Source organism: Ensifer sp. LC384 (assembly GCF_001695865.1).
Lineage (GTDB): Bacteria > Pseudomonadota > Alphaproteobacteria > Rhizobiales > Rhizobiaceae > Ensifer.
Map to the genome: position 1 here is coordinate 229643 of NZ_MBST01000067.1, position 57049 is coordinate 286691.

At 61.6% G+C, this 57049-nt stretch carries 54 protein-coding genes (2 of these 54 cut by a window edge); 16 read left to right on the top strand and 38 right to left on the bottom strand.

Going from position 1 to position 57049, the window contains the following annotated elements; translation table 11 throughout:
- Positions 1-764: the 3' portion of an AsmA family protein gene (locus BC363_RS30285; protein ID WP_065783049.1), read on the top strand. The gene continues 1060 nt to the left of window position 1, outside the view; 764 of the gene's 1824 nt are visible here — the last part of the coding sequence; its start codon lies off the left edge, out of view; it ends in the stop codon at positions 762-764.
- 51 nt (positions 765-815) lie between these two features.
- On the opposite strand, the gene BC363_RS30290 is transcribed toward BC363_RS30285, so the two are convergent.
- The 4 genes from BC363_RS30290 to BC363_RS30305 form a co-directional block, all read right to left on the bottom strand.
- Positions 816-1631 (bottom strand): ABC transporter permease subunit, encoded by an 816-nt coding sequence (locus BC363_RS30290; protein WP_065782959.1) that lies wholly within the window; start codon positions 1629-1631, stop codon positions 816-818.
- A 3-nt stretch (positions 1632-1634) separates the two neighbouring features.
- On the bottom strand, positions 1635-2546 hold the full coding sequence (locus BC363_RS30295) for an ABC transporter permease subunit (protein ID WP_065782961.1): 912 nt from the start codon (positions 2544-2546) through the stop codon (positions 1635-1637).
- Positions 2547-2550: 4 nt separating this feature from the next.
- Positions 2551-3693 (bottom strand): ABC transporter ATP-binding protein, encoded by a 1143-nt coding sequence (locus BC363_RS30300; RefSeq protein WP_065782963.1) that lies wholly within the window; start codon positions 3691-3693, stop codon positions 2551-2553.
- A 103-nt stretch (positions 3694-3796) separates the two neighbouring features.
- On the bottom strand, positions 3797-4867 hold the full coding sequence (locus BC363_RS30305) for a polyamine ABC transporter substrate-binding protein (protein ID WP_320416828.1): 1071 nt from the start codon (positions 4865-4867) through the stop codon (positions 3797-3799).
- 114 nt (positions 4868-4981) lie between these two features.
- On the opposite strand from BC363_RS30305, the gene BC363_RS34920 reads away from it, so the two are divergent.
- Positions 4982-5173 carry a hypothetical protein gene (locus tag BC363_RS34920; protein ID WP_065782967.1) on the top strand — a complete coding sequence of 64 codons (192 nt, stop codon included), beginning with the start codon at positions 4982-4984 and terminating at the stop codon, positions 5171-5173.
- Between the two features lie 55 nt (positions 5174-5228).
- Positions 5229-6182 carry a fatty acid desaturase family protein gene (locus tag BC363_RS30315; RefSeq protein WP_065782969.1) on the top strand — a complete coding sequence of 318 codons (954 nt, stop codon included), beginning with the start codon at positions 5229-5231 and terminating at the stop codon, positions 6180-6182.
- Here the strand turns inward: BC363_RS30315 and BC363_RS30320 are convergent.
- Complete coding sequence (locus BC363_RS30320) at positions 6176-7585, bottom strand: XRE family transcriptional regulator (protein ID WP_065782971.1); 1410 nt, start codon at positions 7583-7585, stop codon at positions 6176-6178. The genes BC363_RS30315 and BC363_RS30320 overlap by 7 nt on opposite strands.
- A gap of 229 nt (positions 7586-7814) precedes the next feature.
- Here BC363_RS30320 and aceA point away from each other — a divergent pair, with 229 nt between their 5' ends.
- From aceA to BC363_RS30335, 3 genes are all read left to right on the top strand, one after another.
- On the top strand, positions 7815-9104 hold the full coding sequence (gene aceA, locus BC363_RS30325) for an isocitrate lyase (protein WP_065782973.1): 1290 nt from the start codon (positions 7815-7817) through the stop codon (positions 9102-9104).
- Positions 9105-9186: 82 nt separating this feature from the next.
- A complete protein-coding gene (locus tag BC363_RS30330; RefSeq protein ID WP_053250421.1) occupies positions 9187-9426 on the top strand; it encodes a hypothetical protein in 240 nt (79 codons plus the stop codon).
- A 280-nt stretch (positions 9427-9706) separates the two neighbouring features.
- On the top strand, positions 9707-10816 hold the full coding sequence (locus tag BC363_RS30335) for a helix-turn-helix transcriptional regulator (protein WP_065782975.1): 1110 nt from the start codon (positions 9707-9709) through the stop codon (positions 10814-10816).
- A gap of 104 nt (positions 10817-10920) precedes the next feature.
- On the opposite strand, the gene BC363_RS30340 is transcribed toward BC363_RS30335, so the two are convergent.
- On the bottom strand, positions 10921-11790 hold the full coding sequence (locus tag BC363_RS30340) for a LysR family transcriptional regulator (RefSeq protein ID WP_065783050.1): 870 nt from the start codon (positions 11788-11790) through the stop codon (positions 10921-10923).
- A gap of 88 nt (positions 11791-11878) precedes the next feature.
- Here BC363_RS30340 and BC363_RS30345 point away from each other — a divergent pair, with 88 nt between their 5' ends.
- Positions 11879-12112, top strand: a complete 234-nt coding sequence (locus BC363_RS30345) for a hypothetical protein (RefSeq protein ID WP_065782977.1) — start codon at positions 11879-11881, stop codon at positions 12110-12112.
- Between the two features lie 112 nt (positions 12113-12224).
- On the opposite strand, the gene BC363_RS30350 is transcribed toward BC363_RS30345, so the two are convergent.
- Complete coding sequence (locus BC363_RS30350; RefSeq protein ID WP_065783051.1) at positions 12225-14750, bottom strand: methyl-accepting chemotaxis protein; 2526 nt, start codon at positions 14748-14750, stop codon at positions 12225-12227.
- On the opposite strand from BC363_RS30350, the gene BC363_RS30355 reads away from it, so the two are divergent.
- Positions 14743-14994 (top strand): hypothetical protein, encoded by a 252-nt coding sequence (locus BC363_RS30355; RefSeq protein ID WP_141690489.1) that lies wholly within the window; start codon positions 14743-14745, stop codon positions 14992-14994. The genes BC363_RS30350 and BC363_RS30355 overlap by 8 nt on opposite strands.
- Positions 14995-15101: 107 nt before the next feature.
- Here BC363_RS30355 and BC363_RS35665 read toward each other — a convergent pair whose 3' ends face one another.
- Both BC363_RS35665 and BC363_RS30360 read right to left on the bottom strand, forming a co-directional pair.
- Complete coding sequence (locus BC363_RS35665; RefSeq protein WP_167590831.1) at positions 15102-15248, bottom strand: hypothetical protein; 147 nt, start codon at positions 15246-15248, stop codon at positions 15102-15104.
- Positions 15249-15479: 231 nt separating this feature from the next.
- On the bottom strand, positions 15480-16664 hold the full coding sequence (locus BC363_RS30360; protein WP_065782979.1) for an NAD(P)/FAD-dependent oxidoreductase: 1185 nt from the start codon (positions 16662-16664) through the stop codon (positions 15480-15482).
- Positions 16665-16787: 123 nt separating this feature from the next.
- On the opposite strand from BC363_RS30360, the gene BC363_RS30365 reads away from it, so the two are divergent.
- The 5 genes from BC363_RS30365 (at position 16788) to edd (ending at position 23806) form a co-directional block, all read left to right on the top strand.
- Positions 16788-18224 carry a glutamine synthetase family protein gene (locus tag BC363_RS30365; RefSeq protein WP_065782981.1) on the top strand — a complete coding sequence of 479 codons (1437 nt, stop codon included), beginning with the start codon at positions 16788-16790 and terminating at the stop codon, positions 18222-18224.
- A gap of 16 nt (positions 18225-18240) precedes the next feature.
- Positions 18241-19527, top strand: a complete 1287-nt coding sequence (locus BC363_RS30370) for an FAD-binding oxidoreductase (protein ID WP_065782983.1) — start codon at positions 18241-18243, stop codon at positions 19525-19527.
- 98 nt (positions 19528-19625) lie between these two features.
- A complete protein-coding gene (gene zwf / locus BC363_RS30375; RefSeq protein ID WP_065782985.1) occupies positions 19626-21101 on the top strand; it encodes a glucose-6-phosphate dehydrogenase in 1476 nt (491 codons plus the stop codon).
- An 8-nt stretch (positions 21102-21109) separates the two neighbouring features.
- Positions 21110-21808 carry a 6-phosphogluconolactonase gene (gene pgl / locus BC363_RS30380; RefSeq protein WP_065782989.1) on the top strand — a complete coding sequence of 233 codons (699 nt, stop codon included), beginning with the start codon at positions 21110-21112 and terminating at the stop codon, positions 21806-21808.
- Between the two features lie 177 nt (positions 21809-21985).
- Positions 21986-23806 (top strand): phosphogluconate dehydratase, encoded by a 1821-nt coding sequence (gene edd / locus BC363_RS30385; RefSeq protein ID WP_065782991.1) that lies wholly within the window; start codon positions 21986-21988, stop codon positions 23804-23806.
- Between the two features lie 204 nt (positions 23807-24010).
- Here edd and BC363_RS30390 read toward each other — a convergent pair whose 3' ends face one another.
- From BC363_RS30390 to BC363_RS30415, 6 genes are all read right to left on the bottom strand, one after another.
- On the bottom strand, positions 24011-24421 hold the full coding sequence (locus BC363_RS30390; RefSeq protein WP_065782993.1) for a hypothetical protein: 411 nt from the start codon (positions 24419-24421) through the stop codon (positions 24011-24013).
- A gap of 139 nt (positions 24422-24560) precedes the next feature.
- Entirely contained in the window at positions 24561-25649 is a 1089-nt protein-coding gene (gene ugpC / locus BC363_RS30395) for a sn-glycerol-3-phosphate ABC transporter ATP-binding protein UgpC (protein ID WP_065782995.1), read from the bottom strand.
- A gap of 61 nt (positions 25650-25710) precedes the next feature.
- A complete protein-coding gene (locus BC363_RS30400; RefSeq protein WP_141690490.1) occupies positions 25711-27369 on the bottom strand; it encodes an alpha-glucosidase family protein in 1659 nt (552 codons plus the stop codon).
- Between the two features lie 23 nt (positions 27370-27392).
- Positions 27393-28541, bottom strand: a complete 1149-nt coding sequence (locus BC363_RS30405) for a carbohydrate ABC transporter permease (RefSeq protein ID WP_065782997.1) — start codon at positions 28539-28541, stop codon at positions 27393-27395.
- A 1-nt stretch (position 28542) separates the two neighbouring features.
- A complete protein-coding gene (locus tag BC363_RS30410) occupies positions 28543-29553 on the bottom strand; it encodes a sugar ABC transporter permease (RefSeq protein WP_065782999.1) in 1011 nt (336 codons plus the stop codon).
- A gap of 143 nt (positions 29554-29696) precedes the next feature.
- A complete protein-coding gene (locus BC363_RS30415; RefSeq protein WP_065783000.1) occupies positions 29697-31055 on the bottom strand; it encodes an ABC transporter substrate-binding protein in 1359 nt (452 codons plus the stop codon).
- 290 nt (positions 31056-31345) lie between these two features.
- Here BC363_RS30415 and BC363_RS30420 point away from each other — a divergent pair, with 290 nt between their 5' ends.
- Complete coding sequence (locus tag BC363_RS30420; protein ID WP_065783002.1) at positions 31346-32377, top strand: substrate-binding domain-containing protein; 1032 nt, start codon at positions 31346-31348, stop codon at positions 32375-32377.
- Between the two features lie 114 nt (positions 32378-32491).
- Here BC363_RS30420 and folD read toward each other — a convergent pair whose 3' ends face one another.
- Together folD and BC363_RS30430 are read right to left on the bottom strand one after the other, a co-directional pair.
- Positions 32492-33391, bottom strand: coding sequence for a bifunctional methylenetetrahydrofolate dehydrogenase/methenyltetrahydrofolate cyclohydrolase FolD (gene folD, locus BC363_RS30425; RefSeq protein WP_065783003.1), 900 nt, complete (start codon positions 33389-33391; stop codon positions 32492-32494).
- A 197-nt stretch (positions 33392-33588) separates the two neighbouring features.
- A complete protein-coding gene (locus BC363_RS30430; protein WP_065783004.1) occupies positions 33589-35613 on the bottom strand; it encodes a GumC family protein in 2025 nt (674 codons plus the stop codon).
- Positions 35614-35783: 170 nt separating this feature from the next.
- Here BC363_RS30430 and BC363_RS30435 point away from each other — a divergent pair, with 170 nt between their 5' ends.
- Positions 35784-37049 carry a transporter gene (locus tag BC363_RS30435; RefSeq protein ID WP_083222541.1) on the top strand — a complete coding sequence of 422 codons (1266 nt, stop codon included), beginning with the start codon at positions 35784-35786 and terminating at the stop codon, positions 37047-37049.
- 3 nt (positions 37050-37052) lie between these two features.
- Here the strand turns inward: BC363_RS30435 and BC363_RS30440 are convergent, their stop codons facing one another.
- The 3 genes from BC363_RS30440 to BC363_RS30450 are packed head-to-tail and all read right to left on the bottom strand — an operon-like array spanning position 37053 to position 39993.
- Positions 37053-37949, bottom strand: a complete 897-nt coding sequence (locus BC363_RS30440) for a DUF6492 family protein (RefSeq protein ID WP_065783006.1) — start codon at positions 37947-37949, stop codon at positions 37053-37055.
- Positions 37943-38764 (bottom strand): WecB/TagA/CpsF family glycosyltransferase, encoded by an 822-nt coding sequence (locus tag BC363_RS30445; protein WP_244512722.1) that lies wholly within the window; start codon positions 38762-38764, stop codon positions 37943-37945. The genes BC363_RS30440 and BC363_RS30445 overlap by 7 nt, the downstream gene beginning before the upstream one ends.
- A complete protein-coding gene (locus BC363_RS30450; protein ID WP_065783007.1) occupies positions 38761-39993 on the bottom strand; it encodes a glycosyltransferase family 4 protein in 1233 nt (410 codons plus the stop codon). Before BC363_RS30450 ends, BC363_RS30445 begins: the two co-directional genes overlap by 4 nt.
- Before the next feature lie 159 nt (positions 39994-40152).
- Here BC363_RS30450 and BC363_RS30455 point away from each other — a divergent pair, with 159 nt between their 5' ends.
- Positions 40153-41142 carry a glycosyltransferase gene (locus BC363_RS30455; protein ID WP_065783008.1) on the top strand — a complete coding sequence of 330 codons (990 nt, stop codon included), beginning with the start codon at positions 40153-40155 and terminating at the stop codon, positions 41140-41142.
- A gap of 91 nt (positions 41143-41233) precedes the next feature.
- On the opposite strand, the gene BC363_RS30460 is transcribed toward BC363_RS30455, so the two are convergent.
- From BC363_RS30460 to BC363_RS30545, 18 genes are all read right to left on the bottom strand, one after another.
- Entirely contained in the window at positions 41234-41800 is a 567-nt protein-coding gene (locus BC363_RS30460) for a hypothetical protein (RefSeq protein WP_065783009.1), read from the bottom strand.
- Positions 41800-42168 carry a hypothetical protein gene (locus tag BC363_RS30465; RefSeq protein WP_065783010.1) on the bottom strand — a complete coding sequence of 123 codons (369 nt, stop codon included), beginning with the start codon at positions 42166-42168 and terminating at the stop codon, positions 41800-41802. Before BC363_RS30465 ends, BC363_RS30460 begins: the two co-directional genes overlap by 1 nt.
- 14 nt (positions 42169-42182) lie before the next feature.
- A complete protein-coding gene (locus BC363_RS30470) occupies positions 42183-42734 on the bottom strand; it encodes a rod-binding protein (protein ID WP_025425949.1) in 552 nt (183 codons plus the stop codon).
- Between the two features lie 114 nt (positions 42735-42848).
- Positions 42849-43262, bottom strand: a complete 414-nt coding sequence (locus BC363_RS30475) for a hypothetical protein (protein WP_065783011.1) — start codon at positions 43260-43262, stop codon at positions 42849-42851.
- 4 nt (positions 43263-43266) lie between these two features.
- Entirely contained in the window at positions 43267-44019 is a 753-nt protein-coding gene (fliR, locus tag BC363_RS30480) for a flagellar biosynthetic protein FliR (protein WP_065783012.1), read from the bottom strand.
- Complete coding sequence (gene flhA / locus BC363_RS30485; protein ID WP_065783013.1) at positions 44016-46103, bottom strand: flagellar biosynthesis protein FlhA; 2088 nt, start codon at positions 46101-46103, stop codon at positions 44016-44018. The genes fliR and flhA overlap by 4 nt, the downstream gene beginning before the upstream one ends.
- A 214-nt stretch (positions 46104-46317) precedes the next feature.
- The gene (fliQ, locus tag BC363_RS30490; RefSeq protein WP_065783014.1) at positions 46318-46584 is read right to left on the bottom strand and encodes a flagellar biosynthesis protein FliQ; all 267 of its coding nucleotides are present in this window, start codon (positions 46582-46584) and stop codon (positions 46318-46320) included.
- A gap of 7 nt (positions 46585-46591) precedes the next feature.
- The gene (flgD, locus tag BC363_RS30495; RefSeq protein ID WP_065783015.1) at positions 46592-47002 is read right to left on the bottom strand and encodes a flagellar hook assembly protein FlgD; all 411 of its coding nucleotides are present in this window, start codon (positions 47000-47002) and stop codon (positions 46592-46594) included.
- Entirely contained in the window at positions 46993-47442 is a 450-nt protein-coding gene (flbT, locus tag BC363_RS30500) for a flagellar biosynthesis repressor FlbT (protein WP_025425943.1), read from the bottom strand. Before flbT ends, flgD begins: the two co-directional genes overlap by 10 nt.
- Complete coding sequence (flaF, locus tag BC363_RS30505) at positions 47439-47786, bottom strand: flagellar biosynthesis regulator FlaF (protein ID WP_025425942.1); 348 nt, start codon at positions 47784-47786, stop codon at positions 47439-47441. The genes flbT and flaF overlap by 4 nt, the downstream gene beginning before the upstream one ends.
- A gap of 35 nt (positions 47787-47821) precedes the next feature.
- On the bottom strand, positions 47822-48874 hold the full coding sequence (locus tag BC363_RS30510) for a flagellar hook-associated family protein (RefSeq protein WP_065783016.1): 1053 nt from the start codon (positions 48872-48874) through the stop codon (positions 47822-47824).
- A 2-nt stretch (positions 48875-48876) separates the two neighbouring features.
- Positions 48877-50292, bottom strand: coding sequence for a flagellar hook-associated protein FlgK (gene flgK / locus BC363_RS30515; RefSeq protein ID WP_065783017.1), 1416 nt, complete (start codon positions 50290-50292; stop codon positions 48877-48879).
- Between the two features lie 23 nt (positions 50293-50315).
- Complete coding sequence (locus tag BC363_RS30520) at positions 50316-51527, bottom strand: flagellar hook protein FlgE (RefSeq protein WP_065783018.1); 1212 nt, start codon at positions 51525-51527, stop codon at positions 50316-50318.
- Positions 51528-51619: 92 nt separating this feature from the next.
- Positions 51620-52291: a response regulator transcription factor gene (locus BC363_RS30525; protein WP_065783019.1), complete on the bottom strand. Its 672-nt coding sequence runs from the start codon at positions 52289-52291 to the stop codon at positions 51620-51622.
- Between the two features lie 270 nt (positions 52292-52561).
- A complete protein-coding gene (locus tag BC363_RS30530; protein ID WP_065783020.1) occupies positions 52562-53119 on the bottom strand; it encodes a transglycosylase SLT domain-containing protein in 558 nt (185 codons plus the stop codon).
- Complete coding sequence (locus BC363_RS30535) at positions 53070-54533, bottom strand: flagellar hook-length control protein FliK (protein WP_065783021.1); 1464 nt, start codon at positions 54531-54533, stop codon at positions 53070-53072. The genes BC363_RS30530 and BC363_RS30535 overlap by 50 nt, the downstream gene beginning before the upstream one ends.
- Entirely contained in the window at positions 54530-55840 is a 1311-nt protein-coding gene (motC, locus tag BC363_RS30540) for a chemotaxis protein MotC (RefSeq protein WP_065783022.1), read from the bottom strand. The genes BC363_RS30535 and motC overlap by 4 nt, the downstream gene beginning before the upstream one ends.
- Before the next feature lie 5 nt (positions 55841-55845).
- A protein-coding gene (locus BC363_RS30545; protein WP_065783023.1) for a MotB family protein crosses the window boundary here: on the bottom strand, positions 55846-57049 show its 3' portion. It continues 11 nt past the right edge of the window; the window shows 1204 of its 1215 coding nt (coding positions 12-1215); the start codon falls outside the window, past its right edge; it ends in the stop codon at positions 55846-55848.

The window sequence follows — 57049 nt, forward strand, 5'->3', positions numbered from 1 at the left end:
AGCTCCCTGTCGATCCCGAAGACCTTGCCAGGCACATGACGGACGCTTTCGCCCGCACATGGCGCGTCGACGTGCGCCTTTCGACACAGGAAGCGGCGATCGGCCCGCTGCGGCTGACCGACGTGGCGGCCGGCGTCATGATCGATCACGGGCGTGCGTCGCTCGATATCGGCGACAGCACCTATGCCAACGGCAGGCTCAGCGGCCGCCTCGTACTGTCGGAAGCCGGCTTGACGCGCGGCGGCAAGCTGGAGCTGGTTCTGAAGGACGCGGATCTTGCGGCGGCCGTCGCCGACTTCGGCTTCACCGGCCCGGTGCCGACGGGACGCGGCAACGTCAATCTCGATCTCGCGATCGACCATCCGTTCTGGACGCCGCAGGCAGCCGATGCATCCGGACGCCTGACATTGTCGCTTGCCAACGGAAAACTATCCGAATTCGACGCCAACGCCTTCTCCGACCTGGTCCGCAAGGGTGAGTTCTTCTCGTTGTCGCAGGCCGGCAGCGGCACCTTCGATTTCCAGCGGGCCGACATCGAGGCGCGCTTCAGCGACGGATCGGCCCGGTTGAACCGCGCAACTTTTACCGGGCCTACGGGAAGCCTGTCGATCAACGGCGTCGTCCCCTATCGCAGCGGCAGCCTGGCCCTCGCCGGGACCTTTACCGACGCGAGCAATGCAGCGCAGCGATTGCGGTTCTTCGTCGGCGGCTCCTGGCCGAATGCGGTGATCTCGCCGCTTTCCGTTCTCGGCGAGCCCAACTAAAACGGCCGGCGCTTGCACGCCGGCCGTCCTCTTCAAAAACCGACCTGAGCGCTACTGCGCAAAAGCGGCGCGCTCGTCCTTCTCGCGTTGTGCTTCACGCTGCTTGGTGACGATCGAGGCGACGACGACGCCGATCGCGACAATACCGATGAGGATCGTGCAGATCGCGTTGATTTCAGGCGTCACCCCCAGGCGAACCTGGCTGTAGATCTTCATCGGCAGCGTGGTGGCACCGGGCCCCGTGGTGAAGCTCGAGATCACGAGATCGTCGAGCGACAGCGTGAAGGCCAGTACCCAACCGGAAAAGACGGCCGGCGCGATCACCGGCAGGGTGATCGCAAAGAAGGTCCTGACCGGGGTCGCACCTAGATCCAGCGCTGCCTCCTCGATCGACTGGTCGAAGCTTAGGAGCCGTGACTGCACGACGACGGCAACGAAGCACATGGTGAAGGTGATGTGCGCAAGGGTGATCGTCCAGAAACCGCGATCGAGCCCGATGGCGACGAACAGCAGCAGCAGCGACAGGCCGGTGATCACCTCGGGCATGACGAGCGGCGCATAGACCATGCCGGAAAACAGCATGCGGCCGCGAAAGCGCGTGTAGCGCACCAGCGCCAAAGCCGCGAGCGTTCCGAGCACCGTCGCGCAGGTGGCCGAGAGCAGCGCGACGCGGATGGTGACCCAGGCCGCGTCAAGAAGCGCCTGATTGTGCCAGAGTTGCGCGTACCACTTGGTCGAAAACCCGGCCCAGACGGTGACGAGTTTCGATTCGTTGAACGAGAAGATCACCAGCAGCACGATCGGCAGGTAGAGGAAGCCGAAGCCGAGCACGATGGAGGCGATGTTGAAGCGTGACCAACTGCCCATGACCTACCTCCCCTCGCCGTCGGCTTTGGCCTGCGCGTTCTGGAAGAACACGATCGGTATCACCAGAATCAAGAGCAGGATCGTTGCCACCGCCGAGGAAACCGGCCAATCGCGGTTGGCGTTGAACTCGTTCCAGAGCGTCTTGCCGATCATCAGCGTTTCCGATCCGCCGAGCAGATCCGGGATGACGAACTCGCCGACCGCCGGAATGAAGACAAGCAGGCAGCCGGCAACGACGCCGGCCAGCGACAGCGGGAAGGTGACGCGCCAGAAGGCCGAGAAAGGCGTGCAGCCGAGATCCAGCGCCGCCTCCGTCAGGGTGTGATCCATCTTCTCGAGCGACGAGTAGATCGGCAACACCATGAAGGGCAGATAGGAATAGACGATGCCGATATAGATCGCCCAATTGGTGTTGAGGATGATCAGCGGCTGGTCGATGACGTTGATGCTCATCAGGAACTGATTGAGCAGCCCCTCCGGCTTCAGGATAGCGATCCACGCGTAGACGCGGATCAGGAAGCTGGTCCAGAACGGCAGGATCACCAGCATCAGAAGCGTCGGGCGGATCGATTTCGGCGCCTTCGCCATGCCGTAGGCGATGGGGTAGGCGATCATCAGCGTCAGGATCGTCGAAATGCCGGCAATGATGACGCTCGACACATAGGCGTTGAAATAGAGAACGTCCTCGGTCAGCCAGACATAGTTGTCGAGCGAGAACTCCCGCGCCTTCTCCATGATGCCGGAAAGGCCGCCGAAGAGATCGAAGACCGGCGTATAGGGCGGCATCGCCACCGCAGTCTGCGACAACGAAATGCGAAAGACGATGAAGAAGGGAATGAGAAAGAAGAACAGCAGCCAGGCATAGGGGATGATGATGACCAGGCGGCTGAAGAGGGCTGATGCAACTCTCTCCATGGCCTCAATCCTTCAAGACGACGCCGGCGTCTTCGCCGAACGAGATCCAGACCTGTTGGTCGTAACCGAAGGGGTCTTCGACAGCGCGCACTGCGTTGAGCGAGGACGCCTTGACCACCCTTCCATCTTTCAGCCTGACGTGAAAGACGGTCATGTCGCCGAGATAGCCGACGTCCCAGATCTCACCCTCGACGGCATTGACAGGCGCATGCGCCGGCGGCTGCCGGCTGACACGGATCTTTTCCGGGCGAATGGCGACCGCAGCCTTGGCCCCGATGGCCAGCTTCTCCGGCGATGCCATGCGGACGGGAAAGCCGTTGCCGGTTTCAATGCTGAGATAGCCGCTTTCGGCGGCAGCGACGGTTCCGTCGAAGATATTCACGTCACCGATGAAGTCGGCGACGAAACGCGAGTTCGGCGCCTCGTAGATTTCGGCCGGTGTTGCCACCTGCGCGACCTTGCCGTGGCTCATGACCGCAATGCGATCGGCCATCGTCATTGCCTCCTCCTGGTCGTGCGTGACCACGACGAAGGTCAGGCCGAGCTCCTGCTGCAGGTCCATCAGCTCGAACTGGGTTTCCTCGCGCAGTTTCTTGTCGAGCGCCCCGAGCGGCTCGTCGAGCAGCAACACCTTCGGCCGCTTGGCGAGCGAGCGCGCCAGCGCGACGCGCTGACGCTGGCCACCGGAAAGCTGGTGCGGCTTGCGCTTGGCAAACTTTTCGAGCTTCACCAGCTTGAGCATCTGGCCGACACGCTCGGCGATGTCGGCCTTCGGCATGCCGTCCTGCTTCAAGCCGAAGGCGATATTGGTCTCCACGGTCATATGCGGAAACAGCGCATAGGACTGGAACATCATGTTGACGGGCCGCCGGTAGGGCGGAATACCGGCAAGGCTCTGGCCGTCGAGGATGATTTCGCCCGAGGTCGGCTGCTCGAAACCGGCCAGCATGCGCAGGAGCGTCGACTTTCCGCAGCCCGAGGCCCCCAGGAGCGCAAAGAATTCGCGCGTATAGATGTTGAGCGAAAGGTCATCGACGGCGGTGAAATCGCCGAACTTCTTGGTGACGTTCTTGACGGAAATGAATGGCTTGGACGCAGGATCCGCCCAGGGGGCGAAAGAGCGCCTGATACTGCCGAGTGACTTCATCATCTATCCCCGAATGATACAGCCGATGGGCACTCTCGTTTTCTCCGGTGCCCCCTTTAAGAAAATTGCCCGGATTTTGAGGTCCGGGCAATTCGTTTCGGTCTTACTGGCCGGTGACGACCTTTGTCCAGAGCCGGGTCAGCACCCTCTGCTCCTTCGCCTCGAACGGCGTGACAGTGAACAGTTTCTGCATCACATCATCAGTGGGATAGATGGCGGTGTCTTCGAGAACCGCCTTGTCGAGGAACTGCTGCGAGGCCTTGTTGCCGTTGGCGTAGAAGACATAATTCGACGCCTTGGCGACGACCTCCGGCTTCATCAAATAGTTGAGGAACTCATGCGCTTCAGCGACATGCGAAGCGTCTGCCGGAATGGAGAGCATGTCGAACCACATCTGCGCGCCCTGCGAGGGGATCGCATAATCGACCGTCACGCCGGCCTTGGCTTCGGCCGCACGGTCGCGGGCCTGAAAGACGTCGCCGGAAAAGCCGACTGCGAGGCAGATGTCACCGTTGGCAAGCGCGTTGATATATTCCGACGAATGAAACTTGCGGATATTGGGACGAACGCTGGCAAGCAGTTCAGCCGCCTTTTCGAGGTCCGCCGCTTCGTGGCTATCCGGATTGAGACCGAGATAAGCGAGCGCCGACGGCATCACATCCGTCGGGGAATCGAGAACATGGATGCCGCAATCCTTGAACTTGGCGGCCAGTTCCGGCTTGAAGATGACATCCCAGTTGGGCTTCTCGTCGGTGCCGAGAATTTCCTTCATCTTGTCGACGTTGTAGCCGATGCCGGTGGTGCCCCACATATAGTCGACGGCGTATTCGTTGCCCGGATCGTACTTGGCCGTACGCTCCATGATCACGTCCCACATGTTGGCAAGGTTCGGAAGCTTGGACTTGTCGAGCTTCTGGAACACGCCCGCCGCGATCTGGCGCTGCAGGAAGGTCGCCGTCGGGACGACGACGTCATAGCCCGAGCCGCCTGCGAGCAATTTGGTTTCAAGGATCTCGTTGGAATCGAAGACGTCGTAGACGACCTTGATGCCGGTTTCCTTGGTAAAGTCTTCCAGAATGCTGCTGTCGATGTAATCCGACCAGTTATAGACGTTGACCACCCGCTCCTGCGCCGAAGCGAGCATGGTCGAGCCGGCCAGCATGATCGTCGTCATGGTTGTAACGATGAATTTGGACATACAGTTCCCTCGTTATTATCGGTCCGGACAAGGCCGCCCCGTGACACGGATCCAGGCCCATTCTGGATCGCTCCGGAGGCGAGGTTAGGCATGTTTCTCGACAACCTCAAGCGCTTTCGTGCCGGAAGGAAGCGGACATGTTTGCCGCCCTTGTTTTTGCAAGCCAAGGAAAATCGGGCACTTATGACGAAGGAAGCGCGACCTGCGCCGATCGGCGGAGCCAGGGCTGATATTGACGATGGCAACAACCAACTCGCGCACGCCCCGTTTGCGATTGATTAACCATAACGGGCATGCGATTTTTCCTCAAGTTGTGCATCAGGGTCTGGGCAGCGTCATGAGTGAACGGAACCGCAGGATCGATCCGAAGGAACTGAAGCGGCTTTCGATACTCGAGCCACAGAAATCGCTCGGCGCAATAGCCGTCGACTGGGCGACCATCGCCGCCGCCATCGTCGTTAGCGAGTATACCGGCAATGTTGTCATCTACCTGCTGGCCGTGATCCTGATTGCCGGACGCATGCATGCCTTCGGTTGCCTCGTTCACGAGGCGGCACACTACCGCATCATCAAGAACCGCAAGCTCAGCGACTGGATGAGCGATCTGTTGCTTGCCTGGCCGATGCTGGCGACCGTCGACGGCTATCGGCAGAACCACCTGGCACACCATCAACATGCCAACACGGACGACGACCCGGACTGGACGGCCAAGCTCGGCATGACACAGTTCACCTTTCCTCAAAAGGTGGCGCGCGGCGTGATGCAGCTGCTCGGCTATCTCATCGCCGTCAACTCCATCCGCGACATGGTGCACATGGCCAAGCGCATGTCGAAGAACGACCGGTCGACGCGAAGCTACAAGATGCTGCGCCTCGGCTTCTATGTCGCTGCGGCCGCCATCATCAGCCTGCTCGGCATCTGGCGCGAATTCGCGCTCTACTGGCTGGTGCCGTTCTTCACCTTCTTCTGCCTCTTCCTTTATGTGCGCAGCGTGGCCGAGCATTTTGGCAGCATGGACTATAGCGACGAGCTGACCAGTTCACGCACGGTCTATCCGCATACCTGGGAAAAGCTGTTCTTTGCTCCGCACAACATCAACTACCATCTCGAACACCATCTTTATCCCGGCGTGCCGTTCTACAATCTGCCGGAACTGCACGCGATCCTGATGCGCGACGAGGCCTATGCGGACAAGGCGCACATCACCCGCGGCTATACGACCGGGCTGCCGGCGGAATGCTTCTCCGCCAACGCGCCGCTGCTGCCGAGCGAGCATCCGATCAGCTACTGAAAATCAAAAACGCTGAGGCCCGTCGCCATCTCGTCGAGCCCAAGCGGGCGTGTGACGGGCGGCTCGGCGCGCGCAAGGCAGCCCTGCCGCTCGCAGAGACGACAGGCCGCCCCGATGGCGATCGGGGGTGAACGCACCGCGCCATAGACCACCTCGTCGGCAAAGGAAGCCTCGCAACCGATCAGCAAGGCGGTGCGGCGAACCCGCTCCTCAAAGCCCGCCTGCGGACCATCGAGCGTGCGCGACACGGTGAGGAACGCCAACCCTTCAGTCGTCTCCACACGATCCACCAGGATCTGCCCCGGCACGGAGAAAGCGGCGTGGATATTGAGCTTCGGACAGCCGCCGCCGAACCTGGCCTGTGGGAAGCCCGATGCGCCGGAACGACGGAGCCGGTGCCCGGCATTGTCGATCTCCATCAGGAAAAACGGAACGCCGGCCGCGCCGGGCCGCTGCAGCATGGTCAGTCGGTTGGCGACCTGCTCGAACGACACCTGGAAGCGCGCCCGCAGGATGTCGATATCGTATTTCGCCCGCTGGGCAGCAGCATGGAACGCTCCATAGGGCATCATCAGTGCGTGGGCAGCATAGCGGGCGAGTTCGAAGCGGCCGATGCGGCGCGCTTCGGCAGTCGACAAGCGCAGCGCCTCAAGCTCCTGGACGATCGCCTCGTGACAGGCGATCGAGGCTGCCTCCATGGCAATCTCGCGCAATTGATCATAGGGCGACAGGCGCTCGGAGATAAACAGCCGCATGGAATGGCGATCGAACCGGCGGCGCAGATTGGGCATGGCATGAACAGGCAGATTGCGCACGACCAGGCCGTGCTCTTTCTTCAGCCAGACCTTCAGCGCACTGATCAGATCGTCGCCGGGCGCAAGGGCGTCATAAAAGGCCTCTGCGGCCTCCTCGATCCGGACAAAATGATTGGGCCGCGCCTCCAGCGTCTCGCGCACCTCGTCCATCGGCAGACGCGTTCCCGACAACGCCTCCATATGACCCTGTCCGGCCAGGAGATCGGCGAGGTCCTTCAGCCGCGCCGCCTGCTCGCGATAGGCACGGTAAAGCTTGACAACACCGCCGGCGGCGTTCGGTGCCGCTTCGGCAACTTCGATCAACTCCTGATCCCCCGGCAACTCCGCCGCCAGCAGCGGATCGGCGAAGACTTCGCGCAATTGTGCCAGCCCACCGCCCGTCTCGCCCTGCAGCTCCTCCAGATCGACCTTGTAGACCGATGCGAGCTTCAGGAGCAGCTGGACAGTCAATGGCCGTTGATTGCGCTCGATCAGGTTGAGGTAGGACGGCGAGATGCCAAGCGCATCCGCCATGGCCGTCTGCGTCAGCGAGAGCCCGTTGCGGATCCGCCGCACACGCGGGCCGGCAAAGATCTTGTTCTCAGCCATTTGTCACTACCTTTACAAGTCTCGCGCCGATTGTGCATTTACATTTTTTACAAATTTACTGCGCGCGCTTGTCAAAGGCAAGACAAGATAACCCTTTTGAAAGGCGCGTAGCTTCAATTCTTGTGGCTCAGTTGCGCAGCGCAATGTAAAAACTGTCACATCAACTCAAGACGAAGAAAGCCATACGACAAAAAGTCGAATGGCGGATGAATTCCAGCAGGAGGAAGTAATGACTGATTTTTACAAGCTCGTTCCAAGTGCCCAACAAGGCCGCTTTGATGGCATCGAACGCCCCTACACCACAGAGACCGTGAAGCGGCTGCGTGGCTCGGTCGAGATCCGTTACTCGCTGGCCGAAATGGGCGCCAACCGCTTGTGGAAGCTCATTCACGAAGAGGACTTCGTCAACGCGCTCGGCGCGCTCTCGGGCAACCAGGCCATGCAGATGGTTCGCGCCGGCCTGAAGGCGATCTATCTCTCCGGCTGGCAGGTCGCCGCCGACGCCAACACCGCGTCCGCGATGTATCCCGACCAGTCGCTCTATCCGGCGAACGCCGCTCCGGAACTGGCAAAACGCATCAATCGCACGCTGCAGCGCGCCGACCAGATCGAGACCTCGGAAGGCAAAGGGCTTTCGGTCGACACCTGGTTCGCACCGATCGTTGCCGACGCCGAAGCCGGTTTCGGCGGCCCGCTCAACGCCTTCGAGATCATGAAGGCCTTCATCGAGGCCGGTGCGGCAGGCGTCCATTATGAGGACCAGCTCGCGTCCGAAAAGAAGTGCGGCCATCTCGGCGGCAAGGTTCTGATCCCGACGGCAGCGCATATCCGCAATCTCAACGCGGCGCGGCTTGCGGCCGACGTCATGGGCACGCCGACACTCGTTATCGCCCGCACCGATGCGGAGGCCGCCAAGCTGTTGACCTCCGATATCGACGAGCGCGATCGTCCCTTCGTCGATTACGACGCCGGACGCACGGTCGAAGGTTTCTACCAGGTGAAGAACGGCATCGAGCCGTGCATCGCACGCGCCATTGCCTATGCACCACATTGCGATCTCATCTGGTGCGAAACCTCCAAGCCGGACCTGGAGCAGGCCCGCAAGTTCGCTGAAGGTGTGCACAAGGCGTATCCGGGCAAGCTGCTCGCCTACAACTGCTCGCCGTCGTTCAACTGGAAAAAGAACCTCGACGACGCGACGATCGCCAAGTTTCAGCGGGAACTCGGTGCGATGGGCTACAAGTTCCAGTTCATCACGCTTGCCGGTTTCCACCAGCTGAACTTCGGCATGTTCGAACTCGCCCGTGGCTACAAGGCCCGGCAGATGGCGGCCTATTCGGAGCTGCAGGAGGCGGAGTTCGCCGCCGAGGTCAACGGCTACACCGCAACCAAGCACCAGCGCGAAGTCGGCACCGGCTATTTCGATGCGGTATCGCTGGCCATCACCGGCGGCCAGTCATCGACGACCGCCATGAAGGAATCGACCGAGCACGACCAGTTCCGCCCGGCCGCAGAATGAAGGATCGGGGAGCGTGGCAATCCCTGCCCGCCACGCTCCCCGGGCAACCGACCAGAAACCTTTGAGCTCAAGGAGAACTCCAATGACAGTTCAGACACGCGTCAAGGAACGGGCCGAGGAACAGTCTTCGGCCATGACCCCGGACCAGCAGGCTGCCATCCGCATGGTCGCAAACGACCTGCACCGCCTCAACCAGGCCGTCATGAAAGCGGTCGATGCCGGCGTATCGGTCGAGCTCGTACGCTCGGCCCGCCACCACGGCGGCGAAGGCAACTGGGGCGACCTGTTGATCCCCGTCATCGTGACCCAGGGCAGATCATGACCATCCTTGCGATAACGGTTGCGATGGCGCTGCTTTCATCCAGCCTGCTTCGCCCAGGGGTAGTGGTCAGAGCCAGATACGCAATCTTTAGTTGTCGCCATCAAAGCCGCGAGGGAGAGCCGCGGTGAGTAAGTCCAGCATGGCCGGCCATAGTGCCGGCCATGCTGCGTTGGCTGGGGAGGATCGTATACAAACGACCGCCGTCATCCTGCTATTTCAAGTTGATTGAATCAGCGGCAGCCGGCTATATTAGCCAAACCTATCTCAGGTAGAGGCACGCATGTATCGATCGACGAAAGCTGCCGATACGGCCGAACTGACGGAGCTGATCTACGGCGCCGCCTTCGGCGACTGCGGCTGGCAGGACTTTTTGGATCGGCTGACGACGACGATGCCCAACGGGCGCTCCGCCCTTCACTACCACGATCTCTCCTCCCCCACGACCTACGTGCCCTATGTGTCCGGCTTCGCTGCCGAAGACATCGATCAGTTCAACAATCACTTCGCGGCCATCAATCCCTGGATACCGAAGTCGGTGCTCGTGCCGGTGGGGCACGGCCTTGCCGGCGAGCACATCGTTGCGCGCAAGGATCTGGTCAAGTCGGAATTCTACAACGACTGGCTGAAGCGCCAGACCGGGTGCGAGACCACCGTCGGCGTGACCATCGTGCGCAGTGCGACGCGAACCTTGCTCGTATCCACCTGCACCTCGTCGACGGACGAGGAACTCAATCAGCATGCCGCCGATCAATATACCCAACTGGCGCCCCATCTCAGGCGCGCCTTCGATTTTCTACGCCGGCGCGACCTGACGACGGTCGAACAACACGAAGGCCCGACCTTGCTCGACACGATCGGCGTCGGCCTCGTCTATGTCGGCGACAATCTTCGCATCCGCTCCATGAACGAATGCGCGCAGCGGATGACGGCGAATGGCTCGCCATTCCGCATTGGCGTCAACGGGCGCTTGTTCATGGATGAACCGGGGACGAATGCGACGCTGCAGCTTCTGGCCTTGCCGCCTGGCAGCCCGACGCAACCTCAAGTCCGTATTGTAAGGACCGCCGAGGACAGCGCCTTTCGCATTACGCTCGTCAGACGAAGCTCCAGCATCTTCACGGAACTCCTCGATGGACCAACGGTGGCCGTGCTGATCGAGCCCGCCACGTCTGTGGTGGGCGAACAGCATCTAAACCATCTGAAGGCAAGTTACGGCCTGACCCCGGCAGAAATCCGTATCGCTTCCGGCATTGCTGCGGGCCTGACGCTGAAGGAGATGTCCAGCGCCAACGGCGTGAGCTACGAGACGATCCGCACGCAGCTCAAGAGCATTTATAGCAAAACCCGGGTCAATTCGCAGGCTGGCCTCGTCAAGCTGCTGCTGCGCTGAACCTTGCGGCACCGGGCGTCCAACTTGGAGGCACAGGATCGCTGCAGCAGGTTGATGTGTGCATTTCGGTCGCGGACCGGCTACGCACTTTTGCGGGGATTGCCTTAGCCCCGCCGAGGCCGCTTGCCGGCAAAGATATCCGCGTGGCTGCGCAGCAGCTTCGTCATGCGGTCGACCACCGAGCGGATCTCCCTTCGGTGCCTGTCCTCATTGTTCATCACGATCCATTGTCGGTGCCTGAGCGCCGGGAGCTCGTCACCCGCTCGTTCCAGCATCGGATCGAGGTCGCCGACGAAACACGGGAGCACCGCGCAACCGGCACCGGCCCGGGCGAGATCCAAGAGCGAGCGCGGCCGCGTGACCGTGGCGACGATCCGCCCCTCTACCTGCTCATGCGGCCAACGCAGATAGGCCGAGATCGCCTCTTCCTCGCCGACCGCCACCCACCGCCCGTTGGCGGCCGGTGGTGCGTTTTTCTGGCGATAGGCGGCATAGGCGACGTCGCCGACCGGACTGGCTGCCAGATAGCTTTCCTCGGGCTCGAAGGCGCGGATGCCGATATCCGTCTCGCGATAGGCGAGGCTGGCGCGCGTCTCGCCGATGGTGATCGCCAGGCTGAAGCCGTCCCTTTCGGTGCAAAGTGCGGGAAAGTTCTCCGCGAGCAGCCAGGCGATCCAGGTTCCGACGGTGATGCGGACGGTCGCGCCCTCGCCCTCGCGCCGCCAGCTCTCGACCCGGCGCGCTGCCGCTTCCATCTCCTGAAGCTGCTCGAAAAGAAGCTCGCCGTCGCCGGTAAGCTGGTAGCCGGTTTGGCTGCGCAGGAACAGCACGCGTCCGGTTCGCTCCTCGAGCTCGAGCATCCGTCGTCCGACGGTGGCCGGACTTGAGCCCAGTGCCTGTGCGGCGCCGGTCAGGCCGCCCGTGCGCGCCACGCTCATGAAGCAACGGTAGATATCCCAATCCATGTCTTTCATCGATGAAAAATATAGGCCGATATCTTGTGTATGTAAAACAGCTTTTGCTGCATAGAAGAGGAGATGCCACCGGATGAGGAGCATCACCATGGACATGATGGCAATGGCCTATATGGCCGATATGGCAATGAAGAGCCGCCGCTGGGACGAACACTTCGACCCCAAGCCGCCGGGACTTTTGCGGCGGACGTTTCGCCGCTGCATTGCAGCACTTGCGGCACGCAGAAAGCTGAAAACCGTCGAGCAGCCCGCACAAACAAGATGCGCCGCGCAACCGGTCGATCGCGCGGCGCTGTGCTACAGCGCCGCGCGTCAAATATGACGCGCTAAGGACGCTGTAACACCCTAAACTTGCTGCATAATTTTCTCCTTAAATCGATTCCGATTTAAGGAATTATGCAGTACAGGGACGAAACCGTCGTGGTGCTGGCCAATCAGGCCGCGCGGTAAGCGTGGATATCGGACGCTTCCGGTTCCAGCCGGAACTGCTCGACCAGCATCATCAGCGTATCGGCCTGGTTGGACAGCGCCAGGCTCGTGGCCGTTGCCTCTTCAACCATCGAGGCGTTCTGCTGGGTCATCTGATCCATCTGGTTGACCGATCCGTTGACTTCGTTGAGCGCCACCGCCTGGTCGCGGCTGGCCGTCGCGATCATTTCGACATGCTGGCTGACGGTGACGATCTGGGCGCTGATCGAGGCGAGCACCGCGCCGGTCTCCTTGACCAGGTGCGAACCGGAATTGACCTCGTCGGTCGACTTGTTGATGAGGCCCTTGATCTCACGGGCGGCCTCGGCCGAGCGCTGCGCCAGTTCGCGCACTTCCTGTGCCACCACCGCGAAGCCCTTGCCGGCTTCGCCGGCACGCGCTGCTTCGATGCCGGCGTTGAGTGCCAGCAGGTTGGTCTGGAAGGCGATGTCGTCGATCACTTCGATGATCTGCTCGATCTGGCGTGATGCCTCTTCGATGCGGCCCATGGCGGCGATCGCGTTGGTGACGACCGTTGCCGAGCTGTCGGCGCTCTTCTTGGTTTGCGTCACGGCGACATTGGCCTCGTTCGCACGCTCCGCCGAAGAACGGACGGTCACGGTGATCTGGTCGACCGCCGCAGCCGTCTCCTCGAGCGAGGCTGCCTGGGCTTCCGTGCGCTTCGATAGTGAATCCGCCGCATGGTGCATGTCCGAACCACTCTGCTGGATCGCCTGCGCATTGGCGCGGATCTGCGCCAACGTGTCCTGCAGGCGGATCAGCGAGCCGTTGAAGTCCATGCGCAGCTGTTCGAGGCGGCCATGGAACGGAATGTCGATCTGGCGCGACAGGTCGCCCTGTGCCAAGCGGCCGAGGCCGGCGGCAAGTTCGCTGACCGCAAGGTCGATCTGACGATCGAGCTCCTGTTTTTCCGCATCGTTGCGGGTCCGTTCGAGCTCGGCGCGGGCACGCTGTTCTTCGCTTTCGGCCTCGATGCGCACCTTGGAGAGGGCGTTTTCCTTGAAGACGCCAAGGGCGCGAGCCATGTCGCCGATCTCGTCCTGACGGGCGTCGCCGTCGATGGAGGTATCGAGGCGGCCGTCTGCCAGGCGACGCATGGCGGCGGTGATCTGGCCGATCGGCTTCTTCAGCGTCAGCGTGAGCGCGATGCCGGCAAGCAAGGCGATGACGACGCCTGCAACGGTCGCGGCCACGGAGATCTGGTTTGCTTCCTGGCGCTCGGTGCCGGCGGCAACCTTCTGCTGCTCGGCAAAACCGGTCAGATCGCTCCAGATCTGGTTGATCGACTGGCCGGCGGCATCGAAATCGGCGGTCCGTTTCACGGTGATTTCGACCAGCGACGCCGCATCCTTCTTCATCACGGTGATGATCGGCATCAGCGTGTCGGCGATCGCATCGAAGGATGCGCCTTCGCTTGCAACACCGCGCAGCGTTGCCATGTTCTGCTGAACCGCGAGGAACTTATCGAGCAGCTTCTGGCGATTGCCTTCCGTGGTCGCTCCCATGAAAGTCGCGGCGGAGATCTGGATATCGGTGATCGAGGTTGAAAGCCGGCGCGTCGCCGTCAGAACGGATTCGGTGCTGACGATAAGCTGATCGAGCTCGGCGAAGATCCGCGTGGCATCTCGCATCTTGCCGACCGAGGCCGCTTCCAGACGGAAACTTGCGGTGCGGAAACGGTCGACATGTTTCGAGATGCCGGCAAGCGTCTCAGGACCGGCAGGCGCCTTCAAAAGCGCGCCGACCTCGCTCGATGCGGAGGTGATGGTCTCGGTCAGCGACTTCTCGTCCTTCGGCAGCAGACGGAAGATGTCACGCTCGGTGCGGCCGATCATCGGGAACCGTTCCTTGACGGCCTTGAGCTTCTCGTCGATCGTCGTCGCCTTGCTGACCTCCGTGCCGAACTCGTTGAAGAAGCGGCTGGCGCGCATCAGCTTTTCGGCTTCGCGCAGCATGGTCTTGGCGGCGTTCTCGTTCTTGCGCACGGCATATTGCAGCCGGTTCGACTCGTCATTGATCTTGGCGCGCTCCACCAGCAGCGCATCGAGGTTCGCCGTCATCGTGGCGCGCATTTCCTGCTCGCCGACATGCAGCTGCCAGAGCCCGTCGATGCGGGCTTCGATGTCGTTGGTTGCGGCGATCGCAGCCGTCAGCTCGTCCTGGCCGCTCTGGCCGGCCACCTGCGCAGCGGTCTCTGCCAGGATCGCCTTCTGTGCGGAAATCTTGCCCTGCAAGGCGTCGCGGGTTTCCTCAGTGGTCGAGTGCAGGAAGTTGTTCATCCCCGCATAGACGTCCTTGAAGCCGCTCAGCGTCTGCAGGACGCTGTTTGAAATCTCCATCCGGCCCTGCAGCAGGCCGGACGCGTAAAGGCCGGTAATGCCGACGGCACAGATGCTGACGACGAAGGGCAGAATGAAAAACAGCACCTTCGTCTGGATCTTGAAGCGGGCAAGAATTCTGTCAATGAACATGGAAAACACCTTGGCTCGCAGCTCGCATTCGCCTCCCCCGGCGGCTCGAAGCATGTTTCACCTTCCGCGCAACGGCAAAAAGGACGAAACGATCGAGAGCCACCCGATGCGCAAACAGGCTGATGTTTTTCGGAAAATCATGCGGCGCAACACCGCCAGTCCGTCAGCAATCATTGCGGGACCGCGCCACCTCCCCGGTAGCGAAGTCCTGACGGAACTCACTTCGTCGCAATATTCATTTTGAACGATTAAAAATTGTATAAGCGCCGAGCACTCGCCGACGTATTTCCGAAGGCGCTCGCGCGCTAATGACGGGATCGAGGTCCGGCCGAAAGCGGCCGGCGGGCAGCATCAGAGCCAGTAGGCCGGAAGCGTTGCGAGGGCAGCAACGGCAAAGAAGGCGATCAGAGCAATGCGGGTCAACGCCATTCTCTGGGCGCGGCTCTCGTCGGTGCGAGCGATCGCGATGGCGCGGGGACGACGGCGTGGCTGGTTCATGGCATCCTGTCCTTCTCACTGACCGGCGACGATCGGCCCGGATGAACCGGCTTGCCAGTCGAGTTCATATTGCAGCCATGCCGTGGCAGAGAAAAGCCCTAAAAATGGAAACAGTGTTATTTCCGTTTGCGGAACAGTTCTTATCTCGCCAACCGCCGGCTGTGCCGACATCAGATGAGGTTCGGACATATCCGTTAACAATGGCTGAAGCCAAGCGCCACAAAACCGGGATCAGACGTCCTGGCCGGCCGCAAAGCCCGATGCCCAGGCCCATTGGAAATTGTAGCCGCCGAGCCAGCCGGTCACATCGACGCATTCGCCGACGAAATAGAGGCCGGGAACAGTCTTCGCCTGCATCGTCTTTGAATCGAGGCCGTTGGTGTCGACGCCGCCGAGCGTCACCTCGGCGGTCCGGTAGCCTTCGGAACCGGCCGGCTTGATCGTCCAGGCCTGGATCGAGGTCGAGAGCGCATCGATCGCCTTGTCCGAGAGGTCGGCGAGTTGCCTGCCCGTGAGCTTGGCGCCGTCTGCAAAGAACTGCGCCAGCCGGCGTGGCAGAATATCGCCGAGCGCCGTCTGCACGGCCTGCTTGCCGTTGGTGCGGCGCAAGCCCTTGAGGATCGAGGAGATGTCGATATCGGGCATCAGCCTCAAGACGATATCCTGCCCTTCGCGCCAATAGGACGAGATCTGCAGGATCGCCGGGCCGCTTAAGCCCCGATGGGTGATCAGCACCGCCTCGCGGAACGCCGTCTTGCCGGAACGCGCCTCGGCGTCGGCGGCGACGCCGGCCAATTCGCCGATCGTCTCAAGCTGCGCCGGATCGAGCGTCAGAGGCACAAGGCCCGGACGGGCTTCGACAAGCGCCAATCCGAACTGCTCTGCGATCCTATAGGCAAGCCCTGTCGCGCCCATTTTCGGAATGGACTTGCCGCCGCTGGCAACCACCAGCGACTGAGCATCGACCGGTCCGTCGTCGGTCATCACCCGGAAGCCGGCGCCATGGCGCTCGACACTCTCGACCGTCGTCTCCAGCCGAAGCTCTGCACCGACCTCGCGCATCTCGGACAGCAACATCCGGATGACGTCCTTGGCCGAATGATCGCAGAACAATTGCCCGAGCGTCTTTTCGTGCCAGGCGATGCCGTGTTTTTCGACCAATGCCAGGAAATCGCGCGCGCCGTAGCGCGCCAGCGCCGATTTGCAGAAATGCGGGTTGGCCGAGATAAAGTTCTTCGGCCCCGCGTGAATGTTGGTGAAGTTGCAGCGGCCGCCACCGGAGATGCGGATCTTTTCGCCCGGCGCCCTGGCATGGTCGATGATCAGCACCCGTCGGCCGCGCTTGCCGGCTTCGATGGCGCACATCATACCGGCGGCACCGGCGCCAATGATCACCACATCCTTCTTCTCAGCCACGAAACACCTTTGAGTTCTTTGCGCATTCCATTCCGGTCACGGAGGCGAAAGTCAATCGTCACGCTCTAGCCAATTGCCAATCTGCGGTTATGATGCGCAATCCGAAGCCAAAACCGGTGATTTATGCCCTCCAAGAGAAGTGCTGCCCAACAAACAACGAAAATCAGCAAAACCTCGAAAATACCCGCTGCCCTGCATTCCCTCCGAGGCGTCAAGACCTGGAAGGAAGCAACGGACTGGCTGAAGATCCGCGGTATCGAAGACGTCGAGTGCATCACCCCCGACCTTGCCGGCGTTCCGCGCGGCAAGATGATGCCGACCTCCAAATTCACCTCCAACACCTCGTTGGCGCTGCCTTCGGCGATCTACCGTCACACGATCTCCGGCGAATATCCCGATGAAACCGGGCAGTTCCGCTACGATTCGCGGGACAGCGACATCAAGCTCGTTCCCGACCTTTCGACGCTTTCGGTCGTCCCCTGGGAGACCGACCCGACGGCGCAGGTGATCTGCGACATCGTCGGTTCGCAGGGCGAGCAGATCAGCTACACGCCGCGCAACGTCTTGAAGCGCGTGGTCGATCTCTATCGTCAGAAGGGTTGGAAGCCGGTCGTCGCACCTGAGATCGAATTCTACCTCGTCGCCACGAACGACGACCCCGACTATCCACTGCATCCGCCGAAGGGCCGCTCCGGCCGCTCGATCCTCGGCGGCCAGGGCTATTCGATCGCCGGCATCAACGAGTTCGACGAACTGATCGACGACATCTACCATTTCTCGGAAAAGCAGGGTCTCGAGATCGACACGCTGATCCATGAGGAAGGACCGGCACAGCTCGAAATCAACCTGCGCCATGGCGATCCGATCGAGCTTGCCGACCAGGTCTTCCTGTTCAAGCGCACCATCCGCGAGGCGGCGCTGAAGCACGGCATCTACGCAACCTTCATGGCCAAGCCGATGCAGGGGCAGCCGGGTTCGGCCATGCACATCCACCAGTCGGTGGTCGAGATCAACACCGGCCGCAATCTGTTCTCCAATCCGGACGGCTCTCCCTCCAAGGAGTTCTTCAACTTCATCGGCGGCATGCAGCATTATGTGCCGCGCACGCTGGTGATGATGGCACCTTACGTAAACTCCTACCGCCGGTTGACGCCGGACATGTCTGCGCCGGTGAATACGGCCTGGGGCTACGACAACCGCACGACCGCCTTCCGCATCCCGGTTTCCGAGCCCGTCGCTCGCCGGATCGAGAACCGGCTGCCGAGTTCGGACGCCAACCCCTATCTGGCGCTCGCCGCCTCGCTTGCCTGCGGCTATCTCGGCATCATCGAAGGCCGCGATCCGACGGCACCGACGGAAGATACGGCCAACGAAGGCGAAATCGATCTGCCGCGCGGGCTGCTCGAGGCCGTCGCCCTGCTCGAATCGGCCCCGTCGCTTGCCGAGGTGCTGAGCCCCGAATTCATCGCCATCTATGCCGGGGTGAAACGCGGCGAGTTCGAAACCTTCATGCAGGTCATCAGCCCGTGGGAACGCGAGTTCCTGCTGCTGAACGTCTGACCTGAAAGGCCGTCCAATGCCCTGGCAAAGCCCGATCTCGCCCGGTTTCTCCTGGTATGAGGCAACCGTTCCGGATCGACCCGAATACCCGCAAATGCCGGGATCGAGGAAGGCGGATGTCGCCATCATCGGCGGCGGCTATACCGGACTTCAGGCAGCCTACAATCTTGCCGGCCAGGGCGTCGATGTCACCCTCATCGACGCCTGCCGCTTCGGCGATGGCGCGTCCGGGCGCAACGGCGGCCAGTTCGGCACCGGCCAGCGCGCCTGGGCCGACGAAACCGAGGAAACGCTTGGCCACGAGCGCGCGCAGCTGCTCTTCAACATGGCCGAAAATGCCAAGAGGCACGTGCTCGACTTTGCTGGCGAACACGGCATAGACATCGAGTTCATGCCGGGCCAGCTCTCGGTCGGCCACAAGAAGAGCCTGGAGAAAGACTATCGCGACCACGTCGAAGCGATGGCGACCCGCTTCGGCTATCCGCATCTCTCGTTCATGGAGCGGGAGGAGACGGCAAGTCGCGTCGGATCGTCCCGCTACCACTTCGGCATCCGCGACACCGGCACCGGTCATATCCATCCGATGAAACTGCTGGTCGGGCTGACGAAGCAAGCCGCACGCGCTGGCGCCAATCTGTTCGAGCAGACGAAGGCGCAGAAGATCGAGCGCAAGGGAACAGCTGTTGTCATCACCACCGATCGCGGCACGATCACCGCCGACCGGGTGCTTGTCGCCTGCAATGCCTATGTCGGCAATCTCGAGCCGGTGAGCGCCAGCCATGTCATGCCCATCCGCTCCTTCATCGGTGCGACCGAGGTTCTCTCCGCCTACCCCAATGTGCTGCCCGGCGGCGAATCGGTCGACGATTCGCGCTTTGTCGTGCGCTATTTTCGCAAATCGCGGGATGGACGGCTGCTGTTTGGCGGACGCGAGGCCTACACCGCCGACAATCCGCGCGACATTTCCACCCATATCCGCCGGCAGATCAGCGAGATCTACCCGGAGCTCGGCAACGTCGCGATCACCCATGCCTGGGGCGGCTCCGTCGGCATCACCATGCCGCGCACGCCCTTCTGTCGCGAGGTCATGCCGGGCGTCACTTCGATCGGCGGCTATTCCGGCCACGGCGTCATGCTTTCCAACTATTGCGGCAAGCTTTACGCCGACCTGGCGCTTGGCAAACCGACCGAACTCGACCTGTTGAAAGCCTTGAAAATACCGGCTTTTCCAGGCGGAACACGCTTCCGCTCGGCGCTTCTGTTCCTGGCGCTCAGCTGGTACGCTTTGCGCGACAGGCTCTAGGAAGTGCTTTGAGGGGCATTTTATTGCATTGCACCCTAGCGCCTTTAAATCGATTAGATTATATGTGTCCCTGACCTGAACAAGATCGAGATTATCCCATGAGCAGCCAGATCATTCCCGTCGAACCGTTTGACTATGTCGTGTTCGGGGGCACCGGCGATCTCGCGGAGCGCAAGCTGCTGCCAGCGCTCTATCACCGCCAGATGGAAGGCCAGATTTCCGAGCCGACCCGGATCATCGGCGCCTCGCGCGCCGCGTTGACGCATGAAGAGTATCGCAAGTTCGCCGCCGATGCGCTGAAGGAACACCTGAAGCCGGCCGAATACAACGAAGAGGAAGTCGCGAAGTTCACCGCGCGCCTCTTCTACGTCTCCGTCGACGCCAAGTCAGACCAGGGCTGGGATGCGCTGAAGAAGATCCTCGAGGAGGGCAAGGACCGCATCCGCGCCTTCTATCTCGCCGTCGGGCCGGCGATCTTCGGTGATATCTCCGAGAAGATCCGCGACCACAAGCTGATCACCAAGACCACCCGCATCGTCGTCGAAAAACCGATCGGACGCGACCTGGCCTCGGCGACCGAGCTCAACGACACGATCGGCAAGGTCTTCCGCGAAGAGCAGATCTTCCGCATCGACCACTATCTCGGCAAGGAGACGGTGCAGAACCTGATGGCGCTGCGCTTCGCCAATGCGCTCTATGAGCCGCTTTGGAACTCCGCGCATATCGACCACGTGCAGATCACCGTTTCGGAAGCCGTCGGCCTCGAGAACCGCGCCGGCTACTACGACAAGGCCGGTGCGTTGCGCGACATGGTGCAGAACCACATCCTGCAGCTCGTCTGCTTCGTCGCGATGGAAGCGCCGACCTCGATGGACGCGGAAGCCGTGCGCGACGAAAAGCTTAAAGTTCTGCGCGCGCTGAAGCCGGTCAATGCATCCAATGTCGAGCAGGTGACGGTGCGCGGCCAGTACCGTGCAGGCGCCTCTGCCGGCGGCCCGGTCAAGGGTTACCTGGAAGAACTCGAAGGCGGCGTTTCGAACACCGAGACCTTCGTCGCGATCAAGGCGGAGGTCAGCAACTGGCGCTGGGCCGGCGTGCCGTTCTACATCCGAACGGGCAAGCGGCTTGCCGGGCGCATGTCGGAAATCGTCATTACCTTCAAGCAGATCCCGCACTCGATCTTCGACAACAGTGCCGGTCGCATTTCGGCCAACCAGCTCGTCATCCGCCTGCAGCCGAACGAAGGCGTCAAGCAGTCGCTGATGATCAAGGACCCCGGCCCGGGCGGCATGCGCCTTCGCAATGTTTCGCTGGACATGAGCTTCGCCGAGGCCTTCGACGTGCGCAATGCCGATGCCTATGAGCGCCTGCTCTTCGACGTCGTGCGCAACAACCAGACGCTGTTCGTGCGCCGCGACGAGGTCGAGGCCGCGTGGAAGTGGATCGATCCGATCCTGAAAGCCTGGGAAGAGACCGGGCAGCAGGTTCAGGGCTACACCGCCGGCACCTGGGGCCCGAGCCAATCGATCGCGCTCATCGAGCGTGACGGCCGCACCTGGCACGACGCGATATAGGCAAGGCAATGAGCACGACGCTTCACACATTCGACAATGGCTCCGCCCTGGCCGAGGGTCTGGCCGATGCCGTCAGCGCAGCACTTGCTGCCGGCATTGCCGCCCGCGGTGCGGCGAGCATCGCCGTTTCCGGCGGCTCCACGCCCAAGGCATTCTTCCAGGCGCTCGCCAGGAAGGATATCGCCTGGGACAAGGTCACGGTCACGCTGGTGGACGAACGCTTCGTCCCGCCGGAAAGCGATCGCTCCAACCACGCCCTGGTCGCGGCCAACCTGCTGCAGGGTTCTGCAGCGAATGCGCATTTCCTTCCGCTTTACCACGCCGCCGCTTCGGCAGAAGATGCAGCTTTGCTGGCGAGCAAGGAGACGGCAAGGATCGGTGCGCCCTTCGACGTCGTCGTACTCGGCATGGGAACGGATGGCCATACCGCATCGTTCTTCCCGGGCGGCACACAGCTTTCAAGAGCGATCGACGCGACGACGCCGCGCGGCGTGATCACCATGGAAGCGGAAGGCGCCGGCGAACCGCGGCTGACCTTCACCTTCTCCAGCCTCCACGATGCCAGGCTGCTGGTCCTGCACATCGAAGGCGACGGCAAGAAGGTGGTGCTTGCCAAGGCGGAAGGCCCCGGCGACGAGGCCGAGATGCCGATCCGCACCATGCTGCGCCGGGCAGCCTCGCCGCTGCAGATATACTGGGCGCCATAACGGCCGGATAGCCGGCCGGTTCAGAACACTTTCAGCCGGTGGCGCCCCACCGGAATGCGAAAGTGTTGAAAGAGCTCATACCGGGGCGTGGCCTGCACGTTCTCCCAGGCACGTTACGCTCCGGACCGATGACTGGATGAAGATGAGGAGTCCCAAGACTCCGGAACAGGATTTGCCATGTCCGCCGATTCCCGCATTGCCGCAATCACCGCCCGCATCGTCGAGCGCTCGAAACCGCACCGAGAGCGTTATCTCGATCGGGTGCGCCGTGCCGCGTCCAGCGGACCGCATCGCAGCGTCCTTGGTTGCGGCAATCTCGCTCACGGCTTTGCCGTCTGTTCCCCCGCCGAGAAGGTGGCGCTCGCCGGTGATCGCGTCCCCAACCTCGGCATCATCACCTCCTACAACGACATGCTTTCGGCGCACCAGCCGTTCGAGACCTATCCGGCGCTGATCCGCGAAACGGCGCACGAGGCAGGCGGCGTCGCCCAGGTTGCCGGCGGCGTGCCGGCCATGTGCGACGGCGTCACTCAGGGTCAGCCGGGAATGGAACTGTCGCTGTTTTCGCGCGATCTGATCGCCATGGCCGCCGGCGTCGGCCTATCGCACAACATGTTCGATTCGACCGTCTATCTCGGCGTCTGCGACAAGATCGTGCCGGGCCTTGTCATCGCCGCGCTGACCTTCGGCCACCTGCCTGCAGTCTTCGTGCCGGCAGGACCGATGACGACGGGCCTGCCGAACGACGAGAAGGCGCGCGTGCGCCAACTCTTCGCGGAAGGCAAGGTCGGTCGCGACGAGCTGCTCGCTGCCGAATCCAAGTCCTACCACGGCCCCGGCACCTGCACCTTCTATGGCACGGCCAACTCCAACCAGATGCTGATGGAGATCATGGGCTTCCACCTGCCCGGTGCCTCCTTCATCAATCCGGGCACGCCGCTGCGCGACGCGCTGACGAAAGAGGCGACGAAGCGGGCGCTGGCGATTACCGCCATGGGCAACGAGTTCACGCCGGCAGGCGAAATGATCGATGAGCGCTCGATCGTCAACGGCGTCGTCGGACTGCATGCCACGGGCGGCTCCACCAATCACACCATGCATCTGGTCGCCATGGCCCGCGCCGCCGGCATCCTGCTGACGTGGCAGGACATTTCCGAGCTGTCGGATATCGTGCCGCTGCTGGCCCGCGTCTATCCAAACGGCCTTGCCGACGTGAACCACTTCCATGCCGCCGGCGGCATGGGCTTCCTGATCAGCCAGTTGCTTCGGGGCGGCCTGCTGCACGACGATGTGCGCACCGTCGTCGGCCAGGGTCTCGACGCCTACAAGATCGACGTTCGGCTCGGCGCCGATGGCGGCGTCGAACGCGTGCCGACGCCGGCCGAAAGCGCCGATCCGAAGGTGCTTGCGACGTTAGACCACCCGTTCCAGCACTCGGGCGGCCTCAAGATGCTGACTGGCAATCTCGGCAAGGCGGTCATCAAGATCTCCGCCGTCAAGCCGGACCGCCACGTCATCGAAGCACCGGCGAAGATCTTCCATGACCAGGCCGAGCTGAATGCCGCCTTCAAGGCCGGCAAGCTCGAAGGAGACTTCGTCGCCGTCGTGCGCTTCCAGGGCCCGAAGGCGAACGGCATGCCGGAACTGCACAAGCTGACGACCGTGCTCGGCATCCTGCAGGACCGCGGCCAGCGCGTGGCAATCCTCACCGACGGCCGCATGTCCGGCGCCTCGGGCAAGGTTCCAGCCGCCATTCACGTGACGCCCGAGGCCAAGGACGGCGGGCCGATCGCGCGCATCCAGGAAGGCGACATCGTGCGCATCGACGCCGTCACCGGCACGATCGAAGTGCTGGTCGAGGACATCGCGCTGAAGACGCGCATTCCCGCCCATACCGATCTCTCGGATAACGAGTTCGGGATGGGGCGCGAGCTGTTCGCGCCGTTCCGCGCGATTGCCGGCTCGGCCGACCATGGTGCAAGTGTGCTGTTCAACTGAACGAAGTCTCGGCGCCACCGCCGGGGTCCTGCCCTCCATCGCGGGCGATCTCTGCCGGCCACTCGCGCCGGCAGCGGGCACACCTTCCGAAGAAGAGGCACATTCCAAGTCAAGCCTTGCGTGGCAACAGCCGATTTGGTGCAACGATGCATCGCCCGCCAGCCATTTCGGCCGAGTGGGCAGGCTTGCAAATGCCTTTCCCGTTCAGCGATAGATGTCGAGCGTGCGGTTCCGGTGGTTCGGATGCGTGCTGTAGACGAAGATGCGATTGAGATCGCGGTCGGTCAGAAGCCGCAGGAAGCGTGCTTCGATGAAGTTGTCGGCGTGCACGCGCTTGAGCAGGCAGCCGACCATCTGGATCCGGGCGCTTGGAATGTCGAGGTAGAAATTCTGCGGCAGCTGGTACTTGGTCAGGATACCGATGACCGCGCCGCTTTTCGACAGCTTGATGATTTCGCAGCGACGGGAGCTCAGCTGCGTCACGCCTTTTTCCGTGTACTCGATGCGCGCCTCGTTCCTCGTGTCCTCCATCGGGAACGTGGTTTCGCGATCGTACATGAAAGATTCTTCCTTGTTCAGGAAGTGTTGCTGCATCACCGGTGCCGCGGTCGTCATTCAACAGGCCTCATAATATCCCCTGCCCTTCAGGCTAGAGGAAGAAATTTAACAGAGGGTAGATTGAGGGCCTTGGCATGGAAAAACCCGCCCGAAAATCGGACGGGTTCATAGGGAGGGCAAACGATGGTTGTCTTCGTCAGGCGCGATAGCTCTTGCCGTCGGCGTCGAACAGATGCAGCTTGGTCTTGTCGGCGGTAAAGCGGACTTTCTCGCCGCGATGAACAGGCAGAATGCCCGGGATCTTGGCGATGATCGGCTCGTTCTCGACCAGCCCTTCGATATAGAGCAGCGTCACTTCACCAAGCGCCTCGACAATCGAGACCGTGCCTTCGAAGAGGAAGTCCTCGCCGGTGGCCGTCTGGAGATCTTCCGGGCGCACGCCGAAGCTCGCCGTCTTGCCGTTCTCAGACGCGTTCGTGGCGATATCGAGCGTTACCGACTTGCCGCCGGCAAGCTTCACCGTCGTCTGCGGCCCGGTGGCGGTGATCGTCGCGGGAATGACATTCATCGCCGGCGAGCCGATGAAGCGGGCGACGAACAGGTTCGCCGGGCGCTCGTAAAGCTCGAGCGGCGGGCCGACCTGCTCGATATGGCCGGCCGACAGCACGACGATACGATCGGCAAGCGTCATCGCCTCGACCTGGTCGTGGGTGACATAGATCATCGTGGTGTCGGCCATCTGCTCGTTGAGCTTGGCGATTTCGATGCGGGTGGCGACGCGCAGCGCCGCGTCGAGGTTCGACAGCGGCTCGTCGAACAGGAAGACCTTGGGATCTCGGCAGATCGCGCGGCCGATCGCCACGCGCTGGCGTTGACCGCCCGAAAGCGCCTTCGGCAGACGATCGAGGTATTTGGTAAGCTGCAGGATATCGGCTGCCGCGCGCACGCGCCGGTCGATCTCCTCCTTCGTCTCCTTGGCGATCCGCATGCCGAAGGCCATGTTGTCGTAGACGGTCATATGCGGATAGAGCGCATAGGACTGGAACACCATGGCAATGCCGCGCTTGGAAGGCGGCACATCATTGACGCGCTCGCCATCGATGAACATGTCGCCGCCGGTGATCTCCTCCAGCCCCGCGATCATGCGCAGCAATGTCGACTTGCCGCAGCCGGACGGACCGACAAACACGACGAACTCGCCTTGCTTGATGTCGAGATTGATGCCGTGAATGACATCGACCGCACCATAGGACTTGCGGATATCTTTAAGCAGCAGACCTGTCATCGCATCCTCCCCTTCGTCTCTTTTTACCTGTCACTCTTCTTCGCTCGCGCCATAGCACGTCTCAGACCAGGCGCGCGAAAAATGCGCTCCAGGCCGGAAGATTGACCTTGTTGTCCTTGATCTCGGCGGCAAAGCCGTGACCCTCGAGCGCTTCTACCGGCTCCTTGGGCAGGTCGGCAACCGCAGCCACACCACTCATGTTGAAGACGCAGAAGAGCTTCTCGTTGCCGTGGCTGCGCAAGAAGGCCAGAACCGGAGCATCGGTGCTGCGGAACTCGATCTCGCCCTTGGCAAAGGCCGGGTGCGCCCTGCGGAACTGCAGGAAGCGGCGATAGTGCTCCATGACGGAAGCCTCATCACCCTTCTGGGCGGAGACGGCCCGTTTCAGGTGCTCGGCCGGCACCGGCAGCCAGGGCTTGGCATCGCCGAAGCCGCCGTTGACCGCAGTGCTGTCCCAGACCATCGGCGTACGGCAGCCGTCGCGCCCCTTGAAGTCGGGCCAGAACTGAATGCCATAGGGATCCTTCAGATCCTCGTAGGCAAGCTCGGCTTCGGTGAGTGCCAGTTCCTCGCCCTGATAGATGCAGACTGAGCCGCGCAGCGACATCAAAAGGCTCGCGAGCAGCTTGGCATGCGCGTCGTGATCGGCAACGCCATCGCCCCAGCGACTGACATGGCGCACGACGTCGTGGTTGGAAAACGCCCAGCAGGCCCAGCCTTCAGGCGCGGCCTTCTGGAAATTATGCAGCACCTCGGCGACACCAGCCGGCGTCAGAGCGTCGGGCGCCAGGAACTCAAAGGCGTAGCACATGTGCATCTTGTCGCCGCCGGAAGTGTACTCGCCGGCGATCTCGAGACCACGCTGGCTGTCGCCGACTTCGCCGACCGCCGCGATTGCCGGAAACTCGTCCATGACGGCACGGAACCGCTTCAGGAACGCCAGGTTTTCCGGCTGGTTCTTGTCGTAGAGATGTTCCTGATAGTTGTACGGATTGACCGCCGGCGCAGTCTGGGCGTTGCGGCGCTCCGGCGCCAGCGCCGGATTGTCGCGCAGTTGCTTGTCGTGGAAATAGAAATTGATGGTGTCGAGGCGGAAGCCATCGACGCCGCGCTCCAGCCAGAAACGTTCGACGCCCAAAAGCGCCTCCTGCACTTCACGATTGTGCAGGTTGAGGTCCGGCTGCGAGGTCAGGAAGTTGTGCAGGTAATATTGCAGGCGCGTCGGATCCCAGGCCCAGGCCGAGCCGCCGAAGATCGACAGCCAGTTGTTCGGCGGCGTTCCGTCCGGCTTGGAGTCCGCCCAGACATACCAAGCCGCCTTGGCGTTCGTCCGGCTGGCGCGGCTTTCGACGAACCAGGGATGCTGGTCCGAAGTGTGCGACAGGACGAGGTCGATCATCACCCGGATTCCGAGCCGATGCGCCTCGGCGATCAGCGCATCGAAATCGGCGAGACTGCCGAAGATCCCGTCGACGTCGGTATAGTTCGAAACGTCGTAGCCGAAATCCTTCATCGGCGAGGTGAAGAAGGGCGAGATCCAGATCGCATCGGCGCCGAGCGAGGCGACATGCGGCAGGCGGGCGGTGATGCCCTTCAGATCGCCGATGCCGTCACCGTTGGAGTCCTGGTAGGAGCGCGGATAGATCTGATAGATCACCGCGCCGCGCCACCAGTCCTTGTCAACCTGCAGGATGGATTCGCTCATTTCAGTCATGCTCATTCCGTTCAGAAGTCCCTGTAAGGTCAGCCGCCCTTGACCGATCCCGCCAGCAGGCCGCGCACGAGATAGCGCTGCAGGCTGAAGAACACGATCAGGGGGACGACGATGGTGATGAAGGCGGAGGCGGTCAGGATTTCCCAGTTGCCGCCGCGTGAACCCAAGAGATTGACCAGTCGCCCGGTCAGGACCAGCTCATCCTGGCCAGCGCCGAGGAAGACGATGGCAACAAGCAGGTCGTTCCAGGTCCACAGGAACTGGAAGATTGCGAAGGATGCCAGTGCCGGGAAAGACAGCGGCAGGATGATCTTGACGAAGATGTCGAAGTCACTGGCGCCGTCGACGCGAGCGGATTCCATGATCTCGCGCGGCAGGCCGGCCATGTAGTTGCGCAGGAGATAGATCGCCAGCGGCAGACCGAAACCTGTATGGGCGAGCCAGATGCCGACATAGGTCTTGGCCGGCACGCCGAAGAAGGCGCCGACGCCGTTATAGAGCTTCAAAAGCGGGATCAACGACATCTGCAGCGGTACGACGAGCAGGCCGACAACGACTGCGATCAGGATCGCGCGCCCCGGAAACGGCATCCAGGCGAGCGCATAGGCAGCGAAGGCCGCAATCAGGATCGGGATGACCGTCGACGGGATGGCGACCGTCAGCGAGTTGATGAAGGAGGCGCCGATGCCTTCGGCGCTCAGAACCTCGACGTAGTTGTCGAAGGTGAAGCGCGGCGGAACGGCAGCGGTGAAGAAGATGCGCTGGCCGCGCGCGCCTTCCATCTTCGTGTCCGAGACGATCTCGAAGCTGCCATCGGCCTGTACGGTCAGTTTCTCGCCGTCGTTGAGTTCAGCGGTTTCGCCGGCCTTGAACGCCGTCGGCTCGCGGCTCGAAAAGCCGAAGGCGGAAACCTCGCCGGCGGCGGTGCCTTCGAGCACGTCGCCGGAGATCACGAACTTGCCGTCCCGTTCGACCTGGGTATCGGCCCCAGGTGCGCGGGCGACAATATTCTGGGTCGAGGTCGACAGTGCCGTCCACCAGCCGGAGACCGCGAGCTGATCCTTGTCGCGCAACGACGAGATCAGCAGGCCCGCGGTCGGCAAGGTCCAGAGAGCGACCAGGAGAAGAACCGACAGATGTACGGCCCAGGTGAGAGGGGAGCGCGTCGCCGGGTTCATCTCAGTGCCCCTTCATTTCTTTGGCCGCATTGCGGATGTTCCAGACCATGATCGGGATGACGAGGACCATGATGACGACGGCGATCGCCGCGCCGCGACCGAAGTCGCCGCCACCACGGAACATCCAGTCGAACATCAGGTTGGCGAGCACCTGGCTCTGCCACTGGCCATTGGTCATCGCCAGAACGATATCGAACACCTTGAGGACCAGGATGGTGATCGTCGTCCAGACGACGGCGATCGTGCCCCATATCTGCGGCACCATGATCTTGAAGAAGATCTGCCAGCCATTGGCGCCATCGATCACGGCAGCCTCGACCGTCTCCTCCGGAATGCCGCGGAGCGCGGCCGACAGGATGACCATGGCAAAGCCGGTCTGGATCCAGACCAGGATGGCCATCAGGAAGAAGTTGTTCCAGAAGGGCAGCGTGATCCAGGCCTGCGGGTCGCCGCCGAAGGCGACGACGATCGCGTTCAGGAGGCCGATCTGCTCGGTGCCCTCGGCGCGATAATCGTAGATGAATTTCCAGATGACGGCAGCGCCGACGAAGGAGATCGCCATCGGCATGAAGATCAGCGTCTTGGCGATGTTGCCCCACCAGATACGATCGGTCAAAGCGGCGATGACCAGCCCGAAGAAGGTCGCGAGTGCCGGCACCACCAGCAGCCAGAGGAAGTTGTTGAAGATCGACTGGCGAAACTCGCCGTCGTTCAGCATCCAGACGTAGTTGCTGGCGCCGACGAAGCTTTGTCCGGCGCGGTCATGCAGGCTGAACCAGACCGACATGGCCACGGGGTAAATGAGGTAGATCGTCAACGCAAACAGCGCCGGGGCGAGAAACAACCATGGCCGGATGGCATTGGTGATGCGCAGGTTGCGCGACGCTTCGACACCGGATCGCCCCTTCGACGGGAAGATCAGATCGAGAATGAAGCTGGTTCCCCAGAAGTAGGCGGCGCAGCCGAGAACCCCGGCCAGCATCGTTCCTACCGCAAAGACGAGCTGTTGCATGACATGTCCCTCCCCTGAAATGCACTTTGCGTGCAGGGCATGGCGATTGTCGCCGTTCTCGTTGGGGCCTCGCAGCGCCGAGCGTTCAGCGGACCCATAGGACAGGACGGGCGACGCAATCGCCGCCCGTCGTCCATCGTTCTTTACTTGATTGCGTCCCAGGCCTTCTGAACGCTGTCGGCGACGTCGGAGGCGGACTTGCCGCCGACGAAATCGACCATGCCGGTCCAGAAGGCGCCCGCTCCGATCTTGCCCGGCATCAGGTCGGAGCCGTCGAAGCGGAAGGTCGTCGCATTGAGCAGGATCTCGCCCTGCTTCTTCAGCGGCGGATTGCCATAGGCATCGACGTTCACGCTCTTGTAAGGCGTCAGGAAGCTCGTCTGCGCCATCCAGACTTCATGTGCGATCGGCGTCTTCAGGAACTCGATGAAGGCGCGCGCCGCGGGCGTATCCTTGGTGATCATCGCCAGCGTGCCGGCGCCGAGAACAGGATTGCCGAGATCCTTCTTGCTCTCGTAAGGCGGCATGTAGAAGAAGTCGGCATCCTCGCCGATCACGGTGCCTTCCGGGAAGAAGGACGGAATGAACGAAGCCTGGTGATGCAGGTAGCACTTCGGCGGCGATGCGAAGAGGCCCTTCGGGCTGTCGCGGAAGTCGGAAGACGCAACCGCTGCCGCGCCGCCGTCGACGAACTTGTCGTTCTTGGCAAACCAGCCGAACTCGTCGATCGCACCGACGACCGCCGGATCGCTGAACGGGATCTCGTTCTTCACCCACTTGTCGTAGACATCGGCCGGCTGCGTGCGCAGCATCATGTCTTCCACCCAGTCGGTGGCCGGCCAGCCGGTCGCGCCACCCGAGCCGAGACCGATGCACCAAGGCTTCTGACCATCGGCGGCGATCTTCTCGGTGAGCGCCTTCAGCGCTTCCATGGTCTTCGGCACTTCGTAGCCGGCGTCTTCGAAGTTTTCCGGCGAATACCAGACCAGCGATTTTACGTCGATCTTGTAGGGGAATGCGTAAAGGGCGGCGTTGCCGTCCTTGCCCTTGTAGGTCGAAAGATCGACCCACGACTGGCCAGCCGCATAATTGTCGAGCAGCCACTTCTGGCTTTCGTCACCGAGCGGCGTCAGATAGCCCTTGGACGCCAGATCGCCGATCAGACCCGGCTGCGGCAGAATGGAAATATCGGACGGGCTGCCGGCCTGGGTGTCGATGACGATCTGCTGCTCGTAGTTCTCAGAGGACGAATATTTGATCTCGACCCCGGTCGCCTCGACGAAATAGGCATAGACGCTCTTGAAGAGCGCCTCGTCCTCGCCGCGCCAGGGGCCGAAGATCGTCAGCGTCTGACCCTTGAGGTCGTGCCCCTTCTTGAATTCCTCGAAGCTCGCCCAGTTGAATTTGGAATCTTCGCCAGGCTTGAACTTCAGATCCGCAGCGCCGGCAGCGCCCGCAAACAGCGCCAGCGCAGCCGCGCTCAACAGAAATGATCTCTTCACGTTGTTCTCCTCCCAAGATGAACCCGGATCCCGCCGGGCAGATCATCAACGCGCAAAATTCAAAGCGCTTTGAGTTTGCTAACAAACCATTGCGACACTCCACGAGTCAAGAGCTTTCGATTCATCGGCCTCGATGCGACAGCATTTTGCTCTGCGGCAACTTTTTGCAGCGCAAAGCCGGCTATTTCCGCTTTGTATGATGAAAAACGAGTGCTACAGAAATCCAAGGCGCTGGATGAAACCACAAAAATCAAACGGATATCCAAAGCGCTTTGGGAGGAAAGTTGACCATGGCGGTCAATCTCAAGCAGCTCGCGGAACTGCTCGGCCTGTCGCAGACGACAGTCAGCCGGGCGTTGAACGGCTATCCGGAAGTCAATGCGGAAACCCGCCAACGGGTGCTGCAGGCCGTGCGTGAGACGGGCTATCGGCCGAACCGGGCAGCCCAACGGCTCGCCACCGGCAAGGCCTACTCGATCGGTATGGTGATGCCGATTGCGGCCGGCATCGATTCCGATGTGCATTTCGGTGAATTCCTGGCGGGCCTTGGCGAGGAAGCCGTCAAGCATGATTTCCATTTCGTGCTCAATCCGAGTGCGCCGGAGGACGAAGAGGCGACCTTCCAGCGCCTGGCCGCCAGCGGCAATGTCGATGCGCTGTTCCTTGCCTATATGCGCGCCAACGATCCGCGCATCGCGATGCTGAAATCGCTCTCCATCCCCTTTGTCGTGCACGGACGCTCGATCGGCGAGACGCGGGACTATCCATTCCTCGACATCGACAATACGGCCGCCTTCTATGATGCGACGCGGCTGCTGATCCAACTCGGCCATCAGCGGATCGCGCTGATCAATGGGCCGGACTACCTGACCTTTTCCATCCGCCGGATGAAAGGCATGGCCAAGGCGCTGGCCGAGCATGGCCTTAACCTCGACGAGGCGCTCGTCCATCACTCGCTGATGACCGACGAGCACGGCTATCGCAGCATGCAGCGCTTCCTGCAGCATCCCGACGCACCGACCGCCGTTCTGTGTTCGAGCACGGTGCTGGCGCTCGGCGCCGTCAGGGCCATCAACCAGGCGGGACTGGCAATCGGTCGCGACATCTCGCTGATTGCGCATGACGATGTGTTGCCGATGCTGAAACCGGAGAATTTCAGCGTGCCGCTGACGACGACACGGTCATCACTGAGGGCTGCCGGCGGGCGCATCGCGACCCGGCTGATCGCCGGCATCCTCAAGAGCGGCGATTATCCCGACCAGGAACTCTGGCGCGCCGAATTGATCGTTCGCGCCTCAACCGGTCCGGCTCCGCAGAAATGAAAACGCGCCTCACCGCATAATTCCTCAAATCGGAATTGATTTGAGGAATTATACCGTAGATTTAAAGCCTTACAGCGTCCTTAGCGCGTCATGTTTTGGGCGACCCTTTGCTGATCAGAAGCGCGGCGGCTTGCGGCCAGCCTTGCGATAGGCGGCAATCACGGTGTTTGCCATCAACATGGCGATGGTCATCGGGCCGACGCCACCCGGTACCGGCGTGATGACGCCGGCAACCTTTTCCACTTCGCCAAAGGCGACGTCGCCGACGAGCTTGAATTTACCTTCGCCCTTTTCCGGCGCCGGGACGCGGTTGATGCCGACATCGATGACGGTCGCGCCTGGCTTGACCCAATCCGCTTTGACCATCTCCGCACGACCGACGGCCGCCACGAGAATATCGGCATTGCGGCAGACAGCCGGCAGATCCCTGGTGCGCGAATGCGCCGTCGTCACCGTCGCGTTGGCGGCAACAAGCAAAGCCGCCATCGGCTTGCCGAAAAGGTTGGAGCGGCCGATCACCACCGCATTCAGGCCCGAAAGATCCTCGCCATGGGTCTGGCGCACGAACACCATCGCACCGGCGGGCGTGCAGGAGACCAGACCGCCGTCGAGATCGCCGGTCGCCAGCTTTCCCGCATTGACGACATGCAGGCCGTCCACGTCCTTTTCCGGCAGGATCGACTGGATGATCGGCTCGGAGTTCAGATGCTTCGGCAGCGGGAGCTGCACAAGAATGCCGTGAATGGCTGGATCGGCGTTGAGGGCCGCAACCAGTGCCGCGAGATCTTCCTGGGTCGTTTCCTCAGGCAGGGTGTGCTGGATCGACTGGAAACCGCATTCCTTGGCCATCTTGCTCTTCGAGGAGACATAGGCATGGCTTGCCGGATCGTTGCCAACGATCACCACCGCCAGACCCGGGCGAACGCCTGCATCCGCTTCGAGCGTTTGCGTCGCGGATTTCACGGCCTCAATGACCGAAGCGGCGACCTGCTTGCCATCAATCACAGTCGTCACGGCATTCCTCCTGGCTTCCTGTTCGCGGCACACTCTAATTCGCCTCGGGAAAGGCGATTGCCTCAAAGCGCCCTATGCTGTCCCAAACGCATAAATGCAAGGGGTCGGCATGGCCAGACGCACGTTTGCGGTGCGGGCCGCGACATTTCCTCTCATCGCTGAAAGGCTGCCTCGATCGCTCCCGCAAATCCTGAGGTTCAGCGACGCGCGACTTTCTGCCGGGAGTAGCTCTCGACCCGAGACCGGAGCGCGCGAAGATCGTCCTGCACCCTGGCGATGCCGAGATCTTCCTCCGGTTCGATGCTCCGGGACGAAAGTCTTGCGGGAGGAGCCTGCTTCGCCAGCTCGCGCGAGGCGAGATAGGCGGCTGCCAGCGACTGCGCATGATGGGCGGCCGGGGAGAATGGTGGCGGCAGGTCTGCTTCGCGCACTTTCTGTTCCTGCTCACTGCGCGTGCCGGGCATCGGATCAGGATCGGTGCCCGGCTCCGGTGGATCCGGGTCGACAGTTTCGGGCGGCACGCCCCTCGGGCTGACAAACAGCCCATTCAGGCTGCGGTAGATCCCGAGCAGTATGCCGAGACCGAAACCGGCAAGGAAGCCCGCCAGTGTGGCGCCAATGACGATGATCTTGCGCGACGGCCCCTTGGGCTGCAGCGCAGGCTCTGCCTGCGAAACGACACGGATGTTCTTCGCCGTCAGCTTTTCTTCCTCGCGCGTTTCGCTGGCGCGCTTGAGGAAGGATTCGTAGATTTCACGGGTCGCGGCGGCGTTTCTCTCCAGCTCGCGCAGTTCAACCATCTCACCGGACGAATTGATCTGGCGTGCCTTCTGCGCCGCGAACTGCCGCACCAGATCCTGCTCCGCACTCTCGGCCCGGTCGAGTTCGGTCTGCGCGGTGGCCGCGATGCGCCGCAATTCGTTGGCGATCTCGGCGCGAGAGGATTCGAGCGATTGTACGGCGGCGATGCGCTGCGGGTGACGGGGACCAAGGCTTGCATCGAGGGAGCTCAGTTGCGCCCTGGTCGCGGCATGCTGCTTACGCAACTCGGCGAGCGCCATCGAGCCGACTTCCTCGGGAAAGGCGCCGGTCAGCACGTCATCGAGCCGGACCTTGCCGGAGACGTCGGCCTTCGCCTTTGCTTCGGCAATACGGTTGCGCGCCGCAGCTACCTGGTCGCTGAGGCTGAGCAGTTGTTTGTCGGCGATAAGCTCACCGCCGGCGCCGACGATATCGTTGCGCGCCTTGTATTCTTCGATGGCCTTTTCCGCAGTATCAAGTTCGGCCTTCAGCTCTGCGATGCGCTGATCGAGCGCCGCCGTGGTCTTCTGGAAAAAGCCGGACTGTGCCGCGGTCTCCTCGCCCAGAAAGGTTTCGACCAAGCTGTTTACGATCAGCGCGGATCTCTCCGGGTTCCTGCTTTGCGCTTCGACGATGACGATGAATGTCTTGGGGTCGCGCCAGACGCGAATGGCGTCGCTCAGTTTCTGCAGGGTGCGGGGCGAAAGTTCGCCTGCCGCCGCGCCGGTTCCAGAGAATTCGGCATCGCTCTGCAGATCGAGATCGCGCGCGACCTTCTCCATCACGGTGCGGGAGCGCAAAACCTCAAGCTGACTGTCGACAAGCGCAAGAATGCCTTCGGTCGCAAGCGACTGCTTGGAGAGATCGGAATCCGTCAGCCGCACCTCGCGCGGGTCGATATAGAGCCTGCTCTCCGAGAGGTAGATGCTGGGTGTCGACAGGGCAATCGCAACGCCGGCGGCAGCGCCGAGTATCGTCGTCACGGCAATGACGAAGCGAACCTGCCAGACGGAGCGAAGCACGGCCTTGATGTCGACGAGTGGCCTATCACCTGGCGGCAGCGCGTCGCCACGCGAACTATAGGACGCGTCATCTGCGTCCCGGTCAGCCAGCCACCGCGCAATCTTGCCGTCTGCGCCGCCGAGGCCGCGCTTCGACTGCGGCATGGCAGCCGCACCGCTCAATGCCGATGGTGTCTTGGGTTGGGGTGTCGGACGAGCTGCATGCCGCGGCGCGGCATGACCCGGTTGCGCAGCCGTTTGATCGGCCTCGACAAAGCGATCGAGCAACGACGAGCCGGAGGAGGTTCGGCCATTGGCATGAGGCTTTTGCGCGCGCGCCGAAACCCGCGGGCCCCCTGCTGCGATATCGAGCAACGATGCACGCGGAACCGGGCGTTTTTCGTCGTCGACGTTGAACATGACTTATCCCGCGGCTGCCGAGATGGCGAATTCCGAATAGTGAATTCAACCTAAGGAAACAGGGAAAACAAATGGTTAATTTTGAAGAAAGAACCAGCCGCAGAAACGGCGATCTCACGCCTTATTAAGCTTTCCCGCCTATGACGAGAGTGACTACTGGAAGTTCGATCGTGCTCGACCGCATCAAAGCGCTTTATCTTCGCCACAGGGCGCTTGTTCACGCCTATCTCTCGATGACGGGAGGCTCGGCGGGGCGGCTCGTGTTGTCGCTTGCCTATTTTATCGCTGTCGCCAACACGCTCTCCATCTCCGATTTCGGTCTCTTTGCCACGGCGTCGGCCGCCGGCATCATGATCTCGCGGGCACTCGCCTTCGGCTTCATGTCGCCGCTCTATCGTGTCGCGACGGTCAAGCCGCTACTCGTCGGCACCTACAGTGCCGGGTTTCTCGTCGGAGCGTTGCTTTCCCTGCCGTTGATCGCGCTGATCTGCGCCGGCACCTTCCTCGCGCTCTTTTCACGCGACATGTCGGCCGGCACCTTCGCAGCCTTCATGGCCGCTGAAATCATCTGCTGGCGCGGGCTCGAAACGGCGGTCATCGTTCTCAACGGCCTCGGACGCTTCGGCCGCGGCGCTCTGCTCGTCGTCGTCGCCACGGCGATCCGCACGGCAGCGGCGCTGCTGTTTGCGGCTCTACAGGTCAAGACGCTTGGCGCCTGGTCGCAATTCTATCTCGCCGCCAACGCCATCAGTCTCATCGTCGCACTCGTGATGTTTTACCCAAGGGTGCGTCTTCGCTGGCAGCCACGGCTCTATTTTCGCCGCTGGGCCGATTCGGTCTCGGTCGCCGGCGCCGAAATCCTCTTCTACATCCAATCGGAGTTCGACAAGATCGCGGTGCTGGCGATCGGCGGGCCCGCCGTTTCCGGCATTTACGCGATCCTGATGCGGCTTGCCGACCTGACCGCCCTGCCAGTGCGCTCGTTCAACACGCTGCTCGTCCAGCGGATCATGCGCACCCCCGATGCGATCGCTCGCTGGCCCGTTCGCCTGTCGATCGAATTTGCCGTGGCCGCAGCCTCGTTTGTCGCCATCGCGGCAATGGCCACCTATCTCTTCGTTTTCCCGAACGGCCTTGGCCGCAATGTCTCGGCCGCCGCGCCGATCGTCGCGATGATCCTGCTGGTGCCATCGTTCCGCAACCTGATCGAGTATCATTCGGAACTGCTCTACGCGACCGGACGCACGGTCCGCCGCATGGCCAACCTGCTGGTCGCCGGCGTGGTGAAAGTGGGGTTGCTTGCGCTGCTGCTGACGACGACCACGGATGTCGCAGAATGGGCGCCATTGCTCAACCTGATCTTCCTGGTTTTGTACGTGCTATCCTTCGGCCTGACCTATACGGCGCTCAGCAAGCCGGCCAGCCGGGTCATCTGACCTTCAGGCCGCGCGTTCGACGACCGCCTTGCGGATATCGTCCAGATCATGGCCGACGAACGACTGCACGCCGATGCCGATCTGGTGCGGCGCCATATCCCTAAGGAAGTCCCGGAGGCCGGCAATGCCCTGCCGATAGCTGTCGTCGAACCAGAGCACGTGGCAGAGTGCATCGGGTGACGGCTTGTGCCCCTGCCCGCCCAGCACCTCATCGACGAAGCGGCCATAGATCGTGCATTCGGAGAAGGCGCGGGTCCTGGTGATGGCACGCACCCAGTTGCGGCCGTGCAGCGCTTCGACATGGTCGACAAGCTTGCGGCATGTGTCACTGCGCCAGGCGATCAAGGTATTGATGTAGTCGTTGGCGGGCAGCGTGCAGGGGTCGATGCCGAGAAGCCGATCGGAATGCGCAAGCCATGCGAGATGGTTGGAGCGCATATTTGCGTCAATCGCCGCATCCTTGCGGTAAAGCGTCAGCCGATCGCCCTGCCAAAGCGTGGCGGGGTCGAAATCGCGAAGAAACACCACATCGGAATCGACCGCGAACATAGCTGCCTCATCGATGTGGCGGGCAAGCGCCAGACGCCGAAGCTGCTGAACGTGCCAGCCGCGAAGCGGCAGGCCAAAGGGGCTGAGCCAGATCTTGCGACGCCCACTCGAGAGCGGGTCGGCGACAGGGCGCAGCCACCAGGGCAAAAGATCGCGCTCGCTGATGACCTGCCGCCGCGCGCCTTCGAGCTGCCGGAACAGCGCTACATCGAAATCTGCGACGAGCAGGTAGTGCACCCAATCGCCCTGCAAGCGGCGGTCCATGCTTTCGCACATCAGCCGACAGCGCTCGAAATCATTGGCGTAGGACGCCGTGACAATTGCGGTTCGCAAGGAAGTCCCGGTCAGCATTTTCGCGCTCCGAGGCTTGCACTACCGACGCTTTTTCGAGCGCGGCCCGTCAGCTTGTGGAGAAAGACATGCAGCAGGAACAAGGGGTTGCCGAGGACATAGCGGCGCCACATGCGTTTCGGCTCCATTGCCAGCCGGTAGAACCATTCGAGCCTCAGTCTGCGCAGAAGCTTCGGCGCACGCGGGAATTCCTGCGCGACAAAATCGAACAGCGCGCCGACGGTAATCACCAGCCGAGCGTCCTGCGGGCCGACATAGGCATCGACCCATTTCTCCTGCATCGGGCTGCCCATTGCCACAAGAAGAATATCAGCCTTCTGAGCCCGCACGTCGGCCAGAACCTCGCGCGACCGGCGGCGATCGAAGAAACCGTCCGAAACGGGCAGGAACTCATGCCAAGGCGCATGCTTACGAAAATTCTCGGCCGCGCGCGCCAACACGTCCGGCCGCGCGCCGATCATCGCGACCCGCATCGGCGGCTCGATGTAGGTCAGCAGGGCCGGAACGAAATCGGTGCCGTTCAGATTGGCGGGAAACATGCATCCATGGAACAGATAGGAGGCAATATCGACGCCGTGACCATCGGGAAATACGATCTGCCTGCGCAGCACCTCCCGGTATTCGGCGTCCTTCATCATCAGGTTGGCGTTGTTCGCATTGAGGAAAGCAAGCCTGACCTGGCCACTCCCGCGAGAAACGGCTTCGCTGGCAAAAGCAAAGGCATTCGCCCAGCCGAGATCGACGACCGGCATGCCCAGGATCAGGCGCTGCGATACGGCGCTGCTCGAAGCGGCGGCAGATGCAGATCTGGTCACGACCGTCCTCCGCCATGGATCTTCAATCGTGGTTGCACCTGCAACCGCTCCTCAGTGCTTGCACCATTTGCGGCAAGCCTGGGCAGCACATCGTGCATGACCTGCATCATCCTGGCCTTCTGAGCCTGGTGGAACACCGCTCCGTCCAGGCGCTGTGAAAGGCCGGCACGCGCGCGACCAACTTTTTCAACCAGCAGGCGGGCAAACTCCCGGGGATCATCGGTTGGTGCACAATTTTCCGGGATCGTTTCGATGCCTCGCAACGAAGCGTGCGTGGCAACCGACGGCATGCCGAGCTCGAATGTCTCGATGCTTTTCAGCTGCACGCCTGTGCCGCCGCGGCTGACGAGCGGTACGACGGCGCTGGCTGTAACGAACGCGCGGGCGTCCGGGACGCGACCGACGAACCGAATCCCGGGATGCGAAACCACGGGCGTTCCATCCAATTGTCCGGCGATCGCGATCGACATATCCTTGGGAAGATGGGGCACGACCTGATCCAGGAACCAGTCCAGCCCGAGCCGGTTCGGCCGCCAGCTCCAGGTGCCGATCAGGCCGAGGTCGTGCTGACGCTCCGTTTGCGGGAGAACCGGCGCGTCCCAACCGGTGACCAGCGGCAGAACGAATGCACGATCGGAAACGGAACGTCCGAAACCGAGCCGATCCGCCTCGGCGAAGGTCCACAGCGCGACGGCGTTTTGCGCCAGTTGCTGCTCGTAGCGCTCGAGATACGATGCCTCGCGCCGAAACAGGAACCGTTCGATCGCGCCCTTGGCGCGCTCGGCATTCTCCAGAGCCGAATCGGCTTCGACGTTGTGGGCGACGTAGATCGAGGGATAGGGACGGAAGATCTGCGCGAAGGCCGCGGGCAGCTGCACGGAGTTGAGCACGACGCCGTCGAAAGGTGCGAGACCGTCGAGGATCGACTGGACCCGACCTGCCGACACGCCAAGCATCTTGGCTGACGACACCGACGTGCGATTGAGAAACGCCGCCGCGAGCCAGTTCAGCTTTTGCAGGCGACCGACTTTGGCATTGGTGACTTCAAGCTCGCCAAGCAGGTGCATCTCGCAGCCGGGTGCAGGCCTGTGTCGGGGCTGCAGAAAGCCGACGACACTGACCCGATGGCCAAGCGCGAGCAGACCGTCAAGCACTGCACGATTGGCGATATCGAAACCGGAGGCGGGATTGTCTACGGGTACGAGCGAGGAGACCAGGACCAAATGCATTTTGCCACACGTCATGGATGGAGCATTGCCCTCTTCTTTAGCAGCGTGGGGTGAAGGACCACTTAAAGCACTCTTTCAAAAGTCACTTTCACGGTTCAGTATCTGTTTAGGAAGATTTGCTTTAGTGCTTGCCAGCAATCCGCTTGCACAGGTCTCACGATGACGTCTACCGGCCAGGATATTTCCGTCTATTTCCGGACCGAGTTGGAAGACGCCGGTGACATAGAACTCGTCGTGGTGCTGCCGACCTTTCGGCGGCCGGAACATGTCATCAAGACGCTGAAAACCATTGTCTCCCAACGGCCTGACGTTGCCTTTGCCACCATCGTCGTCGAGAACGACGATGAGGGCCTAGCAGGTGCGGCAGCCGCTAAGGACTTCTTTCTCGGACACCCGTCCGACTCCCTCGTCATCATCGCCCACCGGCGCGGAAACTGCTACGCCTACAATGCCGGCTGGGCGACTGCGCTTGAAAACTATCCCAACCTGCATGCCATTGCCATCATTGACGACGACGAGATCGCCGCGCCCGAATGGCTCGATTGCCTCATTGCGACACAGGAAGCAACCGAGGCAGCCATGGTTGGTGGCCCGCAGTTGCCGGTTTTCGAGGATATGACCGGGCAGAAGTGGAAGCGGCACCCGGTGTTTACGCCTCACTATGAGACGACCGGGCCGGTACCGATCCTCTATTCCTCGGGCAACGTGCTGGTGACGCGCCGCGTTCTCGACGCCATGCCGCGGCCGTTTCTGGACCCGGCCTTCAACTTCATCGGCGGCGGTGACGCCGACTTCTACAGCCGATGCAAGGAGAAGGGATTCTCGTTCGCCTGGGCCAAGGAGGCGTGGGTAGCAGAAACTGTGCCGGCGCGGCGCACGAGTGCATCATGGATTCGCGCGCGAAGCCTTAGAAATGGAGCGATTTCGACGATGCTCGAACACCGTCGGGATCCAAGCGCCGCTGGGCGGTTGAGAACCTTCTGCAAGTCGCTTGCGTTGCTTGGCACCGCCATCCCGCGCGGTGTCAAACTATGGAGAAGGACCGGTCTTGCCGCCGCGGGGCTCTACCATTTCTATGTGGCAGTGGGCCGGCTGATGGCGGAGTTCGGCTTGGTCAACGAGCAATATCGCAACCCGGAAAAGAACTGAGACTACAGCGCCGCGCGTCAAATATGACGCGCTACTGCATGTTTCGTTAAATCGGTTCCGATTTAACGAAACATGCAGTAGCGATCGGCGATCAGTGGGCGCTGTTCGCGTTGACGCCGCCTTCCGGCAGCTTGTCGTTGGCAACGTTGCCGTTCTTGTCGACGATGGCGACCGGCTTCTGCCGCGGCACGTTCTGGCTATTGGCCACGCGCTTGACGTCGTCCTTGGTGAGATATTCGAGCTGTTCGACGAGGACTTCCGTGATCACTTCGCCGCCGAGCTTCTTGTTGAGCCCGTCCTTGACCGTGGACTTGAAGGTCGAAAGGTCGAACGTGCCGGTGTCGCTGACATTGATGAACCGCGAACCGACCAGTATGTCGTAAAGCTCGTCGGTGACCATCTGGCGAAGCGGCGCCCGCAGATTGTTGATGCCTTCCTTCGTTGCGGAAAAGGAAAGCTTGGTCAGGAAATAGCCTTGCACGGCCCCGTCCTTGATGACGGGGACCGTGATCATTTCTCCCGGAACATATTGCTCCGATGCACGCCGCACTGCTTCCGCATCCGAGACGACGGGCGCCGAGGCGCTCTGCATGGAATAATAGACGGATCCGAGCGTGACAGCGCAGACCCAAACCCCGGTGAGAACGAGCTTAAGCATCAGAAATCGCTATAGCGGAACTGCGCTTCGGAATAGATGCCGTCGGCATCGGCGTCCTGAGCTGCGGCCTTCAGCAGATCGACGACGGATCGCACGGCGTCGAGATGGGCTTCGACCTTCAGCGAGTTGATCTCGAGCTTGTCGCGCAGGTGACGGGTCTGCGACGCGAAGGCCGGCGAAAACTCGCCCGGCAGCGTATCGCGATGCAGCATCGTCAGTTCGTAGAGGCAACGGCTCTTGTGCGCGTTCGACGTCTTGATATCGAACTCCGGATCGACACCAATGCGGCTGTTCTCATTGTCGATGATCATTTCCAGCCGGCCGAGCACGTTCTGGATCCGGACGTCGTTGGATGCCACAGCTTCCATAAATGAACTCCCAATTAAGCTTGTTTGTTTTTATCGTCTTCAGTCGTATAGCCGGTGAGCGTTTTGCGCTCGTATTCCTGCACGAGGCTTGCGGCCAGGTTTCGGCTGTTGCCATCGAGCGAGGCATTGACGCGCTCGCGCGCATCGCCCGCGGCCAGCTGGTCGGCGATGCCGATGCCGCCGCTCTTGGAAATGACATCGCCGATCTGCTCGGCCATCATGCTTTTCCAGATGTCGCCGGATGTACCCTTGCCGAAAACGTTCTCGCTGTCGTTCGGAAGCATGGATTTCACGAAATTCTGCAAGATCATCGCTTCGAACTTGCGATAGGTCTCGGGGACCTTCTTCTGTTCGACCCGGTTGTTGATGTCGCCGAGGCCACTCGATCCCTCCGAAGAGTTGAGAACGTTGACGGCGGCTGCGAAACCGTTGCCGTTTTCCGCCAGGCTCGTCGCCTGGAAGGCGGCGCGATTGGCCTTCAGCCGGGCCTGCGCTTCCTGCACCTCGGCCGGATCGGCCGCGCGCACGACGTCCATCACCAGATCGCTGGGCGGAGAGATAGCCATGACAAATCCTCTCGACAACGGCACTGCCGCGACCCCGACCGGGGCCGGTGCAAGCGCGCGTTCAACATCTCGACCGAACGTCCCACCGCAAGGGCGAGCGTTCCGGATGTCGCACTATCGCCCCTCAACCTTACCGGAAGCTGGCGCTTGCCCGGCAACATGTTGATCGATCAGGTCATAGATGGAATTGTCGGCCTCTTCCCGGTCTTCCGATTGCCGGGCGTCCTTCATGTTTTCCTCGAGCCGGTCGGCTTTGGCCCGCTCCTTCAGCATGCGCGCCTCATGTGTCTGCTGGATGCCGAACAGCATCTGGTCCTTTTGCACCAGGCGCCCGACCTGCGAGGAATAGTGGCCGGAAAACATGCGATGCATCGGATGCGCCGAGCCCATGGCGTCGACGACCACGTCGATCGTCTCGGCCAGGATGTCGCGCTGTCGCACCATCTCGACGAAGTCGGCCTCCGCCATCTGCTCAAGATGACGCTGAACGGCGACCAGGCGCTTGAGTTTCTGCGACCGCGTCTTCACTTGGCTATCCCCCCTGCATGACCGGCGCAAAGCCGTCGCCGAACAGGCGCAACATCGCGGCGATACCGAGATAGAGCAGGAACATGCCGCCCATGATCAGATAGGGCTGCGAGATGAAGTAGATCGGGATCTGCGGCGCCAGCTTGTTGACCATGCCGATCGCGACGTTGAACAAGAGCCCGTAGATCAGGAAGGGGCTGGCGAGCCTCAGCATGATCATGAAGGTCTGCTCGAGCGAATCCGTCAGGGTGATGAGCACGCCCTGCGGGTCGAAGACGCTGCCGACCGGCATGACCCGATAGGACTGGGCAATCGCCTCGAACATCACGTGATGGAAGTCGAGCATGAACAGGATCATCAGCCCGGCAAAACTGATCATGCTGGTGAGCTGGTTTTCCGCCGTGTCTTCGATCACGTCCGACGACGGCGGCGGGCTGAAGCCCATCAGCATCGTTATCGTCGTGCCGGCGAATTGAAGGCCGAGCACGTAGTAGCGCGCAACCAGGCCGATGACCGCACCGACGGCGGTTTCGGCAGCGATCAGGTAGATATAGGTGTGCCCGTTGCCGGTCACCTGCGGATAGATATCGGTCCACATGACGGGCAGGATGGCCATGGAGATGGCGACCGCGATAAACAGCCGGATCTGCATGGGAATGCGCGCGGTCGAGAACCCCGGCATGATCATGATGCACGCCCCGATCCGGCAGAATGCCGCAAACAGCGCGAGCACCGTGCCCTCGGGGTCGGTTATCATGAAATCGAGCCGATGATCTTGATCTCAAGTCCCTTGGCAAGCTCGACATGCGAGAGCACGGGCAAAGTGGCAAAAAGGCGCTCGATGATCATCCGGACATAAGAACGGGATTCGGGCGAACTTACCAGTACGAAGGGCATGCCGCGATCGAGATGTTCACGGATAACTTTCGTCGCCTGCTCGCTGAACTCTTCGAGATGCCGCGGGTCGATGTCGAACTCGACGACTTCCCCCTTCGCATCACGCTTCAGCGCCTGGTGGAACACCATGTCCCATTTGTTGCCGAGGCGCAGGACGCGCAGGATGCCGTTGTCGGCAAGGTCGCCGCACAGCTGCTGCGACATGCGCACGCGCACGTGCTCGACGATCTGTTCGGTCTTGCGGACATGCGGCGCGAGTTCGGCAACCGCTTCGAGGATCAGGTGCAGGTTGCGGATCGATACCCGCTCCGCCAGCAGCAGCTTCAAGACCGCCTGCAAGCCGGAATAGGACATGTGCGACGTGCAGATTTCGTCGGCCAGCTTGCGGTATTCCGGATCCAGCCGATCGATCAGCACCTTCACGTCCTTGTACGACAAGAGATGCGGCAGGTTGTTGCGGATGACTTCCGAAAGATGCGTCAGCACGACCGAAACGTTGTCGATCGGATGGAAGCCTTCGCGCTTCAGGTCCTCGGTGAATGTCTCGAGGATCGACACGGCCGGCATGCCGAAGGCGGGTTCGCGGATCTCGTCTCCCGGCACGCTCGGACGCCGTCCGCCGCCGGTCACCACCAGAACTTCGCCGACACGCACGGTATTGGACGCAATCGTCGTGCCATGAATGCGCACGTGATAGGCCTTATCCGGGATGCTGATGTCGTCGGAAACCTTGATTTCCGGAATGACGAGACCGTATTGACCAGCGAACTTCCGGCGCATCTTGCCGACGCGGAAGGCCAGTTCCTGGTGGGCGCCGAGCAGGCGGGTCGACACCTGTTTGCCGAGCAGCAATTCGATCTCGGCCGTCTTCAGCACCGACTTGACCGAGTCCGCCTCGCCGTCCTTGGTCTGCTGGGCCGTGGCGGCCTCCTGCATCCGGCGCGCCGCATTCTCCGCCTCGATCTGCCGCGGCACGAGCCAGCTCAGGAATGCCATGCCGCCGCCAAGAACCGCAAACGGCAGGAACGGCAGGCCGGGAACCAATGCAAGCAGGATGATCAGTCCGGAGGCGACCATCAGCGCGCGGGGATAGCCGCCGAGCTGCCCGACAACGGCCTGGTCGGTCGAGCCGGCGGTTCCGCCACGCGACACGAGCAGGCCGGCGGCAAGCGAAACGATGAGCGCCGGAATCTGCGAAACGAGACCGTCACCGACGGAAAGCTTGACGAAGACGTCGGCGGCTTCGCCGATCGGCATGTCATGGCGCAGATAGCCGATGATGATGCCGCCGAAAATGTTGATGGCGGTAATGATCAGACCCGCGATCGCATCGCCGCGCACGAACTTCGAGGCGCCGTCCATTGCGCCGAAGAACGAGCTTTCCTGCTCCAGCTCGCGACGGCGATGCTGCGCCTCCTTCTCGTCGATCAGGCCGGCCGAAAGGTCGGCGTCGATCGCCATCTGCTTGCCGGGAATGGCATCGAGGGTGAAACGCGCTCCGACTTCGGCGATACGCGTCGCACCTTTGGTGATGACGATGAAGTTCACCGTGATCAGAATCAGGAAGACGATCAGACCGATGACGAAATCGCCGGACATGACGAGGCTGGCGAAGCCGGAGATGACGCCGCCGGCCGCACCGTGGCCTTCATGACCGTGGGAGAGGATGACGCGCGTCGTTGCGATGTTCAACGCCAGGCGAACCATGGTCGAAATCAGCAGGATCGTCGGAAAGGACGAGAATTCGAGCGGCCGCTGGATCCATAGCGCCACCATCAGGATCAAAACCGAGAAGGCGATCGAGAAAGCCAGCCCCATATCGATCAGGAACGGCGGGATCGGCAGGAAGAGAATTGCCAGGATCATGACGATCCCGAGAGCAAAGCCGATGTCCCGGCCCCTTGGTGCTACTTTCGGGATGATCAACGCTGCTTGCTGTGCCATGTCTCTTCCGTCTCTTCATGAGAGGTCGGGCAGCATTCTCACGCGCTGCCCCAATCTAGGACTGGAGATAGAGGCTCAAGCTTGCGCGAAGGTGGTAGCGCTACAGCGCCGCGCGTCAAATGTGACGCTCAGAGGACGCTGTAACGCTTTAAGCTTGCGCATAATTTCATCCTTAAATCGGACCCGATTTAAGGAATTATGCCGTAAGGTGCGCTCAGAAACCGGACTGAATTCGGGAGAAGACGATGTCGGTGAAGATCGAGATCTGCGCGCCGATGAAGGGCGCTGAAACGGCGACCGTGATCATCACGGCCAGGATCTTGGGAACGAAGGTCAGGGTCATTTCCTGAACCTGGGTCAGCGCCTGAATGAAGGCGATGACGACGCCGACGACCATCGCGGCAAGAACGGCGGGCCCCGAGGCCACGATCACGGTCCAGATCGCAGCCTGCACGATATCGAGGGCATCCGCCTCATTCATTAGAGTATCACTTTACCTTGACGCCTGGGCCGATAACGAGCTCCTTGCCGCTATCGAGCACTGCAATGATTCCGTCAGAGTATAGTTTGACTTCCTTGACGACGCCAGTGACCGTACCGTCCGCATTGGTGACAGTTTTGCCGATCACCGCATCCGCCTCGCTGAGCGAGGTGCGTTGCAGCAGGCTCTCGAGATTCTTGTTGGTCTTGATCGTCTGTTCGACCTGCGAGAAGGTCGCGAGCTGCGCGATCTGCTGGGTGGCGTCCATCGGCTGCGTCGGATCCTGATTCTTCATCTGGGCGACGAGCAGCTTGAGGAAGCTCTCATAGTTCAGCGACGCTTTGCTGGCGTCGTTGCCAGAGTCAGCACCCGAGACGATCGGGGTGTAGTCGTTGTTGCTGACGCCACTTACCGCCATGGTGCGATCTCCTTGCGAATCTGCTCGACCGTCGCCGGCGTGATTTCCTGCGTGTTGAGGATGCGGTCTTCGATCGCGTAGAGCCCGCGGATCGCCTTCAGCGCCTCGAAGGCGCGGCCGTTGGTGACCAGGCCGTCGACCCGCTTCAGCTCAGCCAGGATCTCTTCGTTCTTGAAGCAGTTGAGCAGCATGACGACCGACTTGCGGAACATGGCGGTCGACTGCTCGGCGCCTTCCGGGTTGATCAGGATCATCTGGGCGATGAAGTAGAGCTGCTTCAGCGGCGTCGTTGCATCTTCCGGCTGAAGCACGTGGTTTTCCAGAAGGAAGGTCACGTCATTCAGGAATTCGACGGCGACCTTGCGGTCAACGCGAAGCACCGCGCCGTTTACAAAAATTCTTTCGCCCGACTTCAGCGAGATACGCAGTGTGCTCTTCATTTCAGTCCATCCCTGATGATGGTGGTAATGTCAATTATGCCCTGGAAGTTGGAGGATTCGCGTTTGCGGATCTTTTCCGTCTCGTTGAGTATCCAGATGGCGATCGAAATCAGATTGGCGCGCAGCTCTTCATTGAGCTGGTTTTCCGGAGCGCGAAGATCCTCGATGAAGCGGATCCAGACGCGCCGGGTAAAATAGATCGCCTCTATGGCTTCTCTCGAATACCCGTTCTGCTGTCTTGCGGCTTCGAGGAGCGCAATCGAGCGATCGAGTACCTGCCGCTCTCGATTCTTGGAGTCGGCAACGCCATCCTCCATGATCTCGGCATAGGAAAATTGGTACATTCAGACATCCTTCATGTTTGTCCGGTCGCCTCTTCTCAGAGGTAGTTGAGCAAGCTCATCTGCTGCAGTCTCGACGTCAGCGCGTAGGATGTATCGAGCTGGGTCTTCAACATGTTCACGCGCGTCGCCGTTTCTTCCGGATCGATGCCATTGATGTCCGTGATATGGGTCTTGACGAGCTTCTCCTGCGCCTCCAGCGAAGTCGTCGCCTTCTTGACGCGCGACTCGGAGATACCGAGCGAGCTGCGTTCGCCGTTCAGTCCGGAAATAGCCTGCTCCATGTAGCCGAAGGCGGCGTTGTTGAGCGTGCTGCGAACCTGCGAATTGACGTTCTTGTCCATCAGCTCCGTGGAAATAACGCTCGCCAGCGCGAACATCCGGAAGCTCTTGGTGTTGGCGTTGGTCGAGCTTTCGATGACCTCGCTGGCGCTGATGCGGCTTGTCATGTTCTGGTTCGACGCATCAGACCAGTTGGCATCCCAATCCGTGCCCATGAACATCGGTTCGAGCTTGGTCGTGATGAAGTCCTGCATTTGCGTCGGCGTAAACTGGCTCATGTCAGTGAGGCCGTTTGCCGACATGTAGCTGCTAAGCGCCGCATCGAATGCGACCTTGGCCGCAGACGGGGGCACGGAGTTGTAATCGGCCAGCGGCTTGACGTCGGTGTTGATGCCCGAGAACAGGAACTCGCCGTTGAAGGAGGTGTTGGCCGCCGATGTGAAGATCTGAAGCGCGCCGTTCACTTCGGACTTCAGGATCTTCATCGCGTCGACACTGTCGTTGCCCTTGTAGGTGACAAGCGTATCACGCACCTTTTCGGCGGCCTTCTGCATCGTCTCGAGCGCGCCCTGGGAGGCGGAAAGCCTCTGCGTGACCACGGCGTTGGTGCCCTTCAGGGCGCCCATTCTGTCCAGCTCGCGCTGCAGGTTGAGCGATCGCGATGTCGACGCGCCAAGCGTCAGGCCGATGTCGTAGTGAATGCCGCTCGTGCTCTCCTGGGTACGTCGCAGCAACTCGGCTTGAGTCTGCTGAATCGTCAGGCGCATGGCGGTCTGAATCGCCAGGTTTGAAACGAAGGATGTCTTCATGATTACCTCACAGCTTCCATTAGGGCCGCCATCATGGCGTCCACGGTGCTGACCAGCTTGGCCGATGCTTTGTAGGATTGTTCGAGATCGAGCAGCAGCGACAGTTCTTCGTCGATGCTGACGCCGGTCTGCTTGCTCAGAGCTTCGGCGGTGCGCGACAAGAGCGCCGACTTGCTGTCGTCGGCCGTCGATGCCGTCTTGCGGAACTGCTCCAGCCAACCGACCGAACTGGTGGCGAAATTCAGAATGCTGCTGTTGCTGTCGAGGCCGGACGATGGGTCGAACGCCATGTTCTCACCCATCTTGTTGATGAAGCCGTCCAGCAGGTCGGTATAACCCGCATTGCCGGTGGGGTTGTTCGACGTGCCGTCGAAGCCACCGTCGCGCAGCATCAGCGGGTTTGCCTTGGCAGCCGCGTTGACCGTGATCTTCGATGCCATGCCGGGCACGATGCCAACGGCCGGAATACCGGGACTTCCCCAGGTAAACAGACCCGGCTGGCCGCCTTCCTGGAACAACGTCACCAGGCCTCGAGCGATCTCGTCGAGCTGCGACTGGAACTTCGGTCCGACATCGTCGCGCAATTGCACGAGTGCTGCAAGCTTGCCCTTGGCCGTCGTGTCGGCGCCGGTGCCCGCGGCGATCGGCACGCCGTCGACGTAGATCTTGTTGCCGACGGTCGAAGCGTCATAAACGTTTTGCGGGGCAAAGGTCACCGAGCGCGGGATGGTCTCGAACAGGACGGTACCATCCGTGGTGAAGATCACGGTGTCGTTGTTGCCGCGCGTGGTCGTCGAAATGCCGACGATCTCGGAGACCTGCTTCAGGATCTTGTCGCGCTGATCAAGCGCGTCGTTCGGGTCGGTACCCTGGGCCGTTGCCGCCTTGACGGCGTTGTTGGCCTTTTCGAACTCCGCCAGCAAGCCATTCAGCTTGTCGACTTCCAGCGCGATTTCCTTATCGGCATTCTCGCGCATGTCCTGGACGGACTTGGAGGCCTTGTTCAGCGAATCCGCCAGATCCCCGGCGTCGGACACCGCCGTGGCGGCGATTGTCTTGTTGCCGGGGGTCGCGGCGAAGGTCTGGAGGCTGTTGCGGAAATCGGCGAGCAGCTTGGATGGCGCCGTTTCGTAGCTGTTGCCGCCGAGTGCCGACTTCATCAGTTCAAGGCCCTCGCGGAGCCTTGCCTGACCGGAGGCCTCGCCCATGCCGGCGATGCTCTGTCTGAGCAGCGCCTCGTTCTGGGCGCGGTAGATGGATACGACCTGCGCGCCGTTCGCCGTGCTCCCAAGCAAAGCAAGCCGACGCGAGTAGTCCGCGTTGCCCGCGTTCGCGATGTTCTTCGACACGGTTGCGGTTTGCTGCGCCGTGTTGCTGAAGGCCTGTTGTGCGATGGATATTGCGGAGGACAGCGACATGACGCGGACCGTATCTCTTTCAATTACCGTTTCAGGTTGACCAGAACTTCAAGCAGATCCGATGCGGTCTGGAACACCTTGGAATTTGCCGTGTAGTTGCGCTGCGCCTCGATCATCGAGGTCAGTTCGTTGGCGATATCGACGTTGGAGTTTTCGAGCGCCTTGGACTGGATGTTACCGAAGGCGCCGGAGCCGGCAAAACCGGTGACGATGACGCCGGAATCGGTGCCCTGCGAATAAACGTTGCCCGACTGCGGCAGGAGCTTGTCCGGGCTCTGGACGGTCGCAAGCGCAATGCGGAACTTCGGGATGAGGTTGCCGTCACCGTACTTGACATAGACGATCCCTTCCTTGTCGATCTCGAATCCCGACATCTTGCTCGGCTTGCTGCCGTCGATGCCACCGCCGCTGCTGGTGAAGTCGCCGCCAAGCTGCGTCGTCTTTGTCGTGTCGATCGTCAGGGCGCCCAGGTTGGCGCCCGTGCCGGGAAGACCGGTCATGGCGGTCGTCGTCAGCGTCGCGGGGACGGCGCCGATGCGCTTGCCAGCCGCGTCGAAAGTCATGGTCTGCGAACCGATATTGGTGCCCGACGCGCGATCGACGACGTTGAGGCTCCAGGCGTTCGGACCTGTTTTCTGGTAGGTGAAATCAAGAATTCGGGTATTGCCTTGACTGTCGTAAACGACCATCGAGGTCTTCGATTGATCGCCGACTGCCGCGCCCGACGGAAGGTTCGCATCCATCGCGCCCTTGGTGGAGCCAGCGGCGACCAGGCCTTCGTCCTTGAGCTTGACTTCCGTCAGGCCGTCAAAGCCGTTGACGACGACCGTCGGGTCGGCGCCGGCCTTGTATTCGTAGCCCATCAGCTTGAAGCCGGCGGTGTTGACGAGGTTGCCGTCCTTGTCGGGAACGAAGGAGCCGGCACGCGTCAGGAAATTCTCACCGCCATTGCCCTGCACGATGAAGAAGCCGCCGCCGTTGATCGCAAGGTCGCTCGCCGACGTGGTGTAGCTCGTGCCGCCCTGCTGCGAGATGCTGTAGCGCACCTGAGTCTCGACGCCGCCGGAATTGTAGTTGCCGCCGCCCGAAGGCAGGATCATCGATGAGAATTCTGTCGAGGCCCGCTTGTAGCCGGTCGTGTTCGAATTCGCGATGTTTTCAGCCACAGTGCCGAGACGGTTCGACTGAGCGTTCATCCCGGAGACGCCCGTTCTCATGCTGCCATAGAGACTCATATCGGATCCTCATTTCCACGTTGCAGCGACACTAGGAAGCGGGCCTTGCGTGAACCTGTCTTAGGTGCCACCTTCGCCCGCCCGAACGCGCCTTAGTTCCAGTCGATGCAGTAGCCAAGGAAACGCTTGGAATCGATCGGGTCGAAGCCGAGCTTCTTGCGCAGTTTCTTGCGCAGCTTGCTGATGTGGCTTTCGACGACGTTCTCCTCGACGTCTTCATCGAAGATGCCGTAAATCGCGTTGAAAATCTGAGACTTGGACACCCGGCGCCCGCGGTTGGCGACCAGGTATTCGAGAATGCGGCGCTCGCGGCGCGGCAATGCGAACACGTCGCCATTGATCTCGGGATCACGGCCATCGGCAAAGACGCGGATCGGACCGATGTCGGTGTAGTTGTTGATGGCCTTCAGACGGCGGCGGATCGCCGCCACCCGGGCCAGGATCTCGCGGGGGTGGACCGGCTTGCGAACGACGTCGTCGACTCCGCAGTCAAACAATGCCAGCGTGTTTTCGAGAGAGGGCGTATCGCTGACGGCGATAACGGGCGCCATCGACCGATCGCGGATCGCGCGCGGCAAGGCAAAGGTGCTGTCGCCCTGGCCGATCAGAAACGCTTCGACCGCGTCGATATCCGAGTCTGCCGCCGCATTCACCCACTCGCCGAATTCCTTGGGATCGAAGCCCGTCGAGGGAATTCCTTCACGCCCGAAAAGCGACGTATAGCCGTCCTTTACGAGTTCTCTATCGTCAACCACTACGATCATTCGTCCGCCTCCGAATCAGTATGGCACCGCACTGATCGAGAGGTACGAATCGAGGGATTCATGAACAACTAGAGGAAGTTAATGGGTGGAATTAATAATTGATTAACCATGTCGCACCGATTTGATCTACATCTAGTGGCTAGACGTTAACGGTCATACTAAAATAATGTGGAAAAGTTAACGGTTTGCGACAAAACCACTTGCCGTCACATTCTCCACGCATTGTCGCCACAATGTGGAATGGCCTGCGATCAGGCAATCAATGGTTGTTTATTGACAGAACTGCGTGGCGCTGGGCGTCCACTTGCCGTAGCCGGTCGCGACCAGATTCGCGATCACCCGACAGACATATTTCTTCTGCGCCGGGTCGTTGTTCGGGCCGGCGTGATACCGCGCGACGGCCATGGTCCAGCTCTCGTGCTTTGCGCGAAGGTTGGACAGGAAGCGCGCGGCATATTCGACATTCTTGCGTGGGTCAAGCATCTCCGTCGGCGATGCGAACTGATCGCCATGGAAGTAGTAATTGATCTGCATGCAACCGAGATCGATGAGCTTGGCACCCTGCGCCTGGGCGTTGGCAAATCGAACGAGAACGTCCTGAGTACTGGTGCCGAAATAGGCCTTGCCCTCGATATTCATCGCGTAGGGCTGCAGCGACCCCTTGCGACCGGTTTCCGTCAGTCCGACGGAATAGAGGATCCCGGCGGGGATGCCGTATTTCGACGCTGCCGAGATGATTTCACGCTCGCAGATGCCGGAGCCAGCGTTGGCGAATGCGCTACATGTAGACGTGACCAGTGCGAGAACGCTCAGTGCCGGCAACCGCATCATCCGTACCGCCATTGCCAACCCGCCTCTCCGCCACTGAACCTTGGCCGTCGCCATCCTGCCGCTGCCGCCCCTGCCCGCCACCATCCTCGGCGCGTTCGCGGCCCTGCTGGCCCGCCTGGGCCTGCTGTTGCTGCTGGGAACTGCCGCCGGTCGAGGCATCGCTGCCCGAATTAAACACGACGTTGATCTGATCGACCGCGAAGCCTTGGGCCCGCAACGCCTTGACGATTTCGCTCTGGTCGTCGCGCAGCTGGCGGAAAGCTTCGCCGCTTTCCACCTTCAGTTCGACCTGCAGCTCGTCGTCTTTCAACCGCAACGTTGCGGTGACGAGGCCGAGCTCGATCGGATGCATCTGGATCTTGAGCGTGTTCAAGGTCTTGCCGGCCTGCGTCCAGGCGCCCGGCTGGCCGAGAGCGGCGCTCGGCTGCAGCGATTGGGCAAAACCGGCGTCGCCAGCGATCGCATTGGTGACATTGGTGGAATTGGTGTTCATCGAAATGCCGAGATAACGGCGAGCTTCGAGCACGGTGACGTTTTCGGCCTTGGCCGACGACCGAGCCGCGTCGACAGTCGCGCGTTCGCCATCCTTCGATATGCTCATCGAGATCGCCTGGCCCTTGCCGTCGGCGCGGGCAAAGCGGAACAGCCGGTCGGTTCCCTGCTCGCCATCAGTACCCCCAGCGTCTGCACCATGGGCATCGATCATCTCGCCATGCGCGATGCCCTTCGCTCCGCGTTCACCGAGTGCATGAACGCCGGCCGAGCCACCTTGGGCGTCCGCACGCGTCGACAGCATCGCGTTGCCGCCGAGCAACGTCAGCAGATCGTCCACGATGGCGCTTGGCGAGGTTTTCGCACCAGAACCTGCGGCCACATCGGTTGGCTCGCCGTTGCCTTCAACGCCCTGCGCGCCGCTCGCCTGCGTCTTGTTCAACCCGCGCGACAAAGCCGCCATGCGCGCGGCCAGGTCGGCCGTTTCACCCGCGGCGTCGGATGCACCCGCATGTTCTCGCGCCTGTGCCGCCTTGGCGGAAGCAACACGCTTGGCGTCCCTTTCACGCTCGGCGAGCGAGAACCGTTCCTTCTGACCATTGTGATTTTCGAGCGATGGATCTTCGAGATCTCCAGGCGCGCGATTGTGCGCCGGCTTGGTGATCGAGACCTTGGCTTCTCCGCCGTTGATGCTGCCGTTGCCGATCAAGCCCGCCGCTCCCGAATTCTCGCCGTCGGCCGCATTGCCGTTACCCTCGCTCGAGCCTTGTGCACCCTGGCCGTTCGCCTTCTGGCGCCCTGCGGTTGCAACGGCATCCTCGAAGGCGCCAGGGGCCTGCTCCTTGCCGCCCGCGCGTGCGCCCGGCTTGCCCGTCTGGGACTGAGGCGGTGCACGCAGGCTTTCGTCGAGAGCTCTCATTTGCCTTCTCCCCTTAGCAGCGCATCGATCTCCTCGACCTTGGACCGGCCCTTTGCGACGAAACCGTCATGGGATGGGTCGGAGGTGGCGGCAGTCTCGGCGCCGGCTTGCGTCGTCTCCCCAGCCGTCGGCGTGCCGGCCTGCACCGCCGGTTCACCGAACGGGCTCATGCCGCTTCCCGTTTCCGCGCCTTCGACTTCACCGTCGGGCGTGGCTGGTCTGACCGGTCTAGCGGAGAACGCTTGCGTGAGGCTTTCATCGTCCGGTGGTCTGACAACGGCATCTGCAACCGCCTTGGCCGCGTCACGCAGGGCGCGATCGCGCGGAGAAAGTTCTGCGTCCGGGATCGCCACGATGCTTTGGGTCGCGGCGAAGACGTCAGACGATGGTACCGACGCCAGCCCGGCGTAAAAATTGGCGAGCACACGCGGCTCGGAGGCGCCATCGGTTGCGAGTTGCTCTGCCCGCTCCGAGGCAAGCTTTGCCAGGGTTTGCTTGCCGCTGATGGCCGCACGCCGCGCGACGCGTAGATAGACCTCCCGCTGACGCGGAGCATCCATGAAGGTCAGGATTTCGGAAATCCGCTCGTGCGCCGCCTCGTCGAAATGCCCCACCGCCAGCTCGACGAAGACATCGGCGAATTGGCTCGCATAGGGCGACGTCAAGTAGCGGCGGGCGTAGTTCAGTGCGTAGCGAAAGCCCTTGTCGGGCAGGTTCGCCTGAACCGCGAGGAAGACCGAACGACGCAGCGCTGCCTCTTCGATGATCGTTCCCGGTGCGGTCAACCGCGCCCAGTCGTAAAACTTCATGGCCCCGACCGGGTCCTGCTGCGATATGGCATTGCCGAGGATCAGGAACAGGTAGGGACCGACACGGGAGTTCCGGTACTCGGGCGCGGCTTTCGACAGGCTCTCGACGATCAGGCCGCCCTTACCGCCGAGATACTGCCTCATCGCATCGGTGACGCGCGAATCGAAATTGCCGGCGACATCATGATCGGCGAGATAGTTGAGCGTCTCCGGGTTGCCCCCGCTCATGGCGTAGACGAGCGCCGCATCGACGTTGCGCGGGTCGCTGAACACGGACGCATCCGCAGCCCTCAGCCGCTTGTCGATCGCGCCGAGCATGAAGCGCTGCATCTCGATGGCCGAATGATCGCCGAGCACCACCGAGTCCTGCACATATTGCAGCGACCGGATCATCTTGAAGGGTGCAAGCTCCTCGAGGTCGTTGGCCTGAGCCATTCCCGACGAAAGCGGAATGGCGAGCACCGACATCATCAAGGTGGATCGCAAGCGTCGCAGCATCGGTTCTAGCCCTTTGCCGACTGCAGCAGGATTTCGATGCGGCGGTTGCCGGGCGCATAGGGATCGCCAGGGATCTGCAACCGTCGGTCGGCAAAGCCGCTGATCTGGCTGACGCGATCTTCCTTCAGACCACCGCGAACGAGCATGTAATAGGCGCTCTGGGCGCGCGCAGCCGACAGACGCCAGTTGTCATAGGTACCGTCCTTGAACGGACGACCATCGGTGTGGCCACGGATGGCGACGGCGCCCTGGCGCTGCGACAGCAGCCGGCCGATCTTCTCCATGGCCCTGACCAGTTCCTTCTGCGGCACGGCCGAGCCGACGGCAAACATCTGGGAATCGGTCTGCTCGCTGATCGTCACCAACAGACCGCCTTCAGCCGGCGTCACGGCGAGGCCCTCGGCCAGTTTCCCGGCGTCGCCGCCGAGTTCCTTCTTGATCTCGGCCTTCAACTCCTCGGCCTGGGCCGCGGCATCCTGCTTCGAAAGCTCGGTCTTTTCAGCATCGGTCTTGCCGGCATCAGCAGGCTTCAGACCCTCTTCGGCCTTTTGCTCTTCGGCGGTCTTTTGCACCGGTGCTGCGCCGCTCTCCATTGCGGCCTTGGATGCCAAGGCGACGTCCTTCTCGGTCGTGTTGCCGGCATCCTTGACTTCGACCTGCCTGGTCCAGAAATCCGGATCGAACGGATCGCGATAGGCCTCGCCGCCTTCCGCGCCGGTCGACGGACCGGATTGCGCAGCGCCGCCGTCACCCTTGGCGCTGATATTCGCCTGCTGACCGACCTCCTGCGCGATCTCGGAAAGCACCGAGTAAGGGTTCTCGAAGAAATCGGCGTCGGAGTATTTCGTTTCCTCGCCCGAGGTCGCCGTCAGCTGATCGCCTGTTTTGGCCGAGCCGCCCGACTTTTCCTGCTCGCCGTCAACCTTCGATCGCTGCTGCGTCTCTTCGCCCTGCGCATCCTTCGCAGGGTCCTTCAAGCCACGCTCGGCGGGCTTTTGATCGGTCAATTGCACCGGGTTGAAATAGGAGGCGATCGCCGCCTTGGTTTCCTCGTTGGCGGCATTGATCAACCACATCACGAGGAAGAAGGCCATCATCGCCGTCATGAAGTCGGCATAGGCGATCTTCCACCCGCCGCCGTGATGACCATCATGACCGCCACTAACTCGTTTGACGATGATGATTTCGTTCTTGCCGTTGTGGTGGCTT

Excerpts from the sequence above, each read along its gene's own strand:
- BC363_RS30510 (WP_065783016.1), bottom strand. The coding sequence starts at position 48,874 with ATGAAGACATCCTTCGTTTCAAACCTGGCGATTCAGACCGCCATGCGC.
- BC363_RS30320 (WP_065782971.1), bottom strand. The coding sequence starts at position 7,585 with ATGGCTGAGAACAAGATCTTTGCCGGCCCGCGTGTGCGGCGGATCCGC.
- fliQ (WP_065783014.1), bottom strand. The coding sequence starts at position 46,584 with ATGAATGAGGCGGATGCCCTCGATATCGTGCAGGCTGCGATCTGGACC.
- ugpC (WP_065782995.1), bottom strand. The coding sequence starts at position 25,649 with ATGACAGGTCTGCTGCTTAAAGATATCCGCAAGTCCTATGGTGCGGTC.
- BC363_RS30340 (WP_065783050.1), bottom strand. The coding sequence starts at position 11,790 with ATGAAAGACATGGATTGGGATATCTACCGTTGCTTCATGAGCGTGGCG.
- pgl (WP_065782989.1), top strand. The coding sequence starts at position 21,110 with ATGAGCACGACGCTTCACACATTCGACAATGGCTCCGCCCTGGCCGAG.
- BC363_RS30330 (WP_053250421.1), top strand. The coding sequence starts at position 9,187 with ATGACAGTTCAGACACGCGTCAAGGAACGGGCCGAGGAACAGTCTTCG.
- flhA (WP_065783013.1), bottom strand. The coding sequence starts at position 46,103 with ATGGCACAGCAAGCAGCGTTGATCATCCCGAAAGTAGCACCAAGGGGC.
- BC363_RS30345 (WP_065782977.1), top strand. The coding sequence starts at position 11,879 with ATGGACATGATGGCAATGGCCTATATGGCCGATATGGCAATGAAGAGC.
- BC363_RS30465 (WP_065783010.1), bottom strand. The coding sequence starts at position 42,168 with ATGGAAGCTGTGGCATCCAACGACGTCCGGATCCAGAACGTGCTCGGC.
- BC363_RS30440 (WP_065783006.1), bottom strand. The coding sequence starts at position 37,949 with ATGCTGACCGGGACTTCCTTGCGAACCGCAATTGTCACGGCGTCCTAC.
- BC363_RS30315 (WP_065782969.1), top strand. The coding sequence starts at position 5,229 with ATGAGTGAACGGAACCGCAGGATCGATCCGAAGGAACTGAAGCGGCTT.
- BC363_RS30430 (WP_065783004.1), bottom strand. The coding sequence starts at position 35,613 with ATGTTCAACGTCGACGACGAAAAACGCCCGGTTCCGCGTGCATCGTTG.
- aceA (WP_065782973.1), top strand. The coding sequence starts at position 7,815 with ATGACTGATTTTTACAAGCTCGTTCCAAGTGCCCAACAAGGCCGCTTT.
- BC363_RS30390 (WP_065782993.1), bottom strand. The coding sequence starts at position 24,421 with ATGACGACCGCGGCACCGGTGATGCAGCAACACTTCCTGAACAAGGAA.
- BC363_RS30290 (WP_065782959.1), bottom strand. The coding sequence starts at position 1,631 with ATGGGCAGTTGGTCACGCTTCAACATCGCCTCCATCGTGCTCGGCTTC.
- BC363_RS30305 (WP_320416828.1), bottom strand. The coding sequence starts at position 4,867 with ATGACGACGATCATGCTGGCCGGCTCGACCATGCTCGCTTCGGCGCAG.
- BC363_RS34920 (WP_065782967.1), top strand. The coding sequence starts at position 4,982 with ATGTTTCTCGACAACCTCAAGCGCTTTCGTGCCGGAAGGAAGCGGACA.
- BC363_RS30370 (WP_065782983.1), top strand. The coding sequence starts at position 18,241 with ATGCCCTGGCAAAGCCCGATCTCGCCCGGTTTCTCCTGGTATGAGGCA.
- motC (WP_065783022.1), bottom strand. The coding sequence starts at position 55,840 with ATGCTGCGACGCTTGCGATCCACCTTGATGATGTCGGTGCTCGCCATT.
- BC363_RS30535 (WP_065783021.1), bottom strand. The coding sequence starts at position 54,533 with ATGAGAGCTCTCGACGAAAGCCTGCGTGCACCGCCTCAGTCCCAGACG.
- flgK (WP_065783017.1), bottom strand. The coding sequence starts at position 50,292 with ATGTCGCTGTCCTCCGCAATATCCATCGCACAACAGGCCTTCAGCAAC.
- BC363_RS35665 (WP_167590831.1), bottom strand. The coding sequence starts at position 15,248 with ATGAACCAGCCACGCCGTCGTCCCCGCGCCATCGCGATCGCTCGCACC.
- BC363_RS30525 (WP_065783019.1), bottom strand. The coding sequence starts at position 52,291 with ATGATCGTAGTGGTTGACGATAGAGAACTCGTAAAGGACGGCTATACG.
- BC363_RS30455 (WP_065783008.1), top strand. The coding sequence starts at position 40,153 with ATGACGTCTACCGGCCAGGATATTTCCGTCTATTTCCGGACCGAGTTG.
- BC363_RS30460 (WP_065783009.1), bottom strand. The coding sequence starts at position 41,800 with ATGCTTAAGCTCGTTCTCACCGGGGTTTGGGTCTGCGCTGTCACGCTC.
- BC363_RS30410 (WP_065782999.1), bottom strand. The coding sequence starts at position 29,553 with ATGCAACAGCTCGTCTTTGCGGTAGGAACGATGCTGGCCGGGGTTCTC.
- BC363_RS30350 (WP_065783051.1), bottom strand. The coding sequence starts at position 14,750 with ATGTTCATTGACAGAATTCTTGCCCGCTTCAAGATCCAGACGAAGGTG.
- BC363_RS30470 (WP_025425949.1), bottom strand. The coding sequence starts at position 42,734 with ATGGCTATCTCTCCGCCCAGCGATCTGGTGATGGACGTCGTGCGCGCG.
- BC363_RS30300 (WP_065782963.1), bottom strand. The coding sequence starts at position 3,693 with ATGAAGTCACTCGGCAGTATCAGGCGCTCTTTCGCCCCCTGGGCGGAT.
- zwf (WP_065782985.1), top strand. The coding sequence starts at position 19,626 with ATGAGCAGCCAGATCATTCCCGTCGAACCGTTTGACTATGTCGTGTTC.
- BC363_RS30405 (WP_065782997.1), bottom strand. The coding sequence starts at position 28,541 with ATGAACCCGGCGACGCGCTCCCCTCTCACCTGGGCCGTACATCTGTCG.
- BC363_RS30335 (WP_065782975.1), top strand. The coding sequence starts at position 9,707 with ATGTATCGATCGACGAAAGCTGCCGATACGGCCGAACTGACGGAGCTG.
- BC363_RS30520 (WP_065783018.1), bottom strand. The coding sequence starts at position 51,527 with ATGAGTCTCTATGGCAGCATGAGAACGGGCGTCTCCGGGATGAACGCT.
- fliR (WP_065783012.1), bottom strand. The coding sequence starts at position 44,019 with ATGATAACCGACCCCGAGGGCACGGTGCTCGCGCTGTTTGCGGCATTC.
- BC363_RS30530 (WP_065783020.1), bottom strand. The coding sequence starts at position 53,119 with ATGCGGTTGCCGGCACTGAGCGTTCTCGCACTGGTCACGTCTACATGT.
- flgD (WP_065783015.1), bottom strand. The coding sequence starts at position 47,002 with ATGGCGGTAAGTGGCGTCAGCAACAACGACTACACCCCGATCGTCTCG.
- BC363_RS30365 (WP_065782981.1), top strand. The coding sequence starts at position 16,788 with ATGCCCTCCAAGAGAAGTGCTGCCCAACAAACAACGAAAATCAGCAAA.
- edd (WP_065782991.1), top strand. The coding sequence starts at position 21,986 with ATGTCCGCCGATTCCCGCATTGCCGCAATCACCGCCCGCATCGTCGAG.
- BC363_RS30450 (WP_065783007.1), bottom strand. The coding sequence starts at position 39,993 with ATGCATTTGGTCCTGGTCTCCTCGCTCGTACCCGTAGACAATCCCGCC.
- BC363_RS30355 (WP_141690489.1), top strand. The coding sequence starts at position 14,743 with ATGAACATGGAAAACACCTTGGCTCGCAGCTCGCATTCGCCTCCCCCG.
- BC363_RS30400 (WP_141690490.1), bottom strand. The coding sequence starts at position 27,369 with ATGAGCATGACTGAAATGAGCGAATCCATCCTGCAGGTTGACAAGGAC.
- flaF (WP_025425942.1), bottom strand. The coding sequence starts at position 47,786 with ATGTACCAATTTTCCTATGCCGAGATCATGGAGGATGGCGTTGCCGAC.
- flbT (WP_025425943.1), bottom strand. The coding sequence starts at position 47,442 with ATGAAGAGCACACTGCGTATCTCGCTGAAGTCGGGCGAAAGAATTTTT.
- BC363_RS30420 (WP_065783002.1), top strand. The coding sequence starts at position 31,346 with ATGGCGGTCAATCTCAAGCAGCTCGCGGAACTGCTCGGCCTGTCGCAG.
- BC363_RS30295 (WP_065782961.1), bottom strand. The coding sequence starts at position 2,546 with ATGGAGAGAGTTGCATCAGCCCTCTTCAGCCGCCTGGTCATCATCATC.